At 41.0% G+C, this 57671-nt stretch carries 46 protein-coding genes and 19 pseudogenes (2 of these 65 cut by a window edge); 24 read left to right on the top strand and 41 right to left on the bottom strand.

What is annotated here, in order from left to right:
- Together B9L23_RS11390 and B9L23_RS11385 are read right to left on the bottom strand one after the other, a co-directional pair.
- Nucleotides 1-301: the start of a CsxC family protein gene (locus B9L23_RS11390; protein ID WP_062754632.1), read on the bottom strand. 467 nt of this gene lie to the left of the window's left edge; the window shows 301 of its 768 coding nt (coding positions 1-301); its start codon is at nucleotides 299-301; its stop codon lies off the left edge, out of view.
- Nucleotides 302-461: 160 nt separating this feature from the next.
- On the bottom strand, nucleotides 462-1409 hold the full coding sequence (locus B9L23_RS11385) for a BC_2427 family protein (protein ID WP_245842405.1): 948 nt from the start codon (nucleotides 1407-1409) through the stop codon (nucleotides 462-464).
- A gap of 550 nt (nucleotides 1410-1959) precedes the next feature.
- Between B9L23_RS11385 and B9L23_RS11380 the strand changes: the two are divergent.
- Nucleotides 1960-2196: pseudogene (locus B9L23_RS11380) on the top strand (general stress protein); the annotation flags it as partial.
- Nucleotides 2197-2345: 149 nt separating this feature from the next.
- Entirely contained in the window at nucleotides 2346-2840 is a 495-nt protein-coding gene (locus tag B9L23_RS11375; protein WP_089097681.1) for a DUF4871 domain-containing protein, read from the top strand.
- A 113-nt stretch (nucleotides 2841-2953) separates the two neighbouring features.
- On the opposite strand, the gene B9L23_RS11370 is transcribed toward B9L23_RS11375, so the two are convergent.
- Nucleotides 2954-3109, bottom strand: coding sequence for a YjcZ family sporulation protein (locus B9L23_RS11370; protein WP_073967972.1), 156 nt, complete (start codon nucleotides 3107-3109; stop codon nucleotides 2954-2956).
- A 371-nt stretch (nucleotides 3110-3480) separates the two neighbouring features.
- Nucleotides 3481-4650 (bottom strand): annotated as a pseudogene (locus B9L23_RS11365) (IS256 family transposase).
- Between the two features lie 239 nt (nucleotides 4651-4889).
- On the opposite strand from B9L23_RS11365, the gene B9L23_RS11355 reads away from it, so the two are divergent.
- The 6 genes from B9L23_RS11355 to B9L23_RS11315 all read left to right on the top strand — a co-directional run bounded on the left by B9L23_RS11355 (nucleotide 4890) and on the right by B9L23_RS11315 (nucleotide 12924).
- Nucleotides 4890-7061 carry a YhgE/Pip domain-containing protein gene (locus B9L23_RS11355; RefSeq protein WP_062679142.1) on the top strand — a complete coding sequence of 724 codons (2172 nt, stop codon included), beginning with the start codon at nucleotides 4890-4892 and terminating at the stop codon, nucleotides 7059-7061.
- A 263-nt stretch (nucleotides 7062-7324) separates the two neighbouring features.
- Nucleotides 7325-7465, top strand: a complete 141-nt coding sequence (locus tag B9L23_RS21540; protein WP_321164205.1) for a LacI family DNA-binding transcriptional regulator — start codon at nucleotides 7325-7327, stop codon at nucleotides 7463-7465.
- A 246-nt stretch (nucleotides 7466-7711) separates the two neighbouring features.
- On the top strand, nucleotides 7712-8191 hold the full coding sequence (locus B9L23_RS11340; RefSeq protein WP_089097680.1) for a PH domain-containing protein: 480 nt from the start codon (nucleotides 7712-7714) through the stop codon (nucleotides 8189-8191).
- Nucleotides 8184-9665, top strand: coding sequence for a PH domain-containing protein (locus tag B9L23_RS11335; RefSeq protein WP_245842404.1), 1482 nt, complete (start codon nucleotides 8184-8186; stop codon nucleotides 9663-9665). Before B9L23_RS11340 ends, B9L23_RS11335 begins: the two co-directional genes overlap by 8 nt.
- A 630-nt stretch (nucleotides 9666-10295) precedes the next feature.
- Nucleotides 10296-10904, top strand: a complete 609-nt coding sequence (locus B9L23_RS11325; protein ID WP_062754618.1) for an NAD(P)H oxidoreductase — start codon at nucleotides 10296-10298, stop codon at nucleotides 10902-10904.
- A gap of 883 nt (nucleotides 10905-11787) precedes the next feature.
- Entirely contained in the window at nucleotides 11788-12924 is a 1137-nt protein-coding gene (locus B9L23_RS11315; RefSeq protein WP_041269672.1) for a KamA family radical SAM protein, read from the top strand.
- Between the two features lie 395 nt (nucleotides 12925-13319).
- On the opposite strand, the gene hcp is transcribed toward B9L23_RS11315, so the two are convergent.
- Nucleotides 13320-14606 (bottom strand): hydroxylamine reductase, encoded by a 1287-nt coding sequence (hcp, locus tag B9L23_RS11310; protein WP_089097678.1) that lies wholly within the window; start codon nucleotides 14604-14606, stop codon nucleotides 13320-13322.
- A 688-nt stretch (nucleotides 14607-15294) separates the two neighbouring features.
- Here hcp and lplA point away from each other — a divergent pair.
- Nucleotides 15295-16284: a lipoate--protein ligase gene (gene lplA, locus B9L23_RS11305; protein WP_062754614.1), complete on the top strand. Its 990-nt coding sequence runs from the start codon at nucleotides 15295-15297 to the stop codon at nucleotides 16282-16284.
- Between the two features lie 282 nt (nucleotides 16285-16566).
- Here the strand turns inward: lplA and B9L23_RS11300 are convergent, their stop codons facing one another.
- Nucleotides 16567-17064, bottom strand: a complete 498-nt coding sequence (locus tag B9L23_RS11300; protein WP_081189972.1) for a DUF1572 domain-containing protein — start codon at nucleotides 17062-17064, stop codon at nucleotides 16567-16569.
- 175 nt (nucleotides 17065-17239) lie between these two features.
- Here B9L23_RS11300 and B9L23_RS11295 point away from each other — a divergent pair, with 175 nt between their 5' ends.
- From B9L23_RS11295 to B9L23_RS11285, 3 genes and pseudogenes are all read left to right on the top strand, one after another.
- Nucleotides 17240-17878 carry a LysE family transporter gene (locus B9L23_RS11295; protein WP_089097677.1) on the top strand — a complete coding sequence of 213 codons (639 nt, stop codon included), beginning with the start codon at nucleotides 17240-17242 and terminating at the stop codon, nucleotides 17876-17878.
- Nucleotides 17879-18071: 193 nt separating this feature from the next.
- A pseudogene (locus B9L23_RS11290) lies at nucleotides 18072-19049 on the top strand (IS701 family transposase); the annotation flags it as partial.
- 181 nt (nucleotides 19050-19230) lie between these two features.
- A pseudogene (locus tag B9L23_RS11285) lies at nucleotides 19231-19464 on the top strand (IS701 family transposase); the annotation flags it as partial.
- On the opposite strand, the pseudogene B9L23_RS21080 reads toward B9L23_RS11285, so the two are convergent.
- The 12 genes and pseudogenes from B9L23_RS21080 to B9L23_RS11230 all read right to left on the bottom strand — a co-directional run.
- Nucleotides 19422-20081 (bottom strand): annotated as a pseudogene (locus tag B9L23_RS21080) (zinc ribbon domain-containing protein); the annotation flags it as partial. The pseudogenes B9L23_RS11285 and B9L23_RS21080 overlap by 43 nt on opposite strands.
- A gap of 91 nt (nucleotides 20082-20172) precedes the next feature.
- The gene (gene dcd, locus B9L23_RS11275; protein ID WP_089097676.1) at nucleotides 20173-20616 is read right to left on the bottom strand and encodes a dCTP deaminase; all 444 of its coding nucleotides are present in this window, start codon (nucleotides 20614-20616) and stop codon (nucleotides 20173-20175) included.
- Nucleotides 20617-22023 (bottom strand): hypothetical protein, encoded by a 1407-nt coding sequence (locus B9L23_RS11270; RefSeq protein ID WP_087960298.1) that lies wholly within the window; start codon nucleotides 22021-22023, stop codon nucleotides 20617-20619.
- Nucleotides 22024-22025: 2 nt separating this feature from the next.
- On the bottom strand, nucleotides 22026-22472 hold the full coding sequence (locus B9L23_RS11265; protein ID WP_081189993.1) for a hypothetical protein: 447 nt from the start codon (nucleotides 22470-22472) through the stop codon (nucleotides 22026-22028).
- A 157-nt stretch (nucleotides 22473-22629) separates the two neighbouring features.
- The gene (locus tag B9L23_RS11260; protein WP_089097675.1) at nucleotides 22630-23580 is read right to left on the bottom strand and encodes a hypothetical protein; all 951 of its coding nucleotides are present in this window, start codon (nucleotides 23578-23580) and stop codon (nucleotides 22630-22632) included.
- Nucleotides 23552-23887, bottom strand: coding sequence for a DUF6932 family protein (locus tag B9L23_RS21760; RefSeq protein WP_425439793.1), 336 nt, complete (start codon nucleotides 23885-23887; stop codon nucleotides 23552-23554). The genes B9L23_RS11260 and B9L23_RS21760 overlap by 29 nt, the downstream gene beginning before the upstream one ends.
- A pseudogene (locus B9L23_RS20095) lies at nucleotides 23861-24032 on the bottom strand (transposase); the annotation flags it as partial. The gene B9L23_RS21760 and the pseudogene B9L23_RS20095, both read right to left, overlap by 27 nt.
- Before the next feature lie 466 nt (nucleotides 24033-24498).
- A pseudogene (locus tag B9L23_RS11255) lies at nucleotides 24499-24777 on the bottom strand (RNA-guided endonuclease TnpB family protein); the annotation flags it as partial.
- Between the two features lie 70 nt (nucleotides 24778-24847).
- Nucleotides 24848-25920: pseudogene (locus tag B9L23_RS11250) on the bottom strand (IS110 family RNA-guided transposase); the annotation flags it as partial.
- Nucleotides 25921-26047: 127 nt separating this feature from the next.
- Nucleotides 26048-26137, bottom strand: a pseudogene (locus tag B9L23_RS21535) (GNAT family N-acetyltransferase); the annotation flags it as partial.
- A gap of 145 nt (nucleotides 26138-26282) precedes the next feature.
- Complete coding sequence (locus B9L23_RS11235; protein ID WP_089097674.1) at nucleotides 26283-26450, bottom strand: hypothetical protein; 168 nt, start codon at nucleotides 26448-26450, stop codon at nucleotides 26283-26285.
- Between the two features lie 282 nt (nucleotides 26451-26732).
- Nucleotides 26733-27916 (bottom strand): IS3 family transposase gene (locus tag B9L23_RS11230; protein WP_089098312.1). Its coding sequence is split into 2 segments (ribosomal slippage): nucleotides 26733-27628 and nucleotides 27628-27916, totalling 1185 coding nucleotides; the frame shifts between segments, so codons are not numbered across the junction.
- 407 nt (nucleotides 27917-28323) lie between these two features.
- Here B9L23_RS11230 and B9L23_RS11225 point away from each other — a divergent pair.
- Nucleotides 28324-28656: a helix-turn-helix domain-containing protein gene (locus B9L23_RS11225; protein WP_375217362.1), complete on the top strand. Its 333-nt coding sequence runs from the start codon at nucleotides 28324-28326 to the stop codon at nucleotides 28654-28656.
- Between the two features lie 30 nt (nucleotides 28657-28686).
- Here the strand turns inward: B9L23_RS11225 and B9L23_RS11220 are convergent, their stop codons facing one another.
- The 9 genes and pseudogenes from B9L23_RS11220 to B9L23_RS21070 form a co-directional block, all read right to left on the bottom strand.
- Nucleotides 28687-29178: a GNAT family N-acetyltransferase gene (locus B9L23_RS11220; RefSeq protein ID WP_089097673.1), complete on the bottom strand. Its 492-nt coding sequence runs from the start codon at nucleotides 29176-29178 to the stop codon at nucleotides 28687-28689.
- A 418-nt stretch (nucleotides 29179-29596) separates the two neighbouring features.
- Nucleotides 29597-30487: pseudogene (locus B9L23_RS11215) on the bottom strand (IS701 family transposase); the annotation flags it as partial.
- A 141-nt stretch (nucleotides 30488-30628) separates the two neighbouring features.
- Nucleotides 30629-31810, bottom strand: a complete 1182-nt coding sequence (locus B9L23_RS11210) for an IS701 family transposase (RefSeq protein ID WP_040037972.1) — start codon at nucleotides 31808-31810, stop codon at nucleotides 30629-30631.
- A 110-nt stretch (nucleotides 31811-31920) separates the two neighbouring features.
- A pseudogene (locus B9L23_RS20090) lies at nucleotides 31921-32244 on the bottom strand (ExeA family protein); the annotation flags it as partial.
- 137 nt (nucleotides 32245-32381) lie between these two features.
- Nucleotides 32382-32723: pseudogene (locus tag B9L23_RS21075) on the bottom strand (ExeA family protein); the annotation flags it as partial.
- Nucleotides 32724-32855: 132 nt separating this feature from the next.
- Nucleotides 32856-32981: pseudogene (locus B9L23_RS20080) on the bottom strand (IS481 family transposase); the annotation flags it as partial.
- A gap of 1 nt (nucleotide 32982) precedes the next feature.
- A pseudogene (locus B9L23_RS11195) lies at nucleotides 32983-33369 on the bottom strand (AAA family ATPase); the annotation flags it as partial.
- A 110-nt stretch (nucleotides 33370-33479) separates the two neighbouring features.
- A pseudogene (locus B9L23_RS21755) lies at nucleotides 33480-34419 on the bottom strand (integrase core domain-containing protein); the annotation flags it as partial.
- A pseudogene (locus B9L23_RS21070) lies at nucleotides 34419-34532 on the bottom strand (DUF6431 domain-containing protein); the annotation flags it as partial. The pseudogenes B9L23_RS21755 and B9L23_RS21070, both read right to left, overlap by 1 nt.
- Nucleotides 34533-34814: 282 nt before the next feature.
- Between B9L23_RS21070 and B9L23_RS11175 the strand changes: the two are divergent.
- Nucleotides 34815-35195: a helix-turn-helix domain-containing protein gene (locus B9L23_RS11175; RefSeq protein WP_169712564.1), complete on the top strand. Its 381-nt coding sequence runs from the start codon at nucleotides 34815-34817 to the stop codon at nucleotides 35193-35195.
- A gap of 596 nt (nucleotides 35196-35791) precedes the next feature.
- Here B9L23_RS11175 and B9L23_RS11165 read toward each other — a convergent pair.
- Entirely contained in the window at nucleotides 35792-37201 is a 1410-nt protein-coding gene (locus B9L23_RS11165; protein WP_089097672.1) for a DNA double-strand break repair nuclease NurA, read from the bottom strand.
- Nucleotides 37202-37211: 10 nt separating this feature from the next.
- Nucleotides 37212-39212 carry an ATP-binding protein gene (locus B9L23_RS11160; protein WP_089097671.1) on the bottom strand — a complete coding sequence of 667 codons (2001 nt, stop codon included), beginning with the start codon at nucleotides 39210-39212 and terminating at the stop codon, nucleotides 37212-37214.
- A gap of 250 nt (nucleotides 39213-39462) precedes the next feature.
- Here B9L23_RS11160 and B9L23_RS11155 point away from each other — a divergent pair, with 250 nt between their 5' ends.
- Nucleotides 39463-40188, top strand: coding sequence for a DNA adenine methylase (locus tag B9L23_RS11155; protein ID WP_089097670.1), 726 nt, complete (start codon nucleotides 39463-39465; stop codon nucleotides 40186-40188).
- A 322-nt stretch (nucleotides 40189-40510) separates the two neighbouring features.
- Here the strand turns inward: B9L23_RS11155 and B9L23_RS11150 are convergent.
- The 3 genes and pseudogenes from B9L23_RS11150 to B9L23_RS11140 all read right to left on the bottom strand — a co-directional run.
- A pseudogene (locus B9L23_RS11150) lies at nucleotides 40511-40861 on the bottom strand (helix-turn-helix domain-containing protein); the annotation flags it as partial.
- A gap of 140 nt (nucleotides 40862-41001) precedes the next feature.
- Entirely contained in the window at nucleotides 41002-41559 is a 558-nt protein-coding gene (locus tag B9L23_RS21065) for a DUF6431 domain-containing protein (protein WP_015863907.1), read from the bottom strand.
- Nucleotides 41543-41686 (bottom strand): hypothetical protein, encoded by a 144-nt coding sequence (locus B9L23_RS11140; protein ID WP_425439785.1) that lies wholly within the window; start codon nucleotides 41684-41686, stop codon nucleotides 41543-41545. Before B9L23_RS11140 ends, B9L23_RS21065 begins: the two co-directional genes overlap by 17 nt.
- Nucleotides 41687-41781: 95 nt before the next feature.
- On the opposite strand from B9L23_RS11140, the gene B9L23_RS20750 reads away from it, so the two are divergent.
- Nucleotides 41782-42009: a hypothetical protein gene (locus B9L23_RS20750; RefSeq protein ID WP_211278792.1), complete on the top strand. Its 228-nt coding sequence runs from the start codon at nucleotides 41782-41784 to the stop codon at nucleotides 42007-42009.
- A gap of 371 nt (nucleotides 42010-42380) precedes the next feature.
- On the opposite strand, the gene B9L23_RS11130 is transcribed toward B9L23_RS20750, so the two are convergent.
- The 6 genes and pseudogenes from B9L23_RS11130 to B9L23_RS11105 form a co-directional block, all read right to left on the bottom strand.
- On the bottom strand, nucleotides 42381-43001 hold the full coding sequence (locus tag B9L23_RS11130) for an IS4 family transposase (RefSeq protein ID WP_245842403.1): 621 nt from the start codon (nucleotides 42999-43001) through the stop codon (nucleotides 42381-42383).
- Nucleotides 43002-43111: 110 nt separating this feature from the next.
- Nucleotides 43112-43330 (bottom strand): hypothetical protein, encoded by a 219-nt coding sequence (locus B9L23_RS11125; RefSeq protein WP_211278812.1) that lies wholly within the window; start codon nucleotides 43328-43330, stop codon nucleotides 43112-43114.
- 428 nt (nucleotides 43331-43758) lie between these two features.
- Nucleotides 43759-44991, bottom strand: a complete 1233-nt coding sequence (locus B9L23_RS11120) for an MFS transporter (protein WP_089097669.1) — start codon at nucleotides 44989-44991, stop codon at nucleotides 43759-43761.
- 54 nt (nucleotides 44992-45045) lie between these two features.
- Nucleotides 45046-45212 (bottom strand): annotated as a pseudogene (locus B9L23_RS20075) (VOC family protein); the annotation flags it as partial.
- A 149-nt stretch (nucleotides 45213-45361) separates the two neighbouring features.
- Entirely contained in the window at nucleotides 45362-46408 is a 1047-nt protein-coding gene (locus B9L23_RS11110; protein WP_089097668.1) for an RNA-guided endonuclease InsQ/TnpB family protein, read from the bottom strand.
- Nucleotides 46396-46536: pseudogene (locus B9L23_RS11105) on the bottom strand (transposase); the annotation flags it as partial. The gene B9L23_RS11110 and the pseudogene B9L23_RS11105, both read right to left, overlap by 13 nt.
- 216 nt (nucleotides 46537-46752) lie before the next feature.
- Here B9L23_RS11105 and B9L23_RS11100 point away from each other — a divergent pair.
- The 3 genes from B9L23_RS11100 to B9L23_RS21750 all read left to right on the top strand — a co-directional run bounded on the left by B9L23_RS11100 (nucleotide 46753) and on the right by B9L23_RS21750 (nucleotide 49085).
- Entirely contained in the window at nucleotides 46753-47580 is an 828-nt protein-coding gene (locus B9L23_RS11100; protein WP_089097667.1) for an ABC transporter ATP-binding protein, read from the top strand.
- A 541-nt stretch (nucleotides 47581-48121) separates the two neighbouring features.
- Nucleotides 48122-48802 carry an HAD family hydrolase gene (locus tag B9L23_RS11085; protein WP_062754775.1) on the top strand — a complete coding sequence of 227 codons (681 nt, stop codon included), beginning with the start codon at nucleotides 48122-48124 and terminating at the stop codon, nucleotides 48800-48802.
- A gap of 79 nt (nucleotides 48803-48881) precedes the next feature.
- Complete coding sequence (locus B9L23_RS21750) at nucleotides 48882-49085, top strand: AAA family ATPase (RefSeq protein WP_062754607.1); 204 nt, start codon at nucleotides 48882-48884, stop codon at nucleotides 49083-49085.
- A gap of 403 nt (nucleotides 49086-49488) precedes the next feature.
- On the opposite strand, the gene B9L23_RS11075 is transcribed toward B9L23_RS21750, so the two are convergent.
- On the bottom strand, nucleotides 49489-50892 hold the full coding sequence (locus tag B9L23_RS11075; protein ID WP_089097666.1) for an amino acid permease: 1404 nt from the start codon (nucleotides 50890-50892) through the stop codon (nucleotides 49489-49491).
- A gap of 434 nt (nucleotides 50893-51326) precedes the next feature.
- On the opposite strand from B9L23_RS11075, the gene B9L23_RS11070 reads away from it, so the two are divergent.
- From B9L23_RS11070 to B9L23_RS11055, 4 genes are read left to right on the top strand one after another with little or no spacing between them, the layout of a single operon-like run.
- Nucleotides 51327-52430 (top strand): ABC transporter substrate-binding protein, encoded by a 1104-nt coding sequence (locus B9L23_RS11070; RefSeq protein WP_089097665.1) that lies wholly within the window; start codon nucleotides 51327-51329, stop codon nucleotides 52428-52430.
- 19 nt (nucleotides 52431-52449) lie between these two features.
- Nucleotides 52450-53550: an ABC transporter ATP-binding protein gene (locus tag B9L23_RS11065; protein ID WP_089097664.1), complete on the top strand. Its 1101-nt coding sequence runs from the start codon at nucleotides 52450-52452 to the stop codon at nucleotides 53548-53550.
- Nucleotides 53514-54452: an ABC transporter permease gene (locus B9L23_RS11060; protein WP_062754602.1), complete on the top strand. Its 939-nt coding sequence runs from the start codon at nucleotides 53514-53516 to the stop codon at nucleotides 54450-54452. Before B9L23_RS11065 ends, B9L23_RS11060 begins: the two co-directional genes overlap by 37 nt.
- Nucleotides 54452-55246 carry an ABC transporter permease gene (locus B9L23_RS11055; RefSeq protein ID WP_089097663.1) on the top strand — a complete coding sequence of 265 codons (795 nt, stop codon included), beginning with the start codon at nucleotides 54452-54454 and terminating at the stop codon, nucleotides 55244-55246. The genes B9L23_RS11060 and B9L23_RS11055 overlap by 1 nt, the downstream gene beginning before the upstream one ends.
- Before the next feature lie 234 nt (nucleotides 55247-55480).
- Here the strand turns inward: B9L23_RS11055 and B9L23_RS11050 are convergent, their stop codons facing one another.
- Together B9L23_RS11050 and modB are read right to left on the bottom strand one after the other, a co-directional pair.
- Nucleotides 55481-56131 (bottom strand): ATP-binding cassette domain-containing protein, encoded by a 651-nt coding sequence (locus B9L23_RS11050; protein WP_089097662.1) that lies wholly within the window; start codon nucleotides 56129-56131, stop codon nucleotides 55481-55483.
- A 44-nt stretch (nucleotides 56132-56175) separates the two neighbouring features.
- Nucleotides 56176-56850: a molybdate ABC transporter permease subunit gene (gene modB / locus B9L23_RS11045; protein WP_015863942.1), complete on the bottom strand. Its 675-nt coding sequence runs from the start codon at nucleotides 56848-56850 to the stop codon at nucleotides 56176-56178.
- A 342-nt stretch (nucleotides 56851-57192) separates the two neighbouring features.
- Here modB and B9L23_RS11040 point away from each other — a divergent pair, with 342 nt between their 5' ends.
- Nucleotides 57193-57671 carry the 5' portion of a helix-turn-helix transcriptional regulator gene (locus B9L23_RS11040; RefSeq protein WP_089097661.1) on the top strand. 469 nt of this gene lie beyond the right edge of the window, so the window shows 479 of its 948 coding nt (coding positions 1-479); its start codon is at nucleotides 57193-57195; the stop codon falls past the right edge of the window.

The following is a 57671-nucleotide window of genomic DNA, read 5'->3' as shown; positions in this document are numbered from 1 at the left end:
AGAAGTCCGTGTCGTCAATACGCGCAAATCTAACAGGCACCAATTTCACTTGTTCTAAAAATACATTCTTTGTCACTCTCTTAATTTCAGTTGCAGCCGGATCAAGCGGAATATCTGCCTCTAAAACAACTTGAATGGTTCTTTCCGCTAGTACAACTGGAACTTTAAGAATTGGCGTAAGACCTGGTGTAGTGACTACCGGGGTAGCTTCATCGGAAAAATGGGATTGTGTATTTGCTTCTACTGGACAAGCTGGGGAAATCGGTTGTTTATTTTTATTGCAAAATTGCGAGTTGCTCATCAAAAATCCACTCCTTACTATTTTTTGAGCTTTTCTTAAGCTCTACGTTAATACAATATTCAGCATTCATTTTAAAGTATAGGTTTATACAATGATCATTTTGCTCATTTTTAATCAAAGGAAGGGATTTTCACGAATGGTCAATGCGTTCGATGATTTTCTAGATGCCTTTACCATCATAACTGACTCGAACTTGTTGTACTTGTAGTAAATGAATGATTAAATCCAACACGATTTTTTGGCGTAATCGGCGTGAAGCTGCTGGCTCTTTTTGTATGGCACCCGCATTTCTATTGTAAACTGCAGTATACTCAATATTTTGGTGTATATATCCTTCTATCAATAAATTTCCTTTTAATGCTGCACATGTTCCATTACCGAATGATGAAGAAAATTGGGTAGGTACGAATTTGCAATTTGTCAGTACGACTTCTTTAGAGATTTCGTTTACTTTCATAATCTCTTCTTCAAACATCACATCTTCTTCTAAACATATTTCAATTTCGTATTCCCCGACTACAACCGGAACTCTAATTTGTATGAAATCATGATGAGTACAAGATTGATTATTTGTTTTTTTCTCATGGACGGGAAACACAACCGATTTATAAAGGTTTTTTTTGTTCTTCGCGCTATAGGTGTGAACAGTGTCAGTGAAGAATATAATTTCATGAATTTTAGAGCAGATCAAATGACAATAAGGCTGTTCAAGATAATAAGTCGTCGTATGAAATAGTTTCGTGTCTAATTGAGGAGTTTGTCTATTGTTTAGGTCAAGAAATTCAGCTGTATGTTGTGCTTTACCTCCAAAGATAGGAGGGTGAAGAAAATCGTCAATTTCTACAAAAGTAGAGAATGGGCTTTTTATAGTCATAGAACGTATTGTTCCGTATTGATTCATATCATCAGTACGATTGGTTTCATCGAACTTCTCTCTAGCAGGTATATGATTCATTTTATCCACAAAGCCGGATTCAGAAGTATGCACAGGTTCAAAAGCAGAATCAATTTGAGGCTTATCATTCGTTTTATCGACATGACAAGTTTGAAAATCACGCTTAAATTTAGCATGTATTCGCTTCATTCTCTCATGGTTCATCCTTTTCATTATTTTTCACTCCCAAAACTAGTCGTCACTGTATTATTTATGCTTTATTTCTGCTTTTGTCCCTGTACAATTCCCGAAAATTCAAAAAAGAGAAACGATCAAAATCTTGCCTTCTTTCGGCAATCACGTGTCACCCGATTTGCAACATCTCGTACTACAGACAACCATCCTTACGATTATCATTGTGGCAATTATTGCCGTCATCGTTTTATTCCACTTGCAAAGCAAGAATGTCAAATGGATCGTTTCAAAGTTCTAACGATATCATTATGGATTTAGACCATTTATAAAGCAGTAGAGAGCTTTATCATTCCAAAGGAGAAAACGGATGATGGGAAGCGTATAGGAAGCATGGTCATACTGATTCAAGGATTAAATATTTGCAAAAAATATTAATAATATTCAGTTTATTCATGATCTATCTCGCTAAAACGTTTAGATTATTCAATAGATATGTGTCAATGCGAAAAGGGTTCGTGCGCGATGAAAAGTTCTTTATGAAGAAATCTGTGAAACAAAAACTCCTTCTCAACATAGTAAGGTGATCGAGTTGAAACAAAAATTAGTAAAGAGATTCTCTTATCTGTATACAGGAGAACTATCATCCGTTATATTGTTTTTCTTTATTAGTTTTGCGATGAATAAAATTTTTACTTATTTACGATTGTATTCCCTTTATTCATTTTGGGCCTCTTTTCTTCTACTCGAAATAATTTTGGCGCAAGGAAGCGTATATTGGTATATGAAATGGAAACGATTGAAGGAGGGGAAATCATCGATAACACCGAATCATGTTTTATATAAATTTATTGGCAAAGCGTTTTTATTTATGGGGTATAGAAATATCGAGGAAGTGATTCCGTGCTATAAATATCAGAATATTATGAAACTAATTCCGTTTAAAATCGTCTAATGTTAGGGAGGTGTAAGTATTTTATGTTCAAGAAATTTTTTATTTTAACTATTGCAATTATTATTTCTTTAACTACTGTTGGATGTAGTGATGCTGCTAACAAGAAAGAAGAAGTTACATCTGAAAATTTACCAAATGTGAAAACACAAGATTGGAAAGAAAGTCCTTTGTTTGAGTCAAATGGTTATACTATGATTGGGGAAGAAGGACGATTAGGGTTTATTTATGATGATTCGGAAGTTACAAGGTTTTATCCAAATAAGGTACAGAAATATATGTGGCATTTTTGGGGAAATGAAAAAGAGTTTAATGGGGGACTGAAAGTTATTGCCACTCATGAAACCGGCGGGGAACCAATAACTGTATTAGAAGGTCTTAGTTTGGGTGGTCCTAATAACGGAGCAGATCATCACGTTCCATCAAATATGTCACTGCCAAAGAGTGGAATGTGGAAGTTAGATGCTTATATTGGAAACAAGTTATTTGGAAGTATTTTTGTAAAAGTTTATGAGAAATAAAAACGGCATCCAAAATGGGTGCCGTTTTTAATGCTATTTTTTGTGCATCTTTTCAGCCAAATGGGAAGTAAGCACTTTAGCAATTCTCAAATCCTTATAAGAAGGGGGTAGTACTAGAATCCAAATCCTAATCCATAACCACCAAAGCCACATCCTCTCCCGTAGCCACCAAAGCCCCCGGTCATACAACTACAGCCAACAATGATTAATAAGATGAACAGAACGACGAAAAATGCAAATCCAGCACCTGCATATCTTCCATCACTCATTGAATTACACCTCCATTTATTTGCCCTCAGTTTATAATACGGGGCTTTTTGTCAATTTGATTGGGCTTTAATATAATTTTCTGTGAATGCTGATTATTTAGTTGTTGAATTATACTGCTCCGTTAGTTGAACAAGAAGATTATTCTTCATTATTCCATCCAACATGCCAAGCCTCGTCATTATCTACTTCTTCCGCTTACCTCCCAGCTTTCAGGTATCGTCAAGAATTTTGTGTAATGTAAGATAGATAGGGTATCTCTGAAATGGATTTAGAATAGAGGGGGGATATTTCCTCCACACAAGAGACTGAATATTCAGTCTCTTGTGTGGAAAGGGAGAATCCCCTTATTTTGTTTATTTACAATATTTGGTTAATGATAACGTTCTTCAAACATTCGCTCGAGGGCTTCATGCGCTTCGGCAAATCCTCGCAACTTTCGCCCTGCCCATTTCTCATTAAAATCTTGAATGGTCAAATACACGATTTTTTCAGCGGCTTCTAAACTATTCAAACTGTTCATCGGTTTTAGGCGTTTCCGAATCTCCTTGATCGTTCGTTCGATGGCATTGGTCGTGTAAATCACACTTCGAATACTGCTTGGATCATCCATAAATGTAAGGAGGACATCCAACTCATTGGCCCAAGATTGGACTTCCCTTGGGTACTCGCGAGACCATTTGGATTGAAACTGTTGAAACATCTCCAATGCGATTTCTTTATTCGGAGAACGATAAATGAGTTTCAGATCCTCCGCCATTTCGAATTGGTCTTTTTTCCGAACACGACTGAGCGTGTTACGGACTTTGTGAACGACACAACGCTGTACATCGGCTTTCGGATACACCGCCTTAAAGGCTTCCTCTAGACCCGGTAGTCCATCGAATACGCCCAGAAGCACTTCCTTGACGCCTCTTTGGTAGAGGTTTTGAAGAATTTCCTGCCATACATAGGCACTTTCTTGTCCTCCCACAAAGAAATCAAGAATTTCGCGATATCCTTCTTCGTTCACCCCTAACACCACATAAATGACTTCTTTCTCCACGGTTTCGCAACGAAGTTTTGCGTATAAGCCATCCAAATATAAGACCGAATAACGCTTGTGTAGAGGGCGAGTGTGCTATTTCTCGATGTCTTCCTTCACGACATCGGTAATACGACTGATTGTTGCGGGAGAATAGGCATTGCCTAAAATTCGTTCAATAAACTTGCCAATTTCACGCGTATTCATGCCACTTTGATACATCCTGATGATGGCTTCCTCCAGCCAGCCGGTGTGGCGTTGGTAAGGAGCGAACAATTGGGTTTGAAATTCTCCGTTTCGGTCTCTAGGGACCAAAAGACCTTCAATCCGGCCATATTGCGTATCTAGATTTCGTTGATAGTAGCCGTTTCTCATATTTGATGTTCCGGCCTGTTCTATTTCGAGGAAATTCTTGATTTCTTCCCGCATGATCAGTTCTAATTTTTCCTTTACAAACTGACGAATGACACTTTCCAGTTGATTTGCCCAGTCGACATTCGGTATACTTCTTTTAGACATAGGTAGGGTTCTCCTTTCTCTGGAATGTGTTGTGGTCCAAATCAGAGAATACCCTACCTTTTTTCTTTTGGTCTAGCAAAATGCTTTACACAAAATTTTATACATCATCTGCTGGTTAGCCAGCAGTTTTTTGTAAACATACTGTGCTCGTTTCCAATCCGCCGCTTATGTTTAGTTTTTTTTTCATTGGTTTATACTAACAAAAGCAGTTTAATCACACTAAAGGGAAGTTGAGGTTCGTGAAAAAGATATGGAATCTTTATGTTCACGATATGAAGCAAATAGCAACAAACTGGGTAGCGGCGGTATTGGTAGGCGGATTGCTTCTTCTGCCATCGCTTTATGCGTGGGTGAATATCGAAGCTTCTATTGATCCGTATGCCAACACGAGAAACATTAAAGTAGGAATTGTCAATGAAGACAAAGGGGCAAAAATTCAAGGACATGCGTTTAACGCCGGAAAAGAAATTGTTAGGGCGCTACGAAACAATCATGACTTAGGCTGGAAATTTGTTGGCAAACAAGAAGGAATGAAAAACGTCCGCTATGGCGATTATTTTGCGACGATCGTCATTCCAAGCGATTTTTCAGAAAAATTGGCTACCATTGTGCAAGATAGGCCGGAGCAGGCCGTCATTCATTACTATGAAAATGACAAAAAGAACGCGATTGCGCCGAGAATCACATCCAAAGGAGCAAGCACCATCACCGAGCAAGTAAGCGATCAATTTGTCGCTGTTGTCAACAGCGTTTTGTTTTCTATCTTTCATGAAGCGGGGGTGGCATTAGAACAACAGCTGCCAGATATTCGCCATTTTGAGACCCTGATTTTTCAGCTGCAGACGAAGCTGCCGGAAATCAAGCGGCTGTTAAACCAATCGATGTCCGACGCGAAAGAGGCGGAACGGCTCGTCAATAAAGCGGAAAAAACGCTTCCCGAAGCGAAACGGATCGTCAACAGCGGCATTGCGTTTCTTGATGAAATGAATCAGTTTTTCACGAAAGCGGAAGCAAAAGCAAAGACATTGACGCCGCAAATCACGGAAAATTTGCGTACGCTGCAGCAAATCGCCATGTCCATCTATGCCGTAACTAACAAGCTGCAAGAAAACCTTTCCCTTGCCCAGCAGCGGCAATGGCTTTCCGACGTCCAGAGCATGGCCGCAGCTGGGGAACAAATGGCAGATGAAGCGCAAACACAGCTTCGCATATTCAATAACATGATCGAAAAGCGAGCTTTCTCTCGCACGGCTTCCGCCAATATGGAACAATTGTCCGGCCGTCTGACAGGCATAAAATCCAATTTAAGAGAAGCACAACGCCTTGCCAAGTTAGCGTACGAGCAAAGTGAAAACGGGGCGCAGCTAGGCAACCATCTTCTCACCGACCTAAATGAGCGGGCGGCAGCTGCGGTAAAGCAAGTCGATCGGGTGATGAATGAATACGAGCAACATATCGCACCACTCATGAAAGAAAAAATGAACGAAACGAAGCAGACGCTTCAAGACGCCCGCCGCATACTCGCGGACATCGCCAACACCATTCTGGAATTAGAGCGGTTTCTTCAGCACGCCGGCAGCGGTCTCAAGCAGGGGGAAGAAATGTTGCAGACGGCAAGCGATCAGTATCCGTTTCTTGCGCGGAAAGTCAACGATATCGCTTCCTTTCTTGTAAAATTGAAAAAAGAGACAAACATCTACGACATCATTCGTTTATTAAAAAATGATCCAAGAGCAAAAGGTGAATTTTTGGCCCATCCCGTCGACTTAAAGACGCATAGATTGTTTCCGCTTCCGAACTATGGATCGGGGATGAACCCGTTTTATACCGTCTTGTCCATATGGGTGGGCTGTCTGCTGTTAGTGTCGTTGCTTTCTACCGAACCTTATGAGGCAGAAGGGTATACCAGCAGAGAAATTTATTTTGGCCGGCTACTGACGTTTTGGACATGCAGCAGTATTCAGGCGCTTATTGTCACGTTAGGAGATGTATTTCTTTTAAAGAATATTTATATTCATGACTCCGGCTGGTTCATCCTCTTTGGGCTGTTATGCAGCTTTGTGTTTATTGTCATTGTCTTTACGCTCGTATCAGTATTCAGCGACGTCGGCAAGGCGCTGGCCATCGTCCTGCTCGTTTTCCAAATCGCCGGAGCAGGGGGGACGTATCCGGTTCAGCTTATTCCGGAATTTTTCCAAAACATCAACCCGTTTTTGCCGTTTACGTATGCGATTGATTTGATGCGCGAAGCAGTCGGCGGCATTGTGTGGGGAAAAGTGAAAAACGATGCGGTTCGTCTCATGATGTTTGCCGTCCTGGCTCTCTTATTAGGTACGCTTCTGAAAGAACCGTTGAACAAATACATGCATTCGCTGCATGCGAAAGCGAAAAAAAGCGGATTGTTTCATTAAACCATGCGGCATAGGCAAAATGACCGCCTGGCTTTTTTGTTTATATCCGATGACGCCATCGATGGGAAACAGAAACAGCCAGCGCGGATATGGACGCTGTTTTAAAAAAAATAGATTCGTTACGGCGGAAGGCACGGATTTGATTCGTGCCTTTTTTCATGACGAAGTTGCAAATGATTTGACAAATGAATGCATGTATAATATCCATCTTGGAATGAGGCTTTGAAAACGAACCGGACCAAACGGTATAGAGGCTAACTTTAGTGGGCTACACCATTAAAGACATCGCGTTGAGGGCTGGTGTTTCGAAGTCGACGGTTTCGCGCATCATTTCGGGAAAAGGGGTTGCAAGTCCAGAGACACGTGAAAAAAGTATTAAAAGTGATGAAGGAGCTGCAGTATAAACCAAATGCCTTGGCAAGGGCGATGGTTTCGCAGCGAACGAACAATATAAGCGTAGTGGTTTATCATTCACGTTCTCCAATGGCTTCGATCCTATAATTTTTCTTGAAACATGCTCATTTTCCTGCTTTTCCAAAAGTTTGTTATTCTACAGTAACAGATAGTTAAAGATGGAAACTTCTTGTATACTAAATACGTATAACCATTACGTCGATGGATTGTCTTTGTTTAAGGGGGATAGAGAAATCATGAATGGAGAGCCCAGAAAAAGAATCTCCGAACGAGCGCTATCGGTATGGCGGATATACGGCATGATCGGATTGACCGTTTCTTTTATCGTCTTTGCGGCTATCATTGTCCTTATTATCGTTTTTGACGGGCCGAAATGGATTATTCCGATGCTGATTATTATATTGATTGGAGAAGGCTATTTTTTTATCTTCTTTATTCCCGCATTGCGTTGGCGGAGATGGCGTTATGAAGTGCGTGAACAGGAAATCGAGATTCAAAAAGGACTGTTTGTCGTGAAACGTACATTGATTCCAATGATTCGGGTCCAGCATGTTGATTCAAGTCAAGGGCCATTATTAAAAAAATACAGACTGGCATCCGTCACCATTTCCACTGCCGCAACGGTACATGAAATTCCGGCACTTGATGAGGAGGAAGCGGAGGAGCTGCGTTATTCTATTTCCAGATTGGCGAGGGTGGCGGATGAAGATGTCTAAGAAAAAACGACTGCACCCCATTTCCGTTGTAGCCAATATCGTAAAACAACTGAAAGACGCGATTTTACCGATCATTCTCGTCATTATTGTCGGGAATAAAACGATTTCCTCTATGTGGGATATCGCCGTGCCGTTTGCCATTATCATTTATACGATTGTCATTGGAATTGTTTCTTGGATTCGCTTTACCTATCGTTTGGAAGAAGGGGAATTGCGAATCGAATATGGCGTTTTTGTAAGAAAAAAACGGTACATTCCTTTTGAACGCATTCAAGGCATTTCCATATCACAAGGCTTTCTGCAAAGAATGTTTGGAGTTGTAAAAGTAAATGTAGAAACAGCTGGCAATCAGCTGGGAGAAGCGGAGGCTGTGTTAACAGCCGTGACAAGGGAAGAAGCGAAACAACTTCAACGCTTGATTCAAAAATCAAAAGAAAAAACAGGAGCAATCGAGAACATTTTGCCGCAAGATGAAAGCACAACGTCTTTTGCCCAAAATGATCAAGAGTTGGAACAAGAAACGAAAAACATTATCTTTTCGATGAGTTTTTGGGAAATTTTCCAAGTAGCCGTGACTAGCGGAGGAGCATTTGGCGTTATTTCCGCCATCGTCATTTTTGTCTTACAATTTGACGACATCATTCCTTATGAGAAGTTATATAAAGATGCGCAAAAATTTATTGCGCATGGCATGTTTTATACCGTGGTGACCATCATATTGATTTTTATTGCTGCCTATATTATCTCCATCATTCAAAATATGATGAGATACGCATTTTTTACGGTGGAAAAAGCAGGGGAGAACATCATTATCTCAAGAGGCCTCCTTGAAAGGAAAAAGATTGCGATCCCGACAGAGCGGGTGCAAGGCATTGTGGTAAAGGAAAACATTATCCGACGGTGGTTTGGGTATGCTTCCGTTTATATCATTCATGCAGGAGGAGCTTTCAATGAAGGCGATCCCGAGAGTATTGTCCTTTGTCCTTTAATCGAAAAAGAGCGGATCGCTTCCGTTATTCTATCTTGTCTTCCGGATTATAGCTTAAATCATGAATTCATTGCACCGCCAAAGCGGGCGCGCATCCGCTACATGGTCCGTCCTTTATACTTTTTGCTTTTACCGGTTTGCATAGTAGCTTATTGGCTGCGTCCGTGGGGATTATTGCTTTTGCTATTACTGCCAATGGCTTCTTATTTTGGCTATCTCAGTTATCGGTTTGCCGGTTGGTCGATTTCAAATTATCAGCTTGCGCTAAGAAGTCGCTTTTTGAATGTCAGAACCGTATATATGTTAAAAAATCGGATTCAATCCATGGAATTTTCTTATAATTGGTTTCAGCAAAGGAAAGGTCTAGGAACCATTTCGGCAACGGTCATGTCGGGAATTGGCGGTGCTCAAGGGGAAGTGATAGACCTTGATAAAGAAGATTTACAAACAATTTATACGTGGTTTAAACGTACAAAAGGGGAATAAAGTTTCTCTTGAGATGGGACAGCAAGCGAAATTTCCTGTTTAACAACGTTGACCAAACAGGAAATTTCGCTTTTTTATCACTATTGAAGACGTTATGGTGAACGATCCAACATTTAATACCGATTGCGAATCGCAAAAGAACGGTTGATCAGATGGTTGCACGGCCAATGCGGCTGGCTTCAGGTACTTCAATCAGACGACCGCTTTTCACGTCGTAAATAAAACCGTAGATCGTAATGTAGCCCGGAACGAGAGGGTGGGAACGAATGCGTTCAACATCGTCGATAACACTTTGTTCAAGTCAGAATCGCAAATCGACGCTTCGGCGGCATCGCTAGATTCGCTTTGTCCCCGAAATTAGCGGCATATTCCTCATTCGCGGCCAATACTTCCTTTAAAATATCGCTCATTTTCCGTCAACCTCTCTTAAATTAATTTTTATAAATCATATATGTTTACTATGATTATAGTACGTGGTTATCCTATCGTCAATTAATTCTTGCACGTATTTCCTCTTTCTTTATATTTCCCTCTGAAGTTAAAATGGATTTGAGCTTATTGTTTGATAATAAATAAAGATCATTGTAATTTAAAGATAGTTCATCAAAAGTCTATTTAGGAGTTGGTTATATGAAAGTGTTAACCGTTGTCTCACATCCTAGAAGAGAATCCCTTACTTTTGCGATTGCTGAACGTTTCATTCAAGGCTTAAAAGATGCTGGGCATGAAGCGGAAATTGCGGATTTGTACGGTGAAGAATTTAATCCGCTGTTATACGAACAAGATGAACCTGATTGGGACAATCCTAATAAAACATATTCTCCACGTGTTCATGCAGAAATGGAAAGATTGAAAAGAAACGATGGACTAGCCTTCATCTTCCCATTATGGTGGTATTCATTACCAGCGATGGTAAAAGGATATATAGACCGGGTATGGAACTATGGTTTTGCTTATGGAGGAGCGCGTCTCCCACACAAAAAGGTATTGTGGATTCCGCTTGTCGGAGAGACAGAGGAAAGTCTTAAAAAAAGAAATTTCGATACGATGATTTCCCATTATTTGAATGTTGGTTTAGCCGGTTATACAGGTATTCCTCAGTCGGAAGTGGCATTTTTGTATAATACGTTAGCGGAAGATATCGAAAACGAAGAGGAATTCAACAAACATTACGAAAGTCTTTTCAATCGAGCGTATGAGCTAGGGAGTACATATAGCCATTCACTAACGGAAAAATAATTATGGTACATGGTGATTCCGCTATAAGTTTTCCCGCTTATTATGATGGAGATCATCGTCGGCTTCATTGTATGGGAGCTTTCTGTAAAGTTTGCATGTCCACAGTGCGGTGGAAGTAAAAAGCTTGTTGCTTATCACGACGATGGAACTGATGGCAACTGTTAGTTTCAAGTAATTCATTAATAGAGGCATTGCGGTTTTCGCAATGCCTCTATTTTTAAGTCAAAATAAATTCATGATGTTAACTTTTCGTGTCCAAAATATTGACTTATAATCATATAACCTAACAAAGTCAAATACGGAAAAATGGCCAATTCTAATGTAAAAGCTCAGTTAATAGGGAACGGGGATTTCAAGAGAACATCCGGTTTTATTAAAATCCTTGTTGAATTCTCTTAATAAGGCAAGAATGGTAAGACGTGATTTATCGCCTATTAACTTAAAATGTTCTGCCATCGTTTGAATAAGTTCTATTTATTATCACCTCCATATCAAGTTCTTTGAGTAAATTCAGCTGCCATTTAACTCTGAAAGTGATTATGCACTGATCGGTTTGTTCACAAATTCCTACCGAATCAATATATTGGAAAGTAAATATATAATTATGTTTTTATATAAACAATACTTTTCATGTTAAATAATTGTTAAAAATAAAAAAGGGGTAGTCGATACTCAATATTGCATCTATACACGCAAAAATACGTTGTTGAAATATTTCTTTTTGAAAACTCCTTGCGAAAATGAATGCGCATCCCGCGGCGTTAGTCAAATAATAAACAAACTAAAATATGAGAGATTTTGCGATTATTTGACTATTAAACTGCATCTCTTTTATACTTTTGTTAGCTTTATTATAAAAACGTTTTTATGGGAGGGTGATATGATGGCACAACCGAAGTATATTACAAATATCGAAAAAATCACACAAATCCCTAAGGAAGAGAGAGAAAAGTTAAAAGAAATCACTAACAAATTTGTATTTAGAGTGAATGATTATTATCTTAATCTGATTAATTGGGATGATCCGAACGATCCTATCCGAAAATTGGTGATACCGAACGAAGGGGAATTAAATGAATATGGCAGTTGGGATGCTTCAGATGAGGCGGCCAACTATGTGGTGCCGGGATGCCAGCACAAGTATAAAACGACTGCATTACTCATCGTTTCAGAAGTTTGTGGAGCATATTGCCGATTCTGTTTCCGGAAGCGTTTGTTCCGTAACGATGTAAAAGAAGCTATGTCAGATGTAACGCCTGGTATAGAATATATTGCACAAACTCCTGAAATAAATAACGTTTTATTGACTGGCGGAGACTCTCTTATTTTGGCAACCAAAAAAATTAGATATATTGTAGAAAGATTGCGAGCGATTGACCATGTGAAAATCATCCGTTTTGGTTCAAAATTGCCTGTCTTTAACCCTATGAGAATTTATGAAGATCAAGAACTGCTTGATCTGTTCCGGCAATATTCCACACCAGAAAAACGCATTTATGTCATGGCACATGTAAACCATCCACGTGAAATAACAGAAGAAGCTCGTAAAGCGTTCCAAGCTCTTCACGATGCTGGAGTTATCGTTGTGAATCAAACTCCTATTTTAAAAGGAATAAATGATGATCCTGAAGTGTTGGCAGAATTGCTAGATAAGCTGTCATGGGCAGGAGTAACACCGTATTACTTCTTTGTTAATAGACCGGTAGCGGGTAACAGCGATTTTGTATTAACACTGGAAGAAGTATACAAAATAGTTGAACAAGCAAAAGCAAGAACATCGGGATTAGGCAAACGCGTTCGCCTCGTTATGAGCCATTCCTCAGGAAAAATTGAAATATTGGCAATCGAAAATGGCAAAGCATATCTAAAATATCATCAGTCAAGAGATGATGAACAATATGGAAAGTTTATGATTTTGGATTGTCCAAAAGATGCCACTTGGTTTGATGACTTACCTGGAAGTGAACAATATTGGAAAAAACCAGTAAAAAAAGCAGTTCAATTGAGCTCGGTTAACTAAATGGACCTCTCCCACCTTCATTTAAGGGGTGGGAGTTTTTATTGCCTTCACTGAAGAAGGTTCTGATTAAGACATAAATTTGATGTTAGTCTAAAAAGCGGACACACCAACAAATAGAGACGTTATACATTAAGGGAATGTCTAACGTGGGTAAAAGTTTTGATAAAGAATTGAAGCTTCATGTCGTCAAACTAGTTGTAGAGGGGGAAAATACCATCGCTGAAACGGCTTGACAATTACAGAAATTTCAAATCAAACACTTATAGCATTAAACGCAGCGATGGAAGCGGTACGTGCGGGAGATTACGGAAAGGATTTGTGGTGGTTGCTGATGAAATGGTTCAAGGAAACATCATAATAAGAGAGGCTGAGCTTCAAAGCCAGCCTCTTTTCTTTCAAGCAAGCATCGCACGCATATCTTCTTCAACATCACCAATCAGTTTCAATCCGAACATGTCTTGTAATACGCGCATAACACCTTCAGAAATAAAATGCGGCGCTTTCGGACCAATGCGAATGTCTTGAACACCCAGACTGAGAAGACCGAGTAAAATTGCAACTGCTTTTTGCTCAAACCAAGAAAGAACAATGCTTAATGGAAGTTCATTCACTTCACAGCCAAATGCATCTGCAAGCGCCGCTGCAATTTTTACTGTCGAAATCGAGTTGTTACATTGACCTAAATCAATGTAGCGAGGGATGTTCGTTCCAGGCACTACTCCATAATCAATATCGTTGAAGCGGAACTTTCCGCATGATGTTGTTAAAATAACGGTTTCAGGCGGCAGCGATGTTGCTAATAAACGGTAATATTCACCGCCTTTTCCAGGCGCATCACACCCAGCAATCACAAAAAATCGTTGGATTTTACCATCTTTTACCGCTTGAATAATTTCTGGAGCGATGCCGATGACCGTCTCATGATGGAATCCAGTCAGCAACGTTTCATCGGATTCAATATTCGCTTCAGGAAGTTCTAACGCTTTTTCGATCAATGGAGTAAAATCATCATTTTCAATTTTTCGGACATTTTCCAATCCTGCGACATCATACGAGAACATTCGATCGGCGTATGTTCCTTTAATAGGCATGACACAGTTTGTCGTCGCTAAAATAGCACCTGGGAATTTTTCAAACAAGCGGCGCTGATCATACCATGCTTTCCCAACATTTCCTTTTAAATGTGGGTATTTTTTTAATTCAGGGTAACCATGAGCCGGTAACATTTCGGAATGTGTGTAAATATTGATTCCTTTTCCTTCTGTTTGTTGAAGCAATTTTTCTAATGCAAGTAAGTTATGGCCTGTAACAAGAATACATTTGCCTTCAATTTTATTTTGTGTTACACGCACCGGTTGAGGAATGCCAAGTTTCTCGGTATGCGCTCGGTCGAGCAATTCCATGACACGAATCGCTGCTTTTCCAACTTTCATGGCCATATTGAAATGTTCTTGAACGTTAAAGTTAGAGTTTGTTAATGTCATATAGAGCGCTTCGTGTGTTGTTGTGTCAACGAAAGGATCTGTGTATCCGAGTTGATGAGCGTGTGTACGGTATGCTGCAATTCCTTTTAAAGCAAATACGATAATGTCTTGTAAACTCGCAATCGTTTCATCTTTTCCACATACACCAACGACGGTACAGCCTCCCATTGGCGTTTGTTCACACTGATGGCAAAACATTACTTCCCCTCCCTAAATATAGTCGGCATTTTAAAAAATATAGGAAATATTTTCTAGTATAAGTGATTTATATCACACTTCAAATCGGAAGTGTGGCGAAAATATGAAGAAAAGATGACGACTAACAATGGGTATAGATTCATGTATGTATAAAATGTAGTGGGCGAAGGGGATTCTTAACTATCGAAAAGACGTTTTTGGATGTCATAAAAAATTCACCAAGTATCATTATACTGTTTTTGTTTTAACCGTTCTTCAAGAACACGAATCATGAATAAAAAGTGTTCAGCTTCGCGAAGAACGTGGTCAGCTAGTATGGTCAAAAGAACCACTGCGATTGTCATTGTTTTTTAATGTTGGTCTAAAAAGTGGACACGTCAAATATAGAAACGTTATCATAAAACTAAGGATGCTGTTACGATTATGCCTGCATGGGGTCGTTTCACAGTAATTATCAAGAAAGAGCTTGTTTTTCTTGAAAAATAGGAGGAAAAGGCCAAAGACAGTGATTTTGAGCATATCAAGTGTTTTTATGATTACCAACGAGTTCATTTTAGTAATGGCCATCTCCAGTGATGCATGAAAAGGCATACGAGTCATCTCTTTTCCTATCATGGCCAGCAAGCGGAGCGAGGTAGAAAAAAATCTCTATTTTTTGACATAATTATAAAGTCGAGGTGCATGGGAAATGTTGTTTATTGATAATAAGGGAATTACAGATCCGAGAATTAATTTGGCAATCGAAGAGTATGCCTTAAAAAACCTTGATATTAATGAAACGTATTTATTGTTTTATATAAATGAGCCTTCCATCATTATCGGAAAAAACCAGAATACTATTGAAGAAATTAATACAGAGTATGTAGAGAAAAACGGGATCCATGTTGTCAGAAGGTTGTCAGGCGGCGGAGCCGTTTATCATGATTTAGGAAATTTAAACTTTAGTTTTATTACGAAAGATGATGGCGACAGTTTTCTTAACTTCCGGAAATTTACGGAACCTATTATCAAAGCATTAAAAAAACTTGGTGTTAATGCAGAATTAAGCGGTCGTAACGATATTATTGTGGAAGGAAGAAAAATTTCCGGGAATGCCCAGTTTTCAACAAGGGGAAGAATGTTCAGCCATGGTACGCTGCTGTTTGACTCGAAAATAGAGAATATCGTTTCAGCGCTTAATGTAAAAAAAGATAAGATTGAATCAAAAGGAATTAAGTCCATCCGCAGCCGGGTGGCAAATATTTCTGAATTTCTAAAAGAAAAAATGACAATAGAAGAGTTCCGTTCCGTCCTGTTAGAGAGTATTTTTGGAAAAGACAAGGACATTCCTGAATATGTCTTGACAGAAGAGGATTGGGCTAACATTCACAAGCTCTCTAGAGAACGCTATCAAAATTGGGAATGGAATTACGGAAAATCGCCTAAATTTAATCTTCAGCATTCACACCGGTTCCCGGCCGGCCAAATAGATGTGAGACTCGAAGTTCAAAAGGGAATCATTGAAAATTGCAAAATTTACGGCGACTTTTTTGGCGCCGGAGACGTAGCGGAAATCGAAGAGAAACTTATCGGAAAACGATATGAGAAATCTGAAATTGAAAAAGCGTTGCAAGATGTCGACATCAAGCATTATTTCGGAAATATTGAGAAAGAAGAATTTATCAATTTGATATATTGAACAAAAAGGCAAGCGGCCCCATTTAGCCCTGACAAACATTGACCCTGCACTATCGTGCAGGGTTTTTACTTTATCTGGGGATGATAAGGAGAAATGTTATAGAAGGTGTTTCAGTGTTAACACGTAAATATCGTTTACAAGTGAATATGACATGTACTGGGGGTGAAGAGCACGCTAAAGCAGCTCTTAATAGCATAGGAGCAAAGATTTGTGCATCGACGGAGGCATGAATCATGTGTGAAAGGGACAGTTTTTTATCATTCGGATCGTGGAAGTCAAAATTCATGGCCTTTTTCTTGGTATCGTTAATGTCTTCCAATCTTTTGATTTTATTTGTTTTGCGATGTAGACAATTTGCCCAATATGATAGGAATAATGGTACATTTGCCGTTCGATGGCTTGAATGACGGAATGAGGTTCGTTTCGGATCGTAACGGTTTTTAATAGATCATCTTCCTTTATTTCGTTTAACGTATTTAAAAATGTTTTCCAGCCTTTTTCCCAGCAAGCGAGCAGTTCTTCCCGGGTGCTCCAATCGTTGATAAATTCATCATCACGATTTCTATCCGGTTTTTCACCGTCTGAATGGAAAAAGTCGGTCCAGCGGGAAAACATATTGCCGCTCATATGTTTGACAATAATGGCAATACTATTTGATTCTTCATTGAAACAATAAAAAAGCTCTTCTTCGGATAATTGCTCCATTGCTTTTTCCGCTGTCGTTTTCATATCTAAAAATCGTTCCCTCACGACCCTTAAGTACTCTTGGCCAATATTCATATTTAATCCCTCCATAAAAGCAACTATTGATCTATTCCACAAAAGAGAATAAATTCCTGCTTGTGTAAAAAAAATCAACCTTTAATAAGTTTTTCTTCTTTTATACGTAAAATATGGTAAATTTTATATTAGAAGTATTAACATGATCGTCTTATCGAAAGGGGAAATATAACGGATGCTAAATAGTTTTCTTTCCTCGATTCTTCTTGGATTATCTCTATCTATTCCCATTGGTCCTATTAATATAGAAATGATCAAGAGGGGAATAAAATTTGGCTTTTTTCATTCGTGGGTTGTTGGATTAGGCGGTATGTCAGCAGATTTAGTCTTAATGTTTGCGATATTTTTTGGTTTGTCCACCTTTTTAACACAATCTGTGATGCAGTTTATCATGTGGCTTTCCGGATTTCTAATTTTGTGTTATTTGGGTTATGAAAGCATAAAAGAGGCATTTAAAAAAGTGGAAATAAGTGGAGAAGTAAAAAAAGAAAGTCTGTCTAAATCGTATCTATCCGGATTTCTTATTGCTTTATCGAATCCACTCAATATTGTTTTTTGGGTTAGCATTTACGGATCCGTATTAGCCATCGAATTAAATTCTGTTGAAAGATATCAGGCACTGATCGAAAGCAGTGCAATATTTTTAGGAATCGCATTATGGGATTTTACAGTCGCATTATCTGTGCATTTAGGAAGAAAAATGATAAGCCAAAAATGGCTAAAATGGTTATCTGTTGCTGCGGGAATTTCCTTGGTTGGATTTGGCATAAGCTTTGGATATAGAGCCTTTAAAACGTTTCTGCATATGATTTAATTTAGGCGTTCACGATCTAAATTAGACAGTGCGGCTTTTCTAGATTGGCAAGCTAGAGCGGTACTATATAGATTCAGATTAATTTTCCGACATAACTATCTGTCCAATGCGTTGGAGCACTTTTTCTGGAAATTGAGTGAGATGCTCCAAGAACGAAACAATCGATTCCCGCAACTCTTTTCGATTGGCATGCCCTTGGAACGAGGAAAGGCTGCTTGGGAAGCTTCAAGAGTGGATCCTTTCCCAGGTCGAACGACTGGCCAAACGGAAGAATCAACCCCTTTTTGTTTCGATTGATGATACGATTTGCCAAAAAACGAAGCCTTCGTCACGGGCTGCGCACGCCATTCAAGGGTGCGACTGGCACTACTCGCATAAAGATCATCAATCGGTCTGGGGGCATTCGCTCGTTTGGCTGATGGTGCACACCTTCACGCAGGCGTTCCCATTTGCGTTCCGCCTGTATGACAAGAAAGCGGGAAAAAGCAAGATCGACCTGGCGATCGAGATGCTTTCCTCGCTCAAGGTGAAGCGGGCTCAGCCGGTGTATGTGCTCATGGATTCGTGGTATCCGTCCAAAAAGCTCATTGAAGCCTGCTTGAAACAGGGATTCCATGTCATCGCGATGCTCAAGACGAACCGGATTCTCTACCCGAAAGGCATCGCCATCCAAGCCAAGCAGTTCGCCCGCTATATCGAGTCCAAAGACACCCGCCTCGTCACGGTGGGGCAGGAGCGTTATCGCGTGTATCGCTATGAGGGGGCCATCCATGGCCTCGATGACGCGGTGGTGCTGCTGGCTTGGAAGGCGGATCAGCCGATGGCGCCGGAACATCTTCATTGCATCTTGAGCACCGACCGGGAACTCGGGGACGAAGACATCTTGCGTTACTACGCCCAGCGCTGGACGATCGAGTGCTTTTTCCGGCAGGCGAAAGATCAACTGAAGCTGGATGGATACCGCGTTCGCCACATTCGGGCGGTGAAACGGTATTGGGCGGTGGTGCTGTTGGCCTGCGTGTACAGCATCGCCGAATCCCGACAAAACCTCTCCACCGGGCTGGAGCTTCTTCGGTCGCGGAAAGACCACAGCGTCGTCGAGTTCATTTATGACGCTGCAAAGCAAGATATTCCCATTGATGTGATCAAAAAACAGCTCCGTATCGCGTAAGGGGTACCCTGTTTGTCTCTCTAACCATGGAAATTATTGTAATGAAAAATGCTCATCTACAGACTGTAGATGAGCAAATTCACTGACATAAATTGACAACTAAACAAAAAAGGAGACATGAACCCGATTCCTTGGTTAGAATAGATGTACCACCAACTATCCACAAGGAGGTTCATGTCTCATGAATAGATTAGCACATCACCAAGGAATCCACAAGTTTTTCTTCACGCTGGGGTTGACGCTGCAGCTTTCCAAACCGGTCATCAAGCATCTCATTCATATTGTCGATGCCTTGACCACCAAGGGATTCTCGGGAACATTGACTGATATTCATTACTGGAGCTTTCATCCGAATCATCGAACGACGCTCAGTCACTTTTTCACGAAAAGCCCTTGGAACGAGGAAAGGCTTATTCTTTGAGGCGTGTCCACTTCGCCGCTAGAGCATAAGACACTCAGGTCTACAGCTTTACTTTTCTTTAAGATGTTTAATGCGCCATTGACATCAGCATTAATTAGTTTGCCAGACTTTGTTCGATACAAGCCGCGCTTAATACGTTTGCCGCTGAACTTATATTCTTTTGGATTGTCGGCATTATATTCAGGAATCTCATCCCCGTCAAAAAAGCTGGCTTTAGACGTATATGACTCTTCCTGTTTGAAGAATTTAATGCTTTGAGGCGTGTCCACTTCGCCGCTAGAGCATAAGACACTCAGGTCTACAGCTTTACTTTTCTTTAAGATGTTTAATGCACCATTTACATCAGCATTGATTAGTTTGCCGGACTTTGTTCGATACAAGCCGCGCTTAATACGTTTGCCGCTGAACTTATATTCTTTTGGATTGTCGGCATTATATTCAGGAATCTCATCGCCGTCAAAAAAGCTGGCTTGAGACGTATAGGATTCTTCCTGTTTCAAGAATTCAATGCCGTAAAATTTACAAAGATATTCTAGTTTTTCTTTTATGTTACCGAGAGGAATATTGACAAAGTTTTGATTTGTCTTTTTTCCTAGATTAATATTGCGTTTCGTTTGTAATTTGTAATCCTTTTTTCCTCATTCTTCTTCCGCTCCTTTGATTTACTCATTTAGGAGCAGTATAGACAAGGATGCAGGTTGATTAAACATGTCGGAATTTCAAACTGGATTTATATAACTCCAATGTCAATACACCGGCATATCCTGGCTGTACCACAGAAGATATAGTCACCCCCAGTCTATTCCATGAGGAACGTGTAACTACTAATCCCATTAAATTACTAGGCAGTCTAACATATTCGAAGGTAGATGCTATAACAAGCTGGCCAGGATATAACAAAAACTTTTCACCAAAATTTCGATACGTCTGATCAAAAAAAGTTTCTATTGGTCTATTATTCTCCATCGGGTCAATATATGGCTCTCTAGTTCTCATATCTACTTTAAATTTTGTTCCTAACCTCAGGTCTATTGTCGAAGCTCCTAATTGCTTCTCTCTGTCTAATATTGGAGTAACAATCAATCTCTTTTCATGATCATCTAATGATAAATATTCCTCTATTTTATCTTTAGACAAAATAGCCATTTAATTCCCCCACCTTTCTTGGATGGTAGAGGCATGCAACGCATATTTCATTAATCCATTTAGCAACCCTAAGAAGTTGTACTCTGATTTTTCCCCATCCAAACTTTGAACTCTAGATAATATTTCATTGTCCCCTAATAATTTTGCAAACCAACCAGAATTCAATATAGCTTTTGCATTAGCTGGTTTTCCGTCTAATTCATTCGGCGGAACTAACCATTTAATTCTCTCTTCAGCCAGCCTCATCGCTTCTTCTATGTGGCATGGTTTCATTAAATTATCACCTATAAGCGCTTCAACTTCATTAACAACCAATGATAAACACTCTTCCCATATTCTTTCTAGTATTTGATAGGACTCCTGGTTAAGCATAAAACTTATATAATTGCGACTAATTATGTTAGGCTGATACACCACTTGGGCTTGTTCCCAGTCCTTTTCTAATGTATCTAAGATTTCCTTGATTTTTTCGTGTAAAGGATCATACAGTTTCAACTTTCGTAAAACACTTAACTGAAACTTAAATCTTAATCCATCTCGCGGATGTGTGTGGGATGGGACATCTATCAAGCTCCCCGTTTGAATTATTTGCGTACCTACAACTGAAGTAAGCAAGTCACTGGAAGAAAATATAAAAGCAGGTCCTAATAAATATATTGCCACACAGTCGGCTATAGCTTCGCGAAGCCATGCCCCCAGTACTGTATCATGGAGAAAAGATGAAATTTCCGCAATGGAAGCTGGATGATTGTTTTGTTTGAAAAAGAATTTTCCTAACTTATTTAAATAAGGGTGGGACAAAACTTTTTGTGCAAATATTTTGGACCAAAGTCCCCTATTTCGGTCAAAATAATGTCCTATTTCATGAGCATAAATACCACTTAAGAACACATTATCCTTATGCTGGCTTGGAAATGTTAATTTAACAAACTTTTTATTATTATTACTTGTAACTCCTACTTCATTTTCAAGTAGTTTTTTTATTGGATGCCAAATTTCCTGAAAAGTAAAATTTAACTGGTCTATAGGAGACGTTAATAATTCAAAATTTTCTCCGTCTATGTTTTTGATCATCTCTTTAAATATTTCCATAATCTCTAATGGATAAGATTTCAAATCTGTCCCTGAAATAGCACTTGCTACAAATTGAATACGGCGACTAAACCATATTTTGTTTACTGCCTTAGCCTTAGAAGAAATAACATGCTGTTCATTTTCCTCCAAAGCTTTAATTTCCGATATTAAAATATCCCGCAGTTGTTTTACAATTGGTATAAGATCATTTACGATCAGTTCCTTTAAAGCAACAGATGGATATATCTTTAATGAAAGATTTTTTAATTGATCTTCAAAATTAAACATATCACTAACTGTAGCCTTTAAATTACCAATCGCAGATATTCTCATATTTAAATTCTCCAACCCCCGATATTACTTGAGGTAAAACTTAAGACCTCATTATTTAAATATTTAGAAATGGACTGAAAAACATCTACGATTGAGCCTACATCATCTTCATTTGCTGTATTTCCTTTCTCAAGCTCATTTAAAACTTTAATATGTTCTGATACAGACTTTTTGATATCTTCTACAGTACCTTCAAACTCAAGAGCATTTACGTATATGCTAAATGCTTCCCCCCCTGATATACCTGCTGTACTCATTTTATGGGTTCCATTGCAAAATTGGACAATTGATTCTAGGAAATCTTTAGCTTGCCATAATGAGTTTACTTCTAATGAAGAAAGTGGACTTCCTTGAATACTTTTGTATATCGCATCGAGCAAGATATTTGTATCAAACCCAATAGATAAGTCCGATTTTCCATTTGTAAATCCTATCTGAAATTGATTCATAAAAAGTTCACCTTCTTTTTTTAAAGGATATATAAATGAAATGTTAAATATTCTCTGTTCCATCACTTCTTTGACGGAATAAATCTAAGCCGTTGCCAAGATTGTAAATGGCAGTTTTCTTTGTACTGCCTAAAATTAAAAAAATAAATGTCAATTTCTACGATAATAATCTAATATCACGTAAAGTCCAAGATACTTTTTCCCGATTTGCCGGTCCGATAACAGTAACTTTTAGTAAATCGGCTTCACATTTTTTGTTAAGACCCAAATTTTCAATCTTTTTTAATGCATCTTTGCTTATTCTTCCTGTAATTTTTTCACCTTCATCGGTTACAATTTCAAAATTTTTAATTCTTATATTCGCACCAGTTAATCTGCCTATTATTTTTATTTCTGTTTCTGTCGTATTAGAAAAATCGCTAAGAGTTTTAAAAATCCGCTCTGCTTTTTCTACATTTAATGATATACGCGATGGTGATCTGTATAGTGATGTCCATTCCAATTCTATCGATGTATTTAATTCTTTAATGGATTTTGTCCACTCAATATAGTTTTTTAAAGTTCTTGGTCCTAATTGCGAAATCAATTCGGCTAGTTGATCTGGCACATCAGATGATTCTAATAATTTAAACAATTCACCTATTATTTGCGATTGCATTGGTTCATCAAGTGTATGCTGTTCCGGATGCTTAACTTCCAAAACAGCTTTGAAAGATCCTGCTTTAGTTTCTCTTAAGATAAACTCATTTTGCTCAAGAATATCTTGAGGTATTTTTCCTTTTTCACTTGGCTGATTAAAGAGAGTATTTGCAATGCTATCCGATAAATTTTGTAAACCACTTAATACTGAAGTAAAAGCACGTACAGATATTTTTCCGCTTGGTAAATTAGGGGGATGCATTGTTAATACCATTTCTTCTCTGTTCGAAACCATTTCGATTTCTTTTTTTACTTTTTTAAGATCTTCAAGGCGCCGCTTAAAAGATGATATTTGTAATGATTGCACATAATCAGGAATATCTAATACAGAAAGTTGCTCTTTCGTATCTTTTATGATTGATTCCGTTTCCCGAATTTTTCTATCCATCCAATCTTGAGGCGACATCATGAGTAACACCTCCTAACTTCATTAATTCTTCACGACGTATTTCAACAATCCCCTTAGGCTTTCTATTTCTGTCAAAACCAAACTGCCCCATCCAATAAGTTTGCATTATAGCAACATTCCCAGATATCCTATCTTTAACCTCTGGAGGATAGTGTTCCAATGTTAGACAAAAATATGCATCACAACGGTACTGTCGGGATATCTGATGAATATAGTTGTCTAACACCTCTGATACTTCTTTAGATTCTATATCTTCCGGACGATAAAAAACGACCAAATCAATATCGTAATGAAAATGGTTTGTCATGAGGGCAATAAGAAGCCATTTCAAACGGAATTTTTTCATGAAGCTGACCGAGGATATGCAAAAAAGCGAGAAAATCATTCGGTTCTTGAAACAACGGATCACGGCGATTCTCGCGACACACAATATGGTAAAACTGATGAGGCACCCATGTTCGCCTTGCTCATCTCATTCACTCCGCCCTCTAAAGAACGTTTGTTCTATATATGATTATAATCCTATACACCTCTGCCGCTCAACCTCAACACTTCGACAAAATTCGAAGAAACGACTGCCCCGAGTTAGACACTTACTAGGAATCGCTTCTCAACCCTTATATATCAAGGGTTGAGAAGCGGTTTGGGCACACTTCACGCGTGTATCTATGAGTGATTATGGATATATAGGATTCTTAGATGGAGATCCAAGCCTACAGCTACAAAGGCTTAGTGATGTTTTAAAGCGGTTTCCGTGTGATGATTTATATGTTCTTACATTATAACTCGTGAACTACCCCCACTTAATTTTCTAGCGAAAATTTGAAGTGGGGGCTTCCAAAGAAGTTTGACTGCTTCAAGCAATCCTTATTCTTTGAGGCGTGTCCACTTCGCCGCTAGAGCATAAGACACTCAGGTCTACAGCTTTACTTTTCCGCTAGAGCATAAGACACTCAGGTCTACAGCTTTACTTTTCTTTAAGATGTTTAATGCACCATTTACATCAGCATTGATTAGTTTGCCGGACTTTGTTCGATACAAACCTCGCTTAATACGTTTGCCGCTGAACTTATATTCTTTTGGATTGTCGGCATTATATTCAGGAATCTCATCCCCGTCAAAAAAGCTGGCTTTAGACGTATATGACTCTTCCTGTTTGAAGAATTTAATGCGGCTAAGCTCCTTTAGGGACTCAAGGTCGAATGGATGATATCGCGCCAGCTTCTCCGTGTCATCCTTGTTGTCTAGAGAATCGAGACTATAGGCATCAAGCAGCCGTTTCGAGGCCAAAGATGTCCTGCATCATTCGCTTCGCATCGAACGCTTGGTGCTTCGTACATACAGCGTGCAATACCTTCAATAATTTTCCGCATAACACCACAATCGATTGCTTCTTCCGCAACGGATTATCAGGACGTGTCGTGTAATAGTCGTGCAGCTGCCGAAACGCTTCGTTGTGGCGGATCATCGGCATCATCACCCGGAACAGAAGGGCGCGCAACCGCCTTCTTCCACGCTTCGAGATCCGTTTTTGCCCTTTGTGTTGGCCGGAGGAATGTTCCCGCAGCGTCAGGCCCGCTAATTGGATAAGCTGCCGCGGATCCTGATAATGGGAGAAACTCCCGATCTCTGATAACAGTTCTACGATGGTCGCATCGCCTAAGCCCGGAACGATCTTCAACCATCGTACTCGACCGATGTCTGTACGAGTTCGATCAGCTGCTCTGTCAGTGCCTCGATTTCTTCTTCCAGTTGGCGGTACCGGCGGACAAGCGTGGCAATTTCGATACGGGCCATCTGTTGTCCTTCCGTTACGCCAATGGAGTGTTGGGCCAGTTCTATGAGCTTTTTCGCTTTCGGTTTTTGTGGCGATTGTAATCCCTCACTTTGCCGGTAAAGGGCCAGCACCTCTTCTAGCTCTTTTCCTGCCAGATCACTCGGAAATGGCGTATATTCCAGCACCGCGAGCGCCATTTTCCCAAATGACGGGAAGACTTGGGAAAACTCCGGAAAATATCGATCAAGCCAGCGAATCATTTGATTTCGAATCGCTCCCTGTTCTTCCACCAATTTGGAGCGAAATGTCGCTCCCACGCGCAGCTCCGCCTCCATCCCTTTCAGAATACGCGGATAGCTGAATCGGCCGTCTTTCACTAACCGGGCAATGACGAGCGCGTCTTTCGCATCATGCTTGGTTGGAAGGTTATCGTCCAGCTCTTTGGATCGCTTCACGTGCATCGGGTTTGTCATGACGAGAGGAATGCCCTTCTCGTCAAGAAAGTAAGCGAGATTGAGCCAATAATGTCCCGTTGGCTCGATGCCAACGATCACCTCGGTTTTTAAGAGCGTGCAAACGTTCCGAAAGAATGTGCAAAATCCGGAACAATCCGCAAAAATTTTGCACATTATTTCCGAATCCGCCTGAAATAATTTGAAAAAGGGATTCTGAAATAATGTGCTAATTTACATCTGGGTCAGAAAAAATATGATGCAGAGAAGTAATATCTTCATCTCTATACTGTCTTAATATCAACCTTTGTGTTTCAAGAACAACCATTTACCCATCCCCTTCCCCTTTGGTTTAATTATTTAATTTCTTTCTCCTTTAACCTTTTCTGTCCCCTTAACCAACCATGAAGCAGGTTTCAACACAGATTATGGAAGCTTCCATAGGATATGTTACCATGAAGATGATTTACGTGTTATAAAGCTTTGAAAAAAGCATTTAGGAAAATAAATAAAACAACGATAGCAATGACGATAAGCACTTCTCCTTTACTGTTTTTTTCCTCTTCTTCTTTTCTTTGCTGTTTTATCTCTCTGTATCTTTTTTGTACCTGTTTTTGTATCTGTTTCTTTTTATCATCCAATTTTATACGCACCCCTTAAATTGAAAATGGGTACCAATTAATTATTGCGAAAAAACAGTGTAACAAAACACTATTTGAAGATGCTAAACCTAAATTGTATTCCACCAGATAATCCGAATACCCTAAAAAAGTTGCTGGATACACTAACTGATTTCATAAACTAACCATTCAGACAAATGACCACCCGGATTGACCTCCTAAATTTGGACACATCCTATCTTATTTTAGGTTATTCTCAAAATTTCTCGTTTTTTCTTGGCAAGAAGACAAAATCCTCTTGCCTTATACGCGAACTTCTTTGATGATTAACGATTCCGTTTGCACTTTTTTGTAAAATTCATGCGGTGGAAGATCGAGAATACTCGAATGAATCCTTCGCTCGTTATAAAATTTCATGTACTCCATCACGGCTTGATAAGCTTCTTCATAGCTGTCAAACGCCATTCTTCCTAGACATTCCTCCTCCAGTACACGATGAAACGCTTCAATATGCGCATTCATATTCGGCGTCCGTAGTGGAATCCGTTCATGTTCGATTCCAAATCGCTCACAGGCAATCACAGGTTTATTTGCCTGTTCAAATTGCTGACGCTTGAATAACGCTCTTTGAAGCGTCTTTACGGCATCGCTTCCTGAACAACTCAACCCAATATGGTAATCAATTACCGAACGGTCATACACATCGATGAGCGACAAAACAAAGAAAAAGCGTTCTTCTCCTTCGATATATCCGTATTTCACGTCCATTTCCCATAACTGATTCGAGCCTGTAATAATGCGATTTCGAGCGAGTTTCTTCGGATATGGAATCCGTTTCTCTCGCTGCGGACGTAGTAAGTCCATCGCTTTACACAATCGATATACTTTTTTCTTACTGATCACAAGCTGATGGTCTCTTCTTAACTGAATGGTCAGCTTGCGATATCCGTAGGCAAATCCTTCTCCCATCACAAGTTCAGAGAGCCATTCTTGGATTGGTTCGTCTGACACTTTTTCGCCAGTTGCCGTTAGAGAGTAGCCGGGTGTTGGACGTCCCCCACCTACTGTTTTCTTCTTGACTTTTCCGTTCTGCTGATAATAGTAGGTTGAGCGATTGATTTCTAGAATCTCCAATACTTTTGTAATCGGATATCCTTTCTTGATCCACTGCTCGGCTACTTCCAATTTTTCAGTAAGTGAGGGTTCTTCTTTTTTATCAAATCACGCAAAATCGCGATTTCTAAATCTTTTTCCCCTAATAGCTTCTTGAGCTGCTCGTTTTCTTCCTCCAGCCGTTTGATTTCAGCTGAAGAGGGAGAGGAAACCATTTCTTGTCCTAGTTTTCCTTCTTCATATGCCTTCACCCATCTTTGCACAAGATTCGGGCTAAGCTCGTATCTTCTAGCTACCAATGCTTTATTTCCAACTTCTAATGCTTCTTTCACCACTTGTAGCTTAAATTCCTTCGAATGTTTTCTTCGTTTCATGTACATCAAAAGCCCCCTTCATTTGGTCACTTCGATTATAAAAAACACCTTATCGAGTGTCCAAATTCATTAGGGGGCTAATGAGAAACAATGTGCATAAAAGTTTCAACGCAGTGTCTCGGTTAATATTCCAATAATCTAACCCCTCATAATCTTGGTCAATAATGGCTTCTATACGTTTTACTTCATTCTCAATATTGTTCATAGGCTGCCCCCTTCCCCAAAATCTATCTAATCAGTTAGAAATAATTTCCTTAGTTATTGTATCATTATAGGAAATCACATGAGAATATGTAGTTAACAGTTGATAAAATCTCCAATAACAGCGGTTTAAATAACAGATAATCGTTTCGAAACCAATATCTTAGATAGAGTGGAGACACGATGCTGAAGATAGGGGAGTTTTTATGATCCGAGAGTTATATCAGAAAGGCTGGACTCAAACAGCGATTGCCAAAGAAACAGGTTTTGATCGGAAAACCATTCGTAAGTATCTAAAGGGGGACAAGCTTCCAGAGCGTAAAGTCAGTGAGAAAAAAAGAAAAAGCAAACTAGATCCTTATAAAAGCTATCTTCTTCAACGAATACAAGGAGGTACGACGAATTGTGTTGTTTTCCTCGATGAGATTCAAGCCCTAAATGTGTATGGAAAAGGAAAAAAGAGCGGCTTCTTCCGCTCCATCTTATTGTTTGACCCACTAATTTTGGACACATCCTATCTTATTTTAGGTTATTCTTAAAATTTCTCGTTGCACATCTAAAAGTCATTATCAATCTATACCTACAATTTGACTACGACGTTCAAGCAATATAACATCACGCCATACCCCATTTAACTTTCCTATACGTTGTCGGATACCCACTTTACGAAATCCAACGCTTTGATGTAAACGTAAACTTGGTATGTTTTCAGGGAAAATCCCCGCAGTTAATGTCCAAAATCCTTTTGCTTCTGATTCTTTGATAATGGCTTCTAGAAGTTGTTTTCCCACTCCTTTTCCTCGACTCACATCTCGAACATACACACTCACCTCTCCCACTCCTTCATACACGCAGCGATCCGATACTTTACTGATCTTACACCAGCCTTGAATGCCTTCTTCGTCTTCAGCGACTAAACATAAATTTGCGGCAATGGTCGATTCCCATTTTTCGAACGATGGTGCTGTCGTTTCAAACGTTGCTTGTCCTGTCGCAATTCCTTGCTCGTAAATCTCCTTCACTTGCAGCCAATCCTCTTTGCGAAAGCAGCGAATGTTCATATGAAAAATCCCTCCCTCTATAAATGTTGATATATCAACGGTTGTAGCCGTTTCAGGGGTGTCAAAAAAATATTTTTCGACAAAGTTTCTAACATTATTTCTTAAATATGTGTATATCTTACATTGATGGGGTACGCTTCGCGGCCACTACTGGTTAAATTTGGTTGTAGTGGGGGAAGCATATGGGATGCACCGTGGATCTCTGCATCGCTGATGATGACGAACCCTCCCATGTCTCTTGGCATCCTTGTGCCTACATTCCTTCGTTCGGTCTAGTCATCAGGCAGAGGCCGGCTAAGCTCCTTTAGGGACTCAAGGTCGAATGGATGATATCGCGCCAGCTTCTCCGTGTCATCCTTGTTGTCTAGAGAATCGAGACTATAGGCATCAAGCAGCCGTTTCGAGGCCAAAGATGTCCTTCTTCATCGCTTAGCTCCCGGTCGGTGCTCAAGACGCAGTGAAGATGTTCAGGTGTCATCGGCTGATCGGCTTTCCAAGCCAACAACACAACGGCATCATCGAGACCTTTCAGCGCTCCCTCGTAGCGATACACGCGATAACGCTCTTCTCCCACCGTGACGAGATGGGTGTCTTCCGGTTCGATGTAGCGTGCAAACTGCTTGGCTTGGATCGCAATGCCTTTTGGATAGAGAACCCGATTCGTCTTGAGCATCGCAATGACGTGGAATCCTTTTTTCAGGCAGGCTTCCACGAGTGTTTTCGATGGGTACCAAGAATCCATCAGCACATAAACAGAACCGTGCACATCCAAAGAAGAAAGCATCTCGATGGCCCATTGACCCTTGCTTTTCCCATCCGCCTTGTCGTAGAGGCGAAACGCAAAGGGAAAGGCTTGCGTCATCGTATGAACCATGAGCCAGACGAGAGAGTGTCCCCAAATCGACTTTTTGTCCGCGTGAGAATAATGCCAATTACACCCTTCAATAGCGTGTTTCGCCTGTGACGAAGGCTTCGTTTTTCGGCAGATCGTATCATCGATCGAAACAAAAATGGGGTGATTCTCTCGCTTGGCCGTTCGTTCCACATGACGAAGCATCCACTGCTGGAGTTTGCGAAGCAAGATTTCTTCATCCCAAGGGCTTTTCGTGAAAAAATGGCTCAGTGTCGTTCGATGGTTGGGATGAAAGCTCTCGTGATGCAGATCGGTCAAGGTTCCCGCAAATCCTTTCGTTGTCAGCGCATCGATAATATGAATGAGATGCTTCATGACCGGCTTAGAGAAATAAAGGGCCAGCCCCAACATTGCGAAAAACTTGTCGATTCCTTGGTGATGTGGTAGTCTATTCATGAGACATGAACCTCCTTGAGAATGGTTTGGTGACACATCTATTCTAATCAAGGAATCGGGTTCATGTCTCCTTTTTTGTACTGTAGTTGAGCAATTTTAATTACAATAATTACCATGTAAAAGAGACAAACAGGGTACCCCTTATGCCACGTGGAGCTGTTTTTTCACGGTATCAATGGGAATATTTTGTTTCGCTGCACGGTAAATGAACTCCACGAGGCTATGTCCTTTTCTCTTGCGCAGAAGATCGAGCCCATCAGAAAAATCGCTGTTCGACTCGAACATGCTGTACACGTAAGCAAGCTGCACCAAGATCCAGTAGCGTTTCACCGCCCGACGTCCGCGAACGCGGTATCCATCGAGTTTCAGCTGGTCTTTCGCTTGACGGAAAAAACATTCGATCGACCAACGCTGGGCATAGTAGCGCAAGATCTCTTCATCGCTTAGATCACGGTCGGTGCTCAAGACGCAGTGAAGATGTTCCGATGTCATCGGCTGATCGGCTTTCCAAGCGAGCAGCACCACGGCATCATCGAGACCTTTGAGAGAGCCTTCGTAGCGATAAACCCGATAACGCTCTTCTCCCACCGTGACGAGGTGAGTGTCTTTCGGTTCGATGTAGCGGGCAAACTCCCTCACCTGAACCGCAATGCCTTTTGGATAAAGAAGCCGATTGGCCTTGAGCATTGCGATTACGTGGAATCCCTTTTTCAGACAAGCTTCCACGAGCGTTTGCGATGGATACCAAGAGTCCATCAGCACATAAACAGGACGGTGTACATCCAAAGAAGAAAGCATCTCGATCGCGAGTTCCCCCTTGCTTTTCCCAGCCGCCTTGTCGTAGAGGCGGAACGCAAAGGGAAAAGCCTGGGTCATCGTATGAACCATGAGCCAAACGAGAGAATGTCCCCAGATCGACTTTTTCTCTGTGTGAGAATAGTGCCAATCACACCCTTGAATGGCGTGCGTTGCCTGTGACGAAGGCTTGGTTTTTTGGCAAATCGTATCATCGATCGAAACAAAAAGGGGTTGATTCTCCTGTTTGGCGATGCGTTCGACACGACGAAGCATCCACTGTTGAAGTTTGCGAAGCAGCGTCTCTTCATCCCAAGGGCTTTTCGTGAAAAAATGGCTGAGTGTCGTGCGGTGGTTCGGATGAAAGCTCCAATGATGAAGATCGGTCAATGTTCCCGCAAATCCTTTGGTGGTCAGCGCATCCACGATATGAACGAGATGCTTCATGACAGGTTTTGAAAAATAAAGTGCCAACCCCAACATCGTGAAAAACTTGTGGATTCCTTGATGATGTGCTAATCTATTCATGAGACATGAACCTCCTTGTGAATAGTTTTGGTGACACATCTATTCTAATCAAGGAATCGGGTTCATGTCTCTTTTTTTGTTTGGTTGTAAATTTATGTTAGCGAATTTGCTCATCTACAGACCATTTCTTCGTCAATGGCGTCCTTTTTCAGCTGATACCCGTATAACAGGCACGTCGTGGCCAACGTGTTGATCACCCGAGGCCATCCCCGCGACTGCAGGGCAATCGCCTCTAACGCCGATGGGGGGAAGATCGGATGCTTCGCCCCGGCCTGTTTCATCCGATGTTCGATGTAGCCCGCCATCTCTTCCTTCTCCAGCGGCCCCATCCGGTATCGCATGATGATCCGCTGGTCGAGAGGGCGGTGCTGATTGAGCCGCAGCTTCCCCTGTAAATGGGGCAGCCCGGCCAAAATCAAGACAAATGGGTTGCTCTTCCTTCTCCAGCGGCCCCATCCGGTATCGCATGATGATCCGCTGGTCGAGAGGGCGGTGCTGATTGAGCCGCAGCTTCCCCTGTAAATGGGGCAGCCCGGCCAAAATCAAGACAAATGGGTTGGTCGAATCCATCTCAAAGTTCCTCTGCGGCCATGCGCACCATTTCTTCGTCAATGGCGTCCTTTTTCAGCTGATACCCGTATAACAGGCACGTCGTGGCCAACGTGTTGATCACCCGAGGCCATCCCCGCGACTGCAGGGCAATCGACTCTAACGCCGATGGGGTGAAGATCGGATGCTTCGCCCCGGCCTGTTTCATCCGATGTTCGATGTAGCCCGCCACCTCTTCCTTCTCCAGCGGCCCCATCCGGTATCGCATGATGATCCGCTGGTCGAGAGGGCGGTGCTGATTGAGCCGCAGCTTCCCCTGTAAATGGGGCAGCCCGGCCAAAATCAAGACAAATGGGTTGCGTGATCCGCCGTTCATGATACAATCGCTCGATCGCCTGCTGGATTTGGCGGAAGAGGTCTACCTTGCGGTACTTCGGTTCCTCTCCTAATCCCAAGGCCAGACCACGGTAAAAATCCATCACGCCTTCGGGTGGATATCGGCTTTGACCTTGCGGTGCTCCCGCTTCAGAAAAATCGCATCCAGCCAATCGCCATCTTCGATGAACGACACGAGATGCACTTGCGATTGAAACACCTCATGCGGCGTTTTTCCGTCCAGCGAGCGTGATCCGCCGTTCATGATACAATCGCTCGATCGCCTGCTGGATTTGGCGGAAGAGGTCTACCTTGCGGTACTTCGGTTCCTCTCCTAATCCCAAGGCCAGACCACGGTAAAAATCCATCACGCCTCCGGTGGATAACGGAAAGTAGACGACATGATACAATGATGGATTCAATGACTCTTTCAGCGCCCGAAGGGCGAACGTCTTGCCCGCCCCCGGCTCTCCGATTAACAGCCCGATCCCCCGGGTTCGTTTCACGTACTCCAGCGCCCGCAACGCTTCCTGAAACGGCGCCCCTTGATACGCCTCGGACGGGTCTGTTTCTTTCGCAAACGGCTCCCGCGTGCATCTCGTCCAAAATGAACACCGGCGTGATCCGCCGTTCATGATACAATCGCTCGATCGCCTGCTGGATTTGGCGGAAGAGGTCTACCTTGCGGTACTTCGGTTCCTCTCCTAATCCCAAGGCCAGACCACGGTAAAAATCCATCACGCCTATCGGCTTTGACCTTGCGGTGCTCCCGCTTCAGAAAAATCGCATCCAGCCAATCGCCATCTTCGATGAACGACACGAGATGCACTTGCGATTGAAACACCTCATGCGGCGTTTTTCCGTCCAGCGAGGCGTGCGGTTTTCGATGATACTCCTCTTCAAGCCACCTCCAAAAACGCTCGTTCAGCTCTTCGAGCGACTTCGGGGGATCCAACTCCAGCAGCGGATAAAACCGCGTCTGTACGGTGCGGAAGAACCGTTCGATTTTCCCTTTGCTTTGCGGGTCATACGGCTGGGTGTGGATGAGCGTAATTCCCATCTCGGCGCACGCATACTGCAGCACCTCGGATCGATAAATTTTCCCGTTGTCCGAGTAAATGCGCTTCGGCTTCCCGCAACGAAGCACCGCTTCCTTCGTGACGATCCGCAGCCCGTCAAACTTCTCCGAAGGGAAAAACTGCGCGTACGGCACAAACCGCGAGCAGTCATCGATATAGGCGATCAAAAACGTTTTCTGGGCTTTCCCATTGACTCGAATCGTTGGTCCATGGGATAAGTCCCTCAAACTTCTCCGAAGGGAAAAACTGCGCGTACGGCACAAACCGCGAGCAGTCATCGATATAGGCGATCAAAAACGTTTTCTGGGCTTTCCCATTGACTCGAATCGTTGGTCCATGGGATAAGTCCCCTTGCCAAAGCTCATTGATCTGGTCATACGCAAAGCGCTTTCGCTCCGGCATGGGCAAGATTTCTTTCCCGACAAGGTTGTATTTTTTCAACAATCGGTATATAGTAAAGTAAGAGATATGGTTTTCTGGGATTTCCCCCTGCTCGATCAGGTGTTCGTAGAACACCGTCACGGGCATGGTGGGATGTTCTTTTCTTAGGGCTAAAATATGATCCTCATCATCGGGCGACAGACGCCTTGAGTGGCCGCGGTCCGTAACGGGCGCTTGGCCCGGCAATGCGGACACTGTGTCAGAAGAGGGAAGTCGTTTTCTTTTCCACGCTCTGCATACGTTTGGACGTCAATGCCAAAGTCATGAAATTGAATCACGTCCTCCTCCCCCTCCTCTGAACCGATGGATTTTCTCTTCCGAAATAATTCACAAAAAATTTAGCACATTCTTTCAGAAAAGGGGAGAGGGCTTTCTGAAGAATTGTGCAAAAAAATGCCTCTTTTATTCCAAAATAAAGTGATAATTTACACCTATCAATTCAAATCCATTTCAGAGAAACCCTACCCCATTACATTACACAAAATTCTTGACGGTACCCGAAATAGGTGATTATATATGACTTTTGGAAAAAGGTTGCGTTTTCTTAGAAAAAAAGAAATATGACCCAAAAAGATCTAGCTGATAGATTTAATCTTGGTGAAAGTACAATTGGTATGTACGAAAGAGACGAACGTGAACCGTCCTTTGAATTCGTTAGACAACTCGCTGACTTCTTCAACGTCACAACCGATTATCTCCTTGGTCGCACGGATAATCCGAATCCGCTAGAGAAAGATGACATTCCAGAGGAGTTAAATACACTTGCTAAAATCAATGAACTCATCAAAAAATACGGTATCGAACAAATGGGCTTCTTCGATATCGAGAAGTGGAGAAGCCTATCGGAAGAAGAGATCGAGGAGATAATTAAGCACTTTGAGTGGGTTGTTCATAAGACAAAAGAAAAGAATAAAGCAGCAAGAGAAGACAACGAAGACTAATTTAGTTTTCGGTGTCTTTACTTTTGGCTGTTTTCGTATATGTTGCAATGAACCTGATTAGAATTAGCGTCCATTAGATTGATGTGCACCTCTGAGCAACATTCCCTGCGAAAACAACCTATCAAATAAAGCTAACGAATTGTACAAGTAAAACACCGTTACAAATCTGGCAAGCAACTCATGGTTAAAGGAATCCGAGAGCTTGACAGCGCTAAAAAGAATCATCGCTATGTTTCAAGCTGTTTATTGCATCCAATACATTTACAAACGATACACTCCTTGAAGCTGACACTTGTCGAATGAAAACAGTCGAATGAAAACATCTGAATATGTTGAAAACAAAATTATCCCGTGGAAAAACGAAGTAGCAAAACGGTAAACAACACATTCTATGTATTTATAAAAACCTCGATGTTTTAGTAAAACCAAACTCTATGAATATCTCACAGAGTTTGGTTTTAGGTAATACTGAAAACTAAACTTATCACCTAATACAGAAATAGAAAACGGATTCTACCTCCTCAACATTTTGAAAGTAACTTGGCGAATATCTTAATTAAGTACAGATTCCCACTATAAATTTTTTGACCTTAAGCTTACTGTTTTTTAATCAAGTTACTTCTAGTAAGTAAATCTAACACCTGACCACCAGGGGCTAAACTTATTGCTGTATATTTATGAGCAAGAGCAATTGGTACAACAGCATTTTTATATAAATCTGATTCAAAATGGCTTATTAAAGTAACCGCTCGACTTAATTCCTCATAGTTTTTTATTTCTACTTTTTCCTTTTTAAAATCAACTCCAGATAAACTTTTGCTCTCAAAAGGATATGGAAGTGAGAAAACAAAGGTTCTACCTGTTGCAGTTTTATAAATAAAATCCTGACCGTAGTAAGTTTCATAACCAAATCCATTATTTGCGGAATCCCTACTTGCCAAAATATACTTATACCTATAATCATCATCTATTGAGAATATCTTGTTTTCTGGCAGATATTTAGAAATCAAATGTGCGTGGTCTACTACTTGCCCAGATTTTTGTAGTCCTATAATTAATAATTTACTATTGTGCTTTTCCTTTAATTTTTGATTAACAGTATAGATAAATTTCATAATTGGGGAGTGTATCCAAGCACTTGGACCGAATATAGCTAATGGTCCATCAATAAAAAATGCGAGATTAACCAATGATTCTAAAGACTTATCCGCTAAATAGCGAATATAACTCATTGGTATTAAATGTTCTACAAGGAGCATAAAACGATTAAGCGGTACTTTATTTGATTGAAAATCTGATACTTCCTCCCAAATCCTTAAGCAATCTGAAGGATATAATTCCTTTCCACATTCCTCGCAATATTGTTGTTCAGGTACATCACGTAGTTCTATTGGTCCTTTACTCGTGCAATATGGATTGGGACATTTATCTAATTTCAATACGCTTGGATCTCCTGTCCCCATTTGTCCGCTTCTCATAGACGCAAGATGAAATAACATTGTTCTTAAGCTTGTATTCGGGTCACTCTCTACAAGTCTTGTATTATATAAATGCTTATCCATTATCTCCCTAAAGCTGTCCTTAACCGACTCTTTGCCGTTATAACGAATATTAGCACTGGGGAAAGGAAAGGTAACAGGGGAATTATTATTTTGTAAAGCTGCTACCTTAAAAGGATCTACAAACCTTCCATTGTGAACTCTTAAAGAACGATATTGTAACATATCTATTAAAACAGTACCTATTTTTACATAACCTACTTTAGTACTAGGAAATTGATCATCTATACTAGATTCATAATTGCTACCATCCATTGCAATAATTTTTTCTGGTAGCATATTTTCCCCACTATTAGGGACATCAATGAAATGAGATTTGATTTCCTCTACTTCCTTCTCAGATGGAACTTTTAAGAAATCACACTTTTTTAGAAAATTATTAACCTCAGGGTTTTTAGTTATATCAAAATGGGATGTCTTACTAGCAAATTCATTATTATAAGGCATTCTCCATCACCTATGATAATTTATTTAATTTTCCCTTTTCTAACTCAGGATCGAACTTATCAATTTGCACCGGAACAACATATGGACTTGACAGTGTTTTCATTCGAACAAAACCAACATCTTGTGCTCTTATTAACGAACGGCTAAAATCTTCAAAATCATAAAATTTACTAAGTTCCTTTACTTCCTTTTGGTTATTTAAATGTGAAACAAACCAATTCTCTGTATTAGCCAGTATATTTGGATGGACGGATGATACTTCCTGAGTTGCGTAAACTAAAGCTATCTTATACTTAGCCCCTTCTTTCGCAATCCTTGGCCAAGTTTCTGTTAAGTCCATATCTTTTCCAATTAAGTTATGTGCTTCTTCAATATAAGCAACAATGTTAGGTGGGGTCCCGCCGTTGATAAAGATGTTCATTGATTGCTCAAAGATATACTGAGCAATTTGCTTGCTGATGGCTTCCCTTAAAGTAGGATTCCCCACACTTAAATCAAGGATAACTATTTTCCCCTGTTTTAGGTATTCGTATATCTCTTCACTAACTTCACTATTTCTGTGAGGTGAATGGTATTTTTTGGCGGTAACCAAAACCTTATAACCGTTAATATAACTATCATTATCATTTTTGTTAACTAACATATTTAACATTGCAACAGCTTCATCATCAAGCCAAGGCTTTTTACTAGAACTTAAGAGTTTACTTCTTTTATTAGCTTTCCTTGCATAAGTAAACCAAAGTTCTGCCTCCGTCAGGCTAATTCCACTTCTAGGGTCCTGTAATTCTACATCATCTTCTTCAGCTACCTGATTTACCGCATTTATAACTTCTTGGTTCACTGGAATTTTTACCTTGAAATTTTCTCCACCTTCAAAGCCTGCCTTATTTAACATAGTTCGATAAATTGCTACCTTAACTTTCCAACGATTATGTGAGCTTTTTTCGGCTTTATCCGGCTCATCAAAAGAGGTATTTAAAAAAGTTTGAATATCACCAGAAGGATTAGAAATATTTTCTCTTATAGTTTGTTGAATTATGGAAAATCCTTCTGATAATTGAGTATAGAAGTTGTTACGTAACTCCTTAAATCCAGGAGTTTGAATCATTCTATATCTAATAACATCGTCTTTGTAAACATCAGCTATAGAGCCTTTATCTTGCTGGTTAGCATTAGCATATTCACCATTTGTATCATATATAATCTGACCAATATTAATACCACTTCCATCTGAAACTCTCTTTACAACTGAAACGGTTTGTTTTATCATGTTGGATTTTCCAGTTCTGGTCATTCCTAAAACAGCAGTTCTTCTTGCAAGAAAATCTGACGGTTGAATATATACCGGAACTTTCTCTTCTTCATCTTTTCTATGTAATCTATCCGTGGATGTATATCTAACGGTGCCAATCTTAAATGGTTTAATCTCACGCTCTATCCCTAAATCCTTGGCTTCTTCTGCTACCTTCTTTTTCCGTAAAGGATCAACATAATTAACAATGATTTCTAAAGCTTCTCTGCGAGGTCGATATACATTTAGCCTAGCAGCTGTAGCAAATGATTCTAAATCACTACCTAGATATAATTCCCCATCCCTTTTATAAAAAGTACCAAGTACCTTACACTGTAGTCCACCAAACTGTAATTGACTCAATGTTATATCATCCATATCGCTAGAATTTATATTATGAAAGGCTGATTGTTGTTGTTGAAAATAATCAATCTTAGTTCTGATTAAATCATCATCTTGCGGTAACTTAGAGGAGCCAACAACTCTTAATAAAATAACCTCTTGTTCCTCTATTGAAACTGTAGAGAATTTTTCAGGGTCAAAAGTTGCTGCTACTAAAAAGCAGTTGTGCGGAACAGCTAGGGCATTCGCTTTCCATAAATCATTGGTCATAATATAAGCATAGTCATAGTCTATTGAGTATACCCACCCAATAAAATTTTCTTTTTGTACAAGTTTAACCAATAAATCTTTAGTTAATAAGTTATTGACTAAACTCATAAAATTTCCCCCCGCAATAAATTTCTGGCAAAAAAATATCAGCATGTTAAAATTATACCATAAATATTTATAAATATTTGCGAATTTTAGCAATATATTACCCCGAAAAATTCCTGAATAGCTAGTGTTTTTAGGTAGGTGATGAACACAGTGAATTTGGAATGAATCCTTTCTCCGCTAAGATACCCAGGTTCAAAAAGCAAAGTCCTGAAAAGGTTTCTCCCATACTTTGTCCCGCATAAGGAATACCGTGAGCCTTTTTTCGAAGGCGGTTCCATTTTTTTTTGGAAAACCTAAAGTACCGATTAATTGGTTAAATGATAAGGATCCAATGATTTCAAATTTTTTTCGGGTTATCCGTGATGAACCAGAACAGCTGAAAGAAATGGTTAGGAAACACAAACCATCGATAGAACTTTGGAAAACAATAAAATTTTCGGAGCCATCATCCTCAGTCGAAGCTGCGTTTATGTTTTTATTTTTAAATAGAACTAATTATTCAGGGATACTGTCTGCTAACCCAATAGGTGGCTTAAATCAAGATTCTGAATATAAGATCGACTGTAGATGGAATTCAGAAGAGATATGTAGAAGAATAGATTTATGCTCTTTAAAATTGCAGGAAACTACTATAACAAGTGTAGACTATAAAGAACTAATAACTGCCAGAGGTGAAGACGTACTAATAATTCTAGATCCTCCGTACTACAAAAAAGGAAAGCAATTATATAATGTTTTTATGACACCAGAGGAACATGAAGAGCTTGCTAACTTACTTCGACACTGTAACCATAAGTTTTTACTAACCATAGACGATTGCAAAGAGGTTCGAGATTTATATTCATGGGCTCCATTTATTAATCAAGAAGAATGGTACTATTCATTAACTTCAAAAACAAATAACATAGGAAAGGAACTTTTTATTTCTAATTTTGATATAAGAGCTGAAATAGGTTTATTTAAAGGGGCTAGATAATCAACTTTTATAAAAAACTAGCTGACATAATAATATCCAAACTATCTCTTAATTGAACAAATTAGAAATAAGGGCAGACAGTACGAGAAGATTTTACAAATTCTTACTCGCACTGTCTGCCTATTACCGTCAAGAATTTTGTGTTAATTATTAATAAAATAAATTAACATAAAATTGAAGAATCAATAAATAAAAACTGTAGATGAGCAAATTCACTGACATAAATTGACAACTAAACAAAAAAGGAGACATGAACCCGATTCCTTGGTTAGAATAGATGTACCACCAACTATCCACAAGGAGGTTCATGTCTCATGAATAGTGGGATTTCCCCCTGCTCGATCAGGTGTTCGTAGAACACCGTCACGGGCATGGTGGGATGTTCTTTTCTTAGGGCTAAAATATGATCCTCATCATCGGGCGACAGACGCCTTGAGTGGCCGCGGTCCGAACGGCGCTTCGGCTTTAAGGCGTCAAAGCCCCCTTTTTTGTATCGGGTGCACCAATCGAGGATCGTCTTGGCTGCGATTCGTTTGTCGCCCTGGTGGGGAACATGGTGCACTCGCTCGCTCACCTCTTTCAGATACGCCTTCGGTTCCACCTGCCCATTCACCAACGGAGCGATTAGCCCGTACCGAAACAGGGCAATGTCGTGTCTCATCGACTCATCCATTCGAATCTCCTCCTTGTCTCACTTGGAATCAGGACCGTTCCGGTCCGTCTGCCCTTATCGTACCGGATCTCTTTTTCTCCGTCGATAGGAAAGGTTTGTGGGAACCTCAACCATTTCCAATTTAGGATATGTATGTAAAATCAGGATCCCATTTGATTCGCAAAAGGGTGTCGGAATCCGTCCTTCCACATGTCTCTGATGACCGAATAGAGACCGTGTTTCTCCAACGTCCGGATCCACCAGGAAGCCCGTTCCTTTTCTTTTTTCACGATAGGGCCTATGATCCTCCACCGCCTCGCAAAAAAGCTGTGAAGGTTTGATAGGTTTCGGCAGAACCGCCGGACATAAAAGATGATGCCGTCCTTTGTCGGGAGAAACGGAGCCCGGTTCGTCCCCTCGGTCAATCCCAACTGCTCTTTCACGACTTGCCATATGGCGGACAACGTATACTGAAAATACGGGAGGAGAAAGGAAGGCAGCACACTCACCGTCTTCAAGCATTCCCGACAGCGATACCGGACAATCCAAATGCGATAATCACCATGTGGGGTCAATGCGTTTCGCTCATAGTAACCGTGGCGGTGTAACGGGCGCTTGGCCCGGCAATGCGGACACTGTGTCAGAAGAGGGAAGTCGTTTTCTTTTCCACGCTCTGCATACGTTTGGACGTCAATGCCAAAGTCATGAAATTGAATCACGTCCTCCTCCCCGTAACGGGCGCTTGGCCCGGCAATGCGGACACTGTGTCAGAAGAGGGAAGTCGTTTTCTTTTCCACGCTCTGCATACGTTTGGACGTCAATGCCAAAGTCATGAAATTGAATCACGTCCTCCTCCCCATACCCGTCAAGTTAGCGGTATAAAATTTTTTAGGATGATACGCATGTTCGAAAAATCAATCAAAGGATGAAGAGAAAACCAAATGCTGGGCATGCCAAATAACCCTCAAGAAGAGGGTTATTTGGCATTTATATCCATAACCCACACTACCATATCCCCAATTTCTTTAAAAGATCCGATACCGTTTCCTCTCCTTTCCTTCGGTCTTTCCTCGCGTGTTTCCTTAACAGAGACAGGAGAGATGGAAGGACGGTTTCCATCGCTTGGGGATGCAAAAGAAACCGATGCCAATACGATTGGAGGATATTAAGCGCTTTCCATTCACTGATCTCGATTCCCTCCCGTTGATGCCAATACCTTCGTGCTTGGAACAGAAGAGTCTGCGTGACTAAAATGGCAATCAATGTCCCATATAAGTGGCATTCGAATCGTTCCTTCTTCATCTTTTTGACACGGTCAAGGTCAAATAAGGATTTCCAGCCCTTAAATAGCGTGGCGAGTGAAAAAAACCCCAGATCCCGAATGCAAAGGTCATTCGGTAAAATCGTGTGCTGGGTATGATAAGCAAAGCGGGCATCGGAATCATTGGCCTGTTGGACGCACAGCTGAAGACAGGTGCCCGATAACAGCTCATACTCAAATTGGATTTTGGCGCCAGATGAAACCGAACCTTGATAGTCCTCACCATAGTCGGCCGGCTTGGAACAGAAGAGTCTGCGTGACTAAAATGGCAATCAATGTCCCATATAAGTGGCATTCGAATCGTTCCTTCTTCATCTTTTTGACACGGTCAAGGTCAAATAAGGATTTCCAGCCCTTAAATAACAGCTCCACTTGCCAGCGCAGCGAATACAGCTCATAAACTTGTTGCGCATCAAACGATTCTTGTGGTAAATTGGTCAGTAAGATGTGATATTTCTTTTGTTCAAGGGTTTGGCGTGACAGCGCCTTCCCTTTCTTTTTTTCCTTTTTCCGCACATACGTCAGCCGTTTTTCCCATTCTTCCGCCGTGAGACGGCGAAAAATCAGACGCGGAACATACAGGCGTTGGTGTCCGATATACACGTGTTCCACTTCCACGGCTTCCCCCTCGCCCAATCGATTTCCTATCGATTCCCAATCCCATTCGTGCCACTCCCCGTCCTGTTTGATATAGACTTTGATATCGGAACGCAACCGGGTAATATAATAAGCACCTCGAGCATCGATCTCCGCCAGCGTGGCGAGTGAAAAAAACCCCAGATCCCGAATGCAAAGGTCATTCGGTAAAATCGTGTGCTGGGTATGATAAGCAAAGTGCATTGCATTGATTGGTTTCCATACAGTGAAATTCCCCCGTTTTGATATTCACACCGCCTAATAAGCTAACGGTTGCGTGATGTCCATACGTAGGGATTTGTTTTTGACGCCCTTTAACACTCCATGTTAAACTTTTGCACGTAAATCGAAACGGCCTCACGGTGGAGATTCAAGAGCTCAGCGACTTGGATCCCCAAATAGCCTTGCATAATCAGACGAATGACTGCAATTCGTTTTGCCATGTTCGCCTTTTTCATTTTGCGTTCCTGTTCTTGAAGGCGTTCGATCGTCCAACCATGATCGTTTGTAATTTGTAATCCTTTTTTCCTCATTCTTCTTCCGCTCCTTTGATTTACTCATTTAGGAGCAGTATAGACAAGGATGCAGGTTGATTAAACATGTCGGAATTTCAAACTGGATTTATATAGTGCCACTAATTTTGTATGGATTGAAAGTTCCAATACGAAACAACCATATTCCGTTGGTGAAGGTCAAGGGCTAACGGAGTTCAATCGTTAGTAATCATCGTCGGTTTTCTGTTTTCGAGTAGGTGCATGTCCGTCTCGAGCCTGTTCATAAATTCATACGTTAGTAGTGAATATCGGGAATCAATCTATGGCGATTGAGGATTATTTTTCAATAAAAATAAGCTGTTTGAACATTTATGTCAAACAGCTTATTTTAGACACAAAAACAACATTTTCATCTTTGTGATGCTGTACCGCAGCATGGCTGGCTAATGGGCTTTGTTAGTGGTTATTTATTCAGTTTCAGCCGTTTTAGGCATTCGGAACATCGGGAGCATGATCAGTATGCCAATGACAAAGAGAGCGGCAGAGGTCAGATAGATCGCGAATAGGGAGAATTGTTCTTTCAACAGACCAGCCAAGCTCATCGTGATAACCATCGAACCCATGAAAAGTGGGGTCAATATTCCGTTGACACGTCCCACGAATTCTTCATCGGTATTGTTCAGTATAATCGTATTAATGCCGATATGAAGGGCAGGCATGAATAGACCGATGATAAACTCAGCCATTAAAGTAAGCCAGAACATAGTGGACCAACCCATCACAAAAATTCCTGCAGCCATGCTTCCCATCCCCAGCATCAGCAGGATGTGCGGCGCAATCCGGTTGGAGAATACCATCGCCGCAGTGCCACCGATGATCATCGCTGCTCCATGGGCTGCAAACAGCCATTGCAAGTAACTCTCTTCCAGACCAAGACGCTCTGTTACTAGAAAGATGGCCAACGGGTGGATTAATCCAAGCCCTAACCCGGCAGCCATGAAGCCGCCTCCCAAAGTCACAAGAATCTTGCGCGACCACACATATTGAAAGCCGAGCTTGATTTCATGCCAGAGCGATGTTTCTCTTTCCTCCTTTTCCTCCATCCGGTCAGGAGGCAATAAGGTCAGCACAAGAGCAGATAATAGAAAAGCTATACCTACTACCGCCATAGAGATGTAGATGCCGAATTGTTGAAAGACGAAGGTGCCTAAAATCGGACCGATGATCATAAAAATAGCCATCATTGTCTGGAATAATGACATCCCCGCCTGCATCTGTTCTCCCGGAACATGTACTTTGAACAGCTTCATCCCTGAAGGCTGAGAGAACTGCGATAGGATCGCGGAAACGAATGTTGCGAGGAAAACTACCTTCCATGTGCCAAACAGGAGCGCCATTAATATTACAAATATCGATATAGCGCTTAAGAGGTCGCACCAGATCATCGTTCGTTTTGGCCGCCAACGGTCTGCGAACGTACCGCCAATAAAGGAGAAAATAAAAATCGGCGCGAATTCGGCCACCGATATGAGTGAGACGGCAAACGCATCCCCATTTGTCTTCTCGGTGACAAACAATAGAATCGCAAAGTTGCGCACCCAAATGCCAACCTGAATAAACAAGCCGGCCGTCATAATCGTTTGGATGAAACGATTGCGTAGTAGTGAAGCCATGGATGGATTTGAGTTTGTTGATGACATAAGAATGACCTCTCTATCTATCTAGTATTCATTTAAAAATGGGCTGTTAACTAATCATTTGCTTTTTGCAAGGTTTAATTGCCATGAGACACCGTATTTATCTTCCACCCAACCAAACCTTTCGCTAAATGGATAAGCGGCTAATGATCTTGCGATAACTGCTCAAAAACTCTGTTTATTCCTTCTTCGGTATCACATGTTACAAACAGTGACATTGCAGGATTGACACTCCGCACGACTAAAGTCGTGGGATTCTTGGGTGGTAGTCGGAATTCCATTTCTGGTATCCGTAGTTCCCCCAAGTTCAGGGGTGTGCCATCACCCCGTCCTACGGCAGAGCCTATAGCTCCGTAGGCTGGCAGACTTTCGCTTACGCTACTCCATCTGCCACAGGTGCTTTCATAATATTCCACGCACCTACTCGATCCCGATGTGCGACGTACCCACACCCACATACATACTTGCGGTCTCTGACTTTATTTTTTGTTCCGCATTGCGGACAATGTTGAGAGGTGTATTTCGGGTCCACATACACGACCGAAATTCCAGCTAACTTAGCTTTGTATTCAATAAACCTTGAAAGCTGATAAAAACTCCATGTATGCAAGTGCTTTTCGTTTTTACGGCTTGTTCTTGCCGTCTGACGAATGTTCGTCAGCTTTTCAAGTTTAATAACAGAAACATCTTCCTTGATTGCCATATTGACAATCTGGCGGCTGATTTTGTGGTTGATGTCTTTCATAATACGCTGCTCTTTATTGTTCATTTTGCGAATAGCGGACAACTTCTTGAGTTTCCCTAACTTTCTCCTTCTTTGTTGATATTTACGGCGAATATATTTGTTTTGCCTCCCATTTCCGAAGAAACGAGTTTTTCCATTAGAAGTCACCGCTACCGCAGGAACTTTTAGTCCGAGATCCACACCCATGACCTTTTCCTTTTTCTTTTCAGTCACAGGGATGCCTAATGAAACTTGTGCATACCACTTTCCTCTCTTTTCCACAATGCGCATCAGTCCAAGTTTGGCATGTTGGATCAGGTTTTTATCACGCTCTGTCACCATCGCTCGAAATCTTGTTTTTCTCGTTTTTCCATCCAACATAATCGGAAATGCGATCATTTGCTCGCCAATGGTATAGTTTTGATTATTGACGAAATATACCGGTTTTTTGAGGATGGGGCGCTTCCCTTCTTTTTTCATTTTCTTTGATACACTTTTCGCATCACGAATCGCTTGATTCAGAACAGCCGAAGGAAGATGGGCGTCCACATCTTTTGTTGTTACTTTCGGGAAAGAACCTTCTTTCTCGGCTTGTTCGGTTAAAGCATTTACGGTATGGATATATTCTCTGCTCAACTGACGAAGCAGCTCAGGGTTATCTGGAAAGAATCGAATTTTAATTGTCAATGCTTGCACCGTTTCACCCCCCTTGTTTTTTGTTCTTCCACATATCGTTGGATGGTTTCACTTGATACGTTTCCTTCGGTGCTGACAAAGAAGGAACGTGTCCATAGACTAGGCTAATGAGCAAGATGAGTGAATTCTTGCTTTAAAATCCGGGAATCGAGCGAATATACGTTCCTATTACATTATCTGTAATCGGACACAAATTGTCAACTGTTACAATTTTATCTTGTTAAACAGAAGAGAAATATTCACATATTTAGAACTGCTTACTAGCCTGTAAAAATGTAGACGGATTCTTATATTTTTGCTAATGATTTGTTATAATATTCTCAAAAATAGAGGGGCAGTGTGAAATGGAAAATATCATAAGCATGAAAAACGTGTCCTTGATCAGAGGAGACCGGGTTATTTTAAAGGATATAAATTGGGAAGTAAAAGAAAAGGAACAATGGGTCATATTAGGTTTAAACGGTTCAGGAAAAACGTCCATATTAAATATCATAACGGGCTATCAATATCCAACAAAAGGGGAAGTTTCTGTTTTAGGACATCAATTCGGGAAAACGAACTTGCCTGAGCTTCGAAAGCAAATTGGATTTGTCAGCAGTTCTCTTGACCGTTTCAATCAAACGTTAAGATCGGAAACAGTAGAGGATATTGTGATAAGCGGTAAATTTGCTTCAATAGGATTATATGAAAATGTGACCAATGACGATCGAGAGCAGGCCAAACAGCTAATGGCATTTTTGCGAATCGATCATTTAAAAGGGAAAACGTATGACACGTTATCAGAAGGAGAAAAAAGAAAAGTACTTATCGGAAGAGCGTTAATGGCAAAACCAAAATTGCTTATATTAGATGAACCGTCTATAGGATTAGACATTTTAGCAAGGGAAGATATTTTATCATTAACGAAAGAAATTATTGCACATCAACAATGCCACGTACTATATGTCACTCATTATATTGAAGAAATTATAGAAGAGATGACACATGTATTATTGTTAAAAGAGGGACAAATAGTAGCCGCGGGACAAAAAGAGAAAGTATTAACCGATGAATGTTTATCAGAGACGTTTCAATTGGCAATGAAAGTTCATTGGGAAAATAATCGACCATGGGCTTCCATACATAAAAATATTAGCTGGACAAAATTTGCGGAGGTAGAATCAAATAAATAAAGGAAACTTGGTCTCTCCAAGTTTCCTTTATTGCTTTATAGCAGCAGGACATACAGGATGTCTCAAATGAGCGGTTTCGTTTTGCGGGATAATCAGATGGTTGCCCGGCCAATGCGGTTAGCTTCAGGTACTTCAATCAGACGGCCGCTTTTCACGTCGTAAATAAAACCGTAGATCGTAATGTAGCCCGGAACAAGAGGATGGGTACGAATCCGTTCAACATCGTCGATAACACTCTGTTCAAGATTGCTGATCGTCAAGAATGGGTGCTAATTAATCATGCGTGGCAGGGTACTCAAAGCAATCGTTTGAAGATGGGATTTTTGGGGAGTAGTTTTTATGCTTTTTTGGCTTTTGCGTTAGCTTATCAGTTAGTAACGCTGAAGTCTTCTTATCCAAATGAAAATACTTGTATGGGGGATTATTGGTTTAGTATTTGGTATAATAGTTACAATAGTTGCGTTTGTTACTTATTTCACAATCACAGGCTTTTTGTAAGAATCCAATTAAACAAAATTTAAAATGGGGGAATTAGAAATTGATTAAAGCAATCGTGTTTGATTTTGATGGATTAATTGTAGATACAGAGTCAGTTTGGTTTGATGTGTTTAAAGAAGTAATGATCGAATATGATTGTGATTTAAAGTTAGAAGACTTTGCAATTTGTATTGGAACAACGGACGATATATTGTATGAACGGCTTGCCCAAATTGCCCATAAGCCCATTGATCGTACTGAAATTAGCCGAAAAACCCGTGAACGATATCAGGACAAAATGAGTCATTTACAGCTTCGAGAAGGAGTATTGGATTACTTACAAACGGCAAAAAATCTTAGCTTGAAAATTGGGCTTGCGTCAAGTTCCAGTAGAAGATGGATTGAGGGGTTTTTGGAAAAATTCGGAATCAAAGAATTTTTTGATGTTATTAAAACATCGGACGATGTAAAGAGAGTAAAGCCCGATCCAGAACTTTATTTACGAGCTATACAAGACCTAGGGGTTGAAGGGCATGAGGCTTTAGCATTCGAAGACTCTAAAAATGGTCTCACCGCAGCTATTAAGGCAGGGCTTCATTGTGTGATTGTACCGAACCCTGTTACTAGTTTTCTAGACTTTTCTGGGCATCTGTACCGTTTATCATCAATGGGTGAAATAGGATTGCATGACTTATTGGCACTAGTAGAAGCAAAATTAGCGAGAAAGTTCAACTCACACCAGTAGGGGGTGAGAAAGCGCCATTGATGAAATAGCTAAATAAAATGTGTCCAAAATTAAGGAGTCAATCCGGGGGAACATCGCTATGAGAATCCGGAGCATCGGCATTCAATCTGTACTTAACTATGGCGCGTTCGAACTCGATTTTGGCGAAGATGATACGGCTCTTCACATTCTCTATGGACCGAATGAAGCCGGTATATTTACATACCATTGCGTAAAATGCATTAGGCATATCCTGACGCTTTCCACTTTTACAATCAAAATATATTCAGATATCCATACCTAGAAAGCCAGATAAAAAGGACGAAGAAATTTTTAATGAGATCGTATCATTTATTCAAAAGGATGCTGGATGAAAGCATGGAACGGTTTCAATAAATTATGTTAAAAAGGGTGTACCATTAGATAAAAAAGAATGACGCAAGACCTTTTAATAATTCTGAAGAGCATAATTGAGTAAACATTTCACAAAAGAGTTTCGGCATAGCTCAGCTCTCTCTCTGTTTAACGTGTCCGTTTTCTTGACATAACACCATATTCGACTGTCATGACAATAGGTTTACAAAAATGAGAACAGCCAAGGCTTTCTTGAAAAAGCGCTTGGCTGTTTGTTTATTCTTATGATTGATAAATGGCATCAAAATTTTTGTATCAGCATCCTATTTATAACCTTATGATTATTCTGTTTTCTAGTTTGCTTTTTTCATCATATACGCTTGCTTTTGGTGAGAATCTTTTTGGCGCTTCGTTCTATAGATAAAATAAATACTCAAGCCCATAATCATCCAAATGCAGAAATACAACCACGTTTCAAGCGCAAGGCGAGTCATTAAGAAGATACAACACGCGATCGTCAATATTGGAAGATACGGAACAAGCGGCGCCTTAAACCCTCTTTGCAGATTTGGATGTGTTTTGCGCAGTACCATAACGGATAAGGCCACCATCACAAAGGTTAACAAAGCACCAATATTGATTAAGTTGGACAATGCTCTCAAATCAATAAATCCAGCAATTGCCGCTCCAGTAAATCCTGCAATCCGTGTCGAAAAAACAGGTGCTTGAGAGTGTGGATGAACTACTGAAAACGGTTTTGGCAGTAAACGATCGCGACTCATAGAGAACAGAACGCGCACTGTTGCGTAAAGATAAACAAATATAACTGTTGTGATGCCGACAATTGCTCCAACTGATATAACCCCTGCAGCAAAATCTTGTCCGACTGCATGAAGCGCAAATGCCATTGCGTCCGAAACATTTAATAAATGATATGGAACCATTCCTGTTAAGACTAAGCAAACAATAACGTATAAAAGAGTGCACACAACTAAAGAAACAACAATGCCGATTGGCAAATCACGCTGCGGTTTTTTCACTTCTTCTGCCGCAGTTGCAACTGCATCAAACCCTAAAAACGCAAAGAACACCGTAGCAGTTCCCGCGAGAACCCCTTTCCATCCAAACGGCATGAATGGATCCCAATTTTCCGGTCTAACATAGAATATTCCGACAATAATAAATAATAAAATGATAGATAATTTGATGGCAACCATCGTATTATTCACTTTCTTACTTTCTTGCACACCTTTTGACAGCACCCATGTCATAAGTAAAATAATGCAGACAGCCGGCAAGTTTATCATTCCGCCTTGCTGGGGTACTGCACTTAGCATTTTCGGGATATGCAAATGAAATCCTTCCAACAATGAGCGAAAATATGCAGACCATCCATTTGCCACCGCTGCAACGGACAAAACATAAATTAAAAGTTGTGTCCATCCTATTAAATACGCAACTACTTCCCCGACTGTTACATACGCGTATGTATAGACGCCTCCGGAAACGGGAAGAGCAGATGCTATTTCCGCATAACAAAACGCTACAAATCCACACACTAATGCCGCAAGCATAAACGAAAAGATAATCGAAGGACCTGCATCATTTGCTGCTGCGACACCTGTCAACACAAGAATGCCGATCCCAACAATCGCCCCGATACCAAGCAATATTAAATCATAGGCCCCTAATGTCTTCTGCAATGTTTTCTTTTGACTTAACAAGTGAGTAATTGACTTTTTTTGAAGTAAATTCATGACGTCTCCTCTCTCTTCTCTTATGCAATTAGTTTAAAACGCCAAGCAATTTGCTATTATATCATATTTCTACTTTTTTCGACATATTTTTTAATTCTAATTTTCTGGAATCGACAACGAAAATCTGATAACTAGTTAGGCGGCTAACACAATAGCTTGCGAATAAACTTCCATATAATACAATTATGCAAAAATACCCATTATTCTAAAATTCTTTTTATTTATGACTATATGTATTTTTCAGCCGCCATCGCCGCACACTCGACGTAATTTTAAGAATTTATAAAATTTTTAGAATTAAAAAGTGATATCGAATGCTTGACAGAAATATAAATATACGGATATCAGGTTGTCTGATAACAGATCGCTAATGGGCAACATGCGTGCATAAAAAAACTGTTGAAGCTAAAAGAGTAAAAAATGGGGGTTGTGTCATGAAACGATGGATCATGATTGGACTCATGATGGTGATGGCGGCACTGGCCGGGTGTGGAGTTCCCAATGCGAAACCGCCCGGTGAAGCGAAACCGGCCAACAAGTCGTCAGACAATGTGAAGGAGATTACGGTTGCCGGGAACGGCGGAAAGATTGAAAAGGCGATTCGTGAAGTGATTGCGCCAAAATTTGAAGAAAAATACGGGATCAAGGTGAACTTTGTGCCAGGGTTGTCGGGTGAAATCCTGTCAAAAGTCGAATTGCAGAAAAACGCTCCTCAATATGACGTTGCGTTTTACGTACCGATTGACGTGCAGCGAGCGGCCGATAAAGGATTGACTGAGCAATTGGATCCAGCGGCGATCCCCAACATGTCTAAGGTTGACCCGCGGTTTGTCGCAGTGGATAATATCGGAGTTCCCGTATTCGGATTGGTAATCGCACCTGCATACAATACGAAAACCTTTGAGAAGAACGGCTGGGCGCCGATAACGTCTTGGAACGATCTGATTCGTCCCGATTACAAAGGAAAGACGGCGTTCGCCGACATCGCCAACGACTGGGGATTCGCTCTGCTCTATAACCTTGCGAACGCGAACGGCGGCAGCCTTGACAATCTGGAACCTGGTTTGAAAAAGGCGAAAGAACTCGCCAGGTATTCGGATACGTTCTACAAAAACTCCACCCAGATGATGCCGGCTATGCAACAGGGGGCAGCCGACGTAACGGTGATGGGCAGCTATGCGATCGCCGAACTGATCGATTCCGGTGTACCGTTGAAAATGGTGATCCCGAAAGAAGGGGCGCCGTTGCAAGCGTTCAGTGCGACGGTTGTGAAAAATGCCCCTCATAAAAAAGCGGCGATGGATTTTATCAATTTTCTGATTAGCGAAGAGTCGCAAAAGCAGATTGCGGAAAGAGGGTTCTATCCGGTTCTGAAAGGAATGAAAGCGGCTCCTAAATATGAAGCATCGATCGGCTTGAAAGACAGCGATCCTGTCTTCCGTCCGGATGTGAAGAAACTGTCCGAGATTCGGGCGCAATGGACGGACAGATGGACTAAAGAAGTCACACCGGAACTTGGCAAAAAAGTGAAAAAATAGGGGGATAGGAGGCGAAAAGATGCAGGCGTTGACGAATGACGTGGAAATACGCGGCGTTTACAAACGAATCGGCCGAAACGTGATCCTAGACGGTATCGATCTAGAGGTCAAGCAAGGTGAATTGCTCACCTTGCTTGGCCCTTCCGGTTGCGGCAAAACGTCAACGCTCAACGTGATTGCCGGTTTTCTCGACATCGATCAGGGGGATGTATTTATCAAAGGGCGGCGGGTGAATGACGTTCCCGCCTACAAGCGCGATTTGGGAATGGTGTTCCAGACGTATTCATTGTTCCCACATATGACTGTGTATGAAAATCTCGATTTTGGCCTGTCCCTGCGCAAAGTGCCGGAAGACAAGAAAAAACGGCGCATCCAGAAAGCGCTGGAACTGGTGAAAATGACTGGACTGGAAGAACGTTATCCACGCGAACTGTCCGGCGGTCAGCGGCAACGCGTTGCCATCGCCCGGGCGCTGGTGGTGCAACCGAAACTGTTGTTGCTCGATGAACCATTGAGCAATCTTGACGCCAAGTTGCGTCATGAATTGCGGATAGAGATCAAACGATTGCAAAAAGAAGTGGGTGTCACCACGATTTTTGTCACTCATGACCAGGAGGAAGCGCTCTCTATGTCCGATCGGATCGTCGTGATGAACAAGGGGAAAATTGAACAAGTCGGAACGCCGACTGAAATCTATGCCCATCCGCGCACCGAATTTGTCTTTCAATTTATCGGAAAATCAAACCAATTACATGGCAGGGTCAAATCGCTCGACAGCCGAATGATCAGTGTGGAACTATCGGACGGGGGGCAGGTACTGGTCGAAGCGGAGAATGTGATGGGATCGGATCGCACCTGTACGGTGGGGGATGCGGTCAAGCTCTATATCCGCCCAGAAAAGTTGATGATCCAGCCGTTGGAAAATCCGGCTTCCAACTACAATTCACACACTGCCACCATTGTCCAGATGAATTATCTAGGTTCTGCTTGGGAAATTGAAGTGTCACTGCTAGGTGAACGGATGCAGGTGTTGCATCCATCAATCGAAGCAGGCTGGACGATAGGAACTGAGGTGATGATCGGATGGAACCCGTCAGACATGATGATCGTCAAGAAATAGCCAGCTTGCGGTTGCAGCCGGCTGTATTGGGAAAACGCAGGAATTGGAAAAAACATCTGGCCGCCGTACTGCTGTTACTGCCATTGTTGCTGTTTATTATCGGTTTCTTTGTGGTTCCGATGCTTTATATCCTGTATCTAAGCTTTATTGACACGGAAAGACTGAGCGGGACAAATGCGGTTTACAGCATTGACAACTATGTCCGGTTTTTCACCGATTCCTATTACTTGCATTCTCTCTGGCTGACGATCAAAGTGAGCCTGTACACGGTAATCGTGTCGTTACTGCTTGGTTATCCAGTGGCGCTGACGATGGCAAAATGCTCTCCACGCGTCCGGGGATTGCTGACTCTGTTGGTGGCATCGCCGCTTTTGATCAGCATCGTGGTTCGCAATTTTGGCTGGTATTTGCTTCTGCTGCCCAACGGCACGGTCAATCAACTGTTGACAGGCCTTGGCATCACCGAGTCGCCGCTGAAACTTTTGTTTTCGGAAGCAGGGGTTGTCATCGGTTTGTCGAACGCGTATATGCCGTTTATGATTTTGTCCATTGCCACCAGTTTGTACAACATTGATCCGTCTCTCGAAAAAGCGGCAGCGATTCTCGGAGCCAGCCCGTTCCGTTCGTTTCTATCGATCACTCTGCCGCTCAGCCTGCCTGGTATTGTGTCTGGGATGGTGCTGGTGTTCAGCATGTCGATGAGCGCTTACGTAACCCCAGCTCTGATGGGGGGAGCGAATGTGCCGATGCTGCCGGTAGTGGCATATGACCAGATCATTCACCTGTTGCGCTGGACGTACGGGTCTGCCGTCTCGTATGTATTGCTCGGCATCACGTTGGCAATCGTCACGATTTTTACGAGGATGATGGAAAGAGGACGGTACCGGGAGGTGTTTCGCTAATGAAAATTTCCGGAAAAATCAGGGTTGCGGTGGCTGTAGTCAGCCTGATTTATATCCTGATCCCGTTGCTTGTCACGATTCCGGCTTCTTTTACAAGCGCAAGCTATCCGAGCTTTCCACCACATGGATTTTCGCTGCAGTGGTATGTGAAATTGCTGGAACGGCCTGAGTTTGTCGAGGCTTTCTGGAACAGCGCCAAGTTTGCTTTTCTGACAGCGTTCTTTTCCGTCCTGCTGGGCACTCTCGGTGCGCTGGCAATTGCTAAGTATGACATTCCAGGAAAAAGTTACCTAGTATCGTTGCTGACCGCCCCGTTGACGGTACCGCAATTGGTATTGGGGGTCGCCTTATTGATTTACTTCACACCGATGCTGCTGGCGGGGACGCCGACCGGATTTTTGATCGCACATATTATCATCTGCGTACCGTATGTGATCCGGTTTGTGCTGACCGGACTGAGCGGTTTTGATTACACGTTGGAACGGGCGGCAGCGATTCTCGGCACCAGTCCGGTCACCGTTTTCTGGCGGGTGACGCTGCCGCTGATCCGGCCTGCAATTCTGTCTGGGGCTCTGTTTTCCTTTTTGACTTCGTTCGATAACGTAACTGTCTCGCTGTTTATGGTATCTTCCGATATGCGAACACTGCCGCTTGAGATTTTTTCGAACATGCAGGATGCGTACAGTCCAATCGTCGCTTCTGTATCAAGTGTTGTGATTCTGATTTCGGTGGTGCTGATCCTGATTCTTGAGAAAATTCACGGCGTCGGACGCCTGTTGGGAAGCACCCATTAATCGACAATGGCTGGAAGGTATTTGTATGAAACTGCCGGAATTATTAGATGATTGAAACAATGGAAGGGTAGTAATGATATTTATCCCCATAGTAGACAGAAAGTGATGTACTGTTTACTATAAGGGGATATTTTTTATGAAAAAATCAGAAAAACTTTACAGTAAATATAAATTAGACATGGTGAAGAAATATTTGTATGAAGGGTGGACTAAACGTGAAATCATCGACCAATTTTACATCTCTTTTATGTTACATAGATGGATTTCATTGTCATGAATTTTTCCTTCGTGTAAATATAAAATTCGATTCCCTAATTTTTTTGCTTCCTCATGATGATGTGTTACTAATATAATTGGAATGCGCCAAAGTTTATGGATACGTAATAACTCCTCATGGCCTTTCGCCCGTGTTTGATCATCTAAAGCAGAAAATGGCTCATCTAAAAGTAAGGCATCCGGCTCAGTTGCAATCGCTCGTGCAATGGCTACCCGTTGTTTTTCCCCGCCTGAAATTTCAGATGGATATTTGTCTCTAAGGTGTTCAATTCGCAGCTCTTTCATTAATTCTTTTGCAAAGCTTTCGTTTTTCATGCCATAAGCGATATTTTTCCAAACGGTCATATGGGGAAAAAGCGCATAATCCTGAAATACATAGCCGATATTTCTTTTTTGTATAGGAACAAATACCTTTTTATTTTCAAATAAAATGGTGTCATTTAATCGGATTATGCCAGCAGTAGGTTTGCTTATTCCAGCAATACAATTTAAGATTGTCGTTTTTCCAGAACCAGAAGGGCCAAAAAGAACAACAATCTCATTGGCTACCGAAAATTTGACATTTAATTCAAAATGGGAAAGCTTTTTTTGGATGTCAACGATAAGCATAAGAAAAACTCCTTTACACACACAATAAGCTGTATATATTGATTTCATTTGTGTACATGCTTCATCATGTTCTTTTTGCTCCACCAATTAAGCCATAAAATAGCGCTAAAGCCAAGGGCGATGATAATGATCACCCAAAATTTTGCCACCTCCATATTACCTGACTCCACTGCAAAATAGATGGCTAGAGGGATGGTGTCGGTGACATTCGGAATATAGCCGGCGATCATGAGGGTGGCACCGAATTCCCCTAACGCTCGTGCAAAGGATAAAACTAAACCAGATAACAGTCCTGGCCATGCAAGTGGAAATGATATCGTCCAAAACACTCTCCATTTAGATGCTCCCATCGTATAAGCGGCATTTTCAATATTTGGGTCATACTGCTGGAACGCTGCAGCTGCACTTTGGTACATTAAAGGAAAGGATACGACTATTGCTGCGATCAGAACACCATACCAAGTGAAAACAATCTGGAAATCAAACCAGTCGAGCAGTAATCGACCAATAAAGCCGTTTTTACCGAATACATACAATAAACCAAAACCTACAACTGTAGGCGGGAGCACGAGCGGCAGTAAAATAATCGCTTCTATAATACTTTTCCCTCGAAAGGAACTACGGCCGATCAATCGTGCCAACACAACCCCGGCAATAAATACGATAAGCGTTGAGATGGTAGCAGTTTTAAAAGAGAGTATAAGTGGAGAGTAATTCATATTTGCCATTCACCTTTTCGTAAAATTGGTTATTTTTCATTATAAATGGTTATATTTAATTATTGCTTATATTAACTTTGGAACAGAAGCAATGATAAAATAAGAATCAACATACAAACGTTGAGGTGTTTCTGTGTAGACAATGAATCATATACAACAAAGAGCCGAACAAAACATGATATAATAAGGTTAAATATAAACTATTTCATACATAACTTAATAGAAATATAATTAATTTTATTTATAATTAAATATAAATCATGATATGGAGGTTATCAATACATTATATAAAATTAAATTTAATTACTTATAACGAAATTTTCTAATGAAGGAGTAAGTAGTATGGAAAAAAATCATTCTTATACAACCGAGGAAGTCGCAAACATATTAAAGGTTTCAAAATTAACCGTATATGATTTAGTGAAAAAAGGGTTATTACCCGCTTATCGTGTCGGACGGCAAATGAGAATTGATCCTTCCGATCTAGAAGAGTATATAAAAAGGTCAAAAGGAGAGTTACAGCCGAGCTCCTCACAGTCATTAAGCAAAGAAACAACGAGTGGAGCACAAGGGTATTCGCAAGTTAGACAATTGATCATCAGCGGCCAAGATATAAGTTTAGATATTTTGGCTAACTACTTAGAAAAATCCTCGAAAAGGTTCCGGCCATTACGTTCTTATGTTGGAAGCTTAGAAAGTCTAATTTCAATGTATCAAGGATATTCAGACATTGTAAGCACCCATTTAATCGAAGGAATTTCAGGTGAATATAATGTTCCATATATAAGCAAGATATTAGTTAATTTTCAGTATATCGTGAT

The organism is Parageobacillus galactosidasius (assembly GCF_002217735.1).
In the GTDB taxonomy this organism is placed as follows: domain Bacteria; phylum Bacillota; class Bacilli; order Bacillales; family Anoxybacillaceae; genus Parageobacillus_B; species Parageobacillus_B toebii.
The sequence above is the reverse complement of the archived record's forward strand: the minus strand, read 5'-3'. Positions and strand labels throughout refer to the sequence as shown.

Coding starts and splice junctions, on each gene's coding strand:
- dcd (WP_089097676.1), bottom strand. CDS start 20,616: ATGGCTATTTTGTCTAAAGATAAAATAGAGGAATATTTATCATTAGAT.
- B9L23_RS11340 (WP_089097680.1), top strand. CDS start 7,712: ATGAATGGAGAGCCCAGAAAAAGAATCTCCGAACGAGCGCTATCGGTA.
- B9L23_RS11325 (WP_062754618.1), top strand. CDS start 10,296: ATGAAAGTGTTAACCGTTGTCTCACATCCTAGAAGAGAATCCCTTACT.
- B9L23_RS11060 (WP_062754602.1), top strand. CDS start 53,514: ATGGAACCCGTCAGACATGATGATCGTCAAGAAATAGCCAGCTTGCGG.
- B9L23_RS20750 (WP_211278792.1), top strand. CDS start 41,782: ATGCTGGGCATGCCAAATAACCCTCAAGAAGAGGGTTATTTGGCATTT.
- B9L23_RS11270 (WP_087960298.1), bottom strand. CDS start 22,023: ATGAGAATATCTGCGATTGGTAATTTAAAGGCTACAGTTAGTGATATG.
- B9L23_RS11055 (WP_089097663.1), top strand. CDS start 54,452: ATGAAAATTTCCGGAAAAATCAGGGTTGCGGTGGCTGTAGTCAGCCTG.
- B9L23_RS11070 (WP_089097665.1), top strand. CDS start 51,327: ATGAAACGATGGATCATGATTGGACTCATGATGGTGATGGCGGCACTG.
- B9L23_RS11175 (WP_169712564.1), top strand. CDS start 34,815: ATGACCCAAAAAGATCTAGCTGATAGATTTAATCTTGGTGAAAGTACA.
- B9L23_RS11050 (WP_089097662.1), bottom strand. CDS start 56,131: ATGCTTATCGTTGACATCCAAAAAAAGCTTTCCCATTTTGAATTAAAT.
- B9L23_RS11385 (WP_245842405.1), bottom strand. CDS start 1,409: ATGAAAAGGATGAACCATGAGAGAATGAAGCGAATACATGCTAAATTT.
- B9L23_RS11165 (WP_089097672.1), bottom strand. CDS start 37,201: ATGCCTTATAATAATGAATTTGCTAGTAAGACATCCCATTTTGATATA.
- B9L23_RS11210 (WP_040037972.1), bottom strand. CDS start 31,810: ATGAATAGATTAGCACATCATCAAGGAATCCACAAGTTTTTCACGATG.
- B9L23_RS11065 (WP_089097664.1), top strand. CDS start 52,450: ATGCAGGCGTTGACGAATGACGTGGAAATACGCGGCGTTTACAAACGA.
- B9L23_RS11225 (WP_375217362.1), top strand. CDS start 28,324: ATGATCCGAGAGTTATATCAGAAAGGCTGGACTCAAACAGCGATTGCC.
- B9L23_RS11335 (WP_245842404.1), top strand. CDS start 8,184: ATGTCTAAGAAAAAACGACTGCACCCCATTTCCGTTGTAGCCAATATC.
- B9L23_RS11295 (WP_089097677.1), top strand. CDS start 17,240: ATGCTAAATAGTTTTCTTTCCTCGATTCTTCTTGGATTATCTCTATCT.
- B9L23_RS11120 (WP_089097669.1), bottom strand. CDS start 44,991: ATGTCATCAACAAACTCAAATCCATCCATGGCTTCACTACTACGCAAT.
- B9L23_RS21750 (WP_062754607.1), top strand. CDS start 48,882: ATGAGAATCCGGAGCATCGGCATTCAATCTGTACTTAACTATGGCGCG.
- B9L23_RS11125 (WP_211278812.1), bottom strand. CDS start 43,330: ATGAGGAAAAAAGGATTACAAATTACAAACGATCATGGTTGGACGATC.
- lplA (WP_062754614.1), top strand. CDS start 15,295: ATGTTGTTTATTGATAATAAGGGAATTACAGATCCGAGAATTAATTTG.
- B9L23_RS21760 (WP_425439793.1), bottom strand. CDS start 23,887: ATGACAAACCATTTTCATTACGATATTGATTTGGTCGTTTTTTATCGT.
- hcp (WP_089097678.1), bottom strand. CDS start 14,606: ATGTTTTGCCATCAGTGTGAACAAACGCCAATGGGAGGCTGTACCGTC.
- B9L23_RS11300 (WP_081189972.1), bottom strand. CDS start 17,064: ATGAATATTGGCCAAGAGTACTTAAGGGTCGTGAGGGAACGATTTTTA.
- modB (WP_015863942.1), bottom strand. CDS start 56,850: ATGAATTACTCTCCACTTATACTCTCTTTTAAAACTGCTACCATCTCA.
- B9L23_RS11160 (WP_089097671.1), bottom strand. CDS start 39,212: ATGAGTTTAGTCAATAACTTATTAACTAAAGATTTATTGGTTAAACTT.
- B9L23_RS11375 (WP_089097681.1), top strand. CDS start 2,346: ATGTTCAAGAAATTTTTTATTTTAACTATTGCAATTATTATTTCTTTA.
- B9L23_RS11265 (WP_081189993.1), bottom strand. CDS start 22,472: ATGAATCAATTTCAGATAGGATTTACAAATGGAAAATCGGACTTATCT.
- B9L23_RS11130 (WP_245842403.1), bottom strand. CDS start 43,001: ATGCACTTTGCTTATCATACCCAGCACACGATTTTACCGAATGACCTT.
- B9L23_RS11260 (WP_089097675.1), bottom strand. CDS start 23,580: ATGATGTCGCCTCAAGATTGGATGGATAGAAAAATTCGGGAAACGGAA.
- B9L23_RS11315 (WP_041269672.1), top strand. CDS start 11,788: ATGGCACAACCGAAGTATATTACAAATATCGAAAAAATCACACAAATC.
- B9L23_RS11370 (WP_073967972.1), bottom strand. CDS start 3,109: ATGAGTGATGGAAGATATGCAGGTGCTGGATTTGCATTTTTCGTCGTT.
- B9L23_RS11075 (WP_089097666.1), bottom strand. CDS start 50,892: ATGAATTTACTTCAAAAAAAGTCAATTACTCACTTGTTAAGTCAAAAG.
- B9L23_RS11100 (WP_089097667.1), top strand. CDS start 46,753: ATGGAAAATATCATAAGCATGAAAAACGTGTCCTTGATCAGAGGAGAC.
- B9L23_RS11220 (WP_089097673.1), bottom strand. CDS start 29,178: ATGAACATTCGCTGCTTTCGCAAAGAGGATTGGCTGCAAGTGAAGGAG.